The sequence below is a fragment of the Lactiplantibacillus sp. ME-2 genome (genome assembly GCF_022549155.1).
In the GTDB taxonomy this organism is placed as follows: Bacteria; Bacillota; Bacilli; order Lactobacillales; family Lactobacillaceae; genus Lactiplantibacillus; species Lactiplantibacillus plantarum.
Map to the genome: position 1 here is coordinate 1 of NZ_JAKZEQ010000017.1, position 57671 is coordinate 57671.

Below are 57671 nucleotides of genomic sequence, written 5' to 3' on the forward strand. Positions count from 1 at the left end.
GAATAATTTGGCTACTGAGCATTGTCACCCAGCCCCTCCAGTCGGGAAGCCGCTCGAATGGCAAATGAACGGCCGCTTAACTTGGTACAATTGGTTGCTGACTACTTTGATACGAAAACTTTGAGCGAAACATCAGAATGTATTCTCTACTTTGTCGAAACGTTCAATGTATTATGACTGGTAACTCAGAAATAGTAAGTCATCACAACATCATTTTCAGCCTGACAGTTGATTGAGAAAATTGCCGTTTATGAAAAACAACGACCAATTCATCAAAAGTTGGGTACATCTTCATCAGCTATTCGAATACCATCCCGACTGGAAGGTGTTTCTGACAATGCCCAGTACTGCAAGAGTGTGAGGTTCAGATGAGTTGAGACTGAGGATTAGCCTAGCTAGGCCGTTAAGCGGTGAATTCCCGCTTGGCGTCATAGCGTAGCTAACCGGAAGTCTCAGTCTGACCCGAACACGTTTCACCAATATGGCATAAAAGCGTGAAAGGCCAGTATTTAAGACGTGGGCTTCGGCTCAAATCTGTGCCCACCGCGTTCCGGCAATTGGCAGAAATGTCTGGAGGTCGGTGTAGGACGAATTAACTAAGCAAGTTTACGCTAACTCGAACTGTTTCCAGCGAATCTAAGCTGGCTGCTTTTAAATTTAAAAAAACGGCACCTTTTAATCATGACTCATGACAGTGTGGCGCGGATGAAGTAAATATTTTAGAAATCCCAATACCCAACATTAAATTGATATGTTGGCGGAGAAATGGAGACGTGTGTACGTGGCAAAAGCAAAAACTCAGTTTGTTTGTTCTAACTGTGGTTATTCAACACCGCGATATTTAGGACGGTGTCCGAACTGTGGTGAATGGAATACACTAACTGAAGAACATTTTGATACAAAACCGGACCGCAAGTCGCGGGTGAGCTTTGCGGGTAAGTCGGCTAAGCCACAACGACTCAAAGAAGTGTCGCTGACTAAGACACCGCGTGTCAAGACTAAGCTGAAAGAGTTCAACCGGGTCTTAGGTGGCGGTGTTGTGCCAGGTTCACTAGTTTTGATCGGTGGTGATCCAGGTATTGGTAAGTCAACGTTACTACTGCAAGTTTCGGGGCAATTGGCCGAGACGGGTGGTTCCGTACTATACGTGACTGGTGAAGAAAGTGCCTCCCAAGTGAAGATGCGGGCGGACCGGCTGGCTGTTAGCAGTGAAGACTTTTATCTTTATCCTGAGACTGATATGTCGAATATTCGTTCAACGATTGAATCGACGCATCCAGAATTTGTGGTCATTGATTCGGTACAAACGATGCAAGAACCTGATATGGACTCTGCGATTGGTTCAGTATCACAAATCCGTGAAATTACGGCTGAACTACTGCAAATTGCGAAGACTAACGGCATTACCATTTTTATTGTGGGCCATGTGACTAAGGGTGGTGCCATTGCGGGGCCTAAGATCTTAGAACATATGGTTGATACCGTTTTGTACTTTGAAGGTGATTTACATCATACGTACCGCATTTTACGGGCAGTCAAGAATCGATTCGGGTCAACGAATGAACTGGGAATATTTGAGATGCGGACGGGCGGTTTGTATGAAGTGGCCAATCCGTCAGAGATCTTCTTGGAAGAACGTCTGAAGGATGCTACGGGTTCCGCCATCGTTGTTTCAATGGAAGGAACACGACCAATCTTAGTAGAAGTTCAAGCGCTGGTAACGCCAACGGTCTTTGGTAATGCGAAGCGGACCGCAAGTGGCTTGGATCATAATCGAGTCTCCTTGATTATGGCAGTGTTGGAAAAACGGGCGAGTCTAATGCTTCAGAACCAGGACGCGTATTTGAAAGCGGCCGGTGGCGTTAAGTTAGATGAACCGGCGATTGACTTAGCTATTGCGGTCAGTGTGGCTTCTAGTTATCGTGACCAGCAGACTCGTCCGAGTGACTGTTTTGTTGGTGAAGTCGGTTTGACTGGTGAGGTTCGGCGGGTCAACCGGATTGAATCACGAGTTGGTGAGGCGGCTAAGCTAGGTTTTAAACGTATCTTTATTCCTAAGAATAATCTGCAAGGTTGGGATATCCCAACTGGAATCGAAGTAATTGGAGTTGCCACGCTAAAAGAAGCGCTCCAATTAGCATTACAACAACCAAATTATTAAAAAGGGGCTGATGCCATGAAGAAGTTAACGGTGCGACTAGTATTTATTGTCGTCGGGGGTACGTTAGGACTAACTTACCTGCCGTTCTTGTGGACGACAATTTTGTCGCAACCAAATGTGTTATTGAATAACGTTTTTACCAACTTTTTGTTGGGGGCGCTGATTCTATGGGTTTTGTCATTGTTCTTAGCCAATGCCGCTGTACGACTGGTGGATCGAGTCGAAAAGAACTTATCCAAGCAAAATCCAATGACACTTTTATTTGGCAGTATCGGATTTATTATTGGGTTATTGATCGCGGTTCTGATTTCGCAATTATTTAATCGTAGTCCATTATTCCTATTGAACACGGTCGTCCCAATTATTTTGATGTTGTTTTTTGGTTACATTGGTGCGCGAGTCGGGACTACCCGGATCGACGAGTGGCGGAAAGTTTTCAACTTCCGCCGTCGTGAAAAGGAAACAAGTCCGGAGATTACTGATGCTCAGCCAGATCAGAACTATCATCATTATAAGATTCTAGATACCAACATCTTGATTGACGGCCGGATTTACGACATTGTCAAGACTGGTTTCTTAGAAGGGACACTGTTAGTACCGAACTTCGTCTTGTATGAATTACAGTACATTGCGGATTCAGCTGATAGTATTAAACGTGTGCGGGGTCGTCGCGGGCTAGATATTTTAAATAAGCTACAAAATGAAAATATTATCCCGGTTGAAATGTACGAGGGCGATTTTGAGGATATTCCAGAAGTTGATAGTAAACTCATTCAATTGGCTAAAAAAGTCAACGGTGTGATCGTGACGAATGACTACAACTTGAATAAGGTGATTGAGTTCCAAAACGTACAAGTTCTCAATATTAATCAGTTGGCTAAGTCGTTGAAACCACGGGTTATTCCTGGTGAAGAGATGAATGTCATGGTCGTCAAAAATGGTAGCGAACGCCAACAAGGGGTCGGTTACTTGGACGATGGGACGATGGTTGTCGTCGAAGATGGGAAGTTTTACATCAATGAAAAGGTGGATGTCGTTGTAACGAGCGCCTTACAAACGGATGCTGGTCGAATGATTTTTGCCCGTTTAGCGCACGCTAATCGCGGAATCCCGGATCATGCGGATGGAAATAATAAGCACAACAATAATCATAGTAATAATCGAAATAATAATCGCGATAATCGGCACTAGGTTAAGCGATTCAACGGTAGCAACTCATTTGATGGGGGCTACCGTTTTTTTGTTCAATGATGACTAATCCAGGACGTCGTAAGGGAGGCGGCCGAATCGCAACAAAATAGGAGGGTTAATGCTCATTATCAATAAATTGGGATGTTGTTAGTGTACGATTAGGGCCTGTTTCGATATTTTTACAATGGGTTCAGTCTGAAACCTTAATTTTTAGCGGTAAACATGGTAAACTGGAAAAGCAAGTGAAAGTCGGAATATTCTGGTCGATAGAAAGGTTCCGGCGTAACATTTAAGATGAAAAAATACGAAAGAGGCGTTAATCACATTGGCAAAGAGCAAGATTCGTGTGCGTTACGCACCAAGTCCAACTGGCCATTTACACATTGGTAATGCTCGGACTGCATTGTTTAACTATTTATTTGCCCGGCATAATAAGGGAAAGTTCATTCTTCGGATTGAAGACACCGATTTAAAGCGGAATGTTAAAGACGGTGAAAAGAGTCAGATGGACAATTTGACGTGGTTAGGGATTGATTGGGACGAAGGTCCGGATAAGGGTGGCGACTTTGGCCCTTACCGTCAATCAGAACGGAAATCAATCTATGACCCGTTGATTCAACAATTAATTGATGAAGGTAAAGCTTACGAATCTTACATGACGGAAGACGAATTGTCGGCACAACGTGAAGCTCAAAAAGCGCGTAAGGAAATGCCACACTACGTCTACGAATTTGCTGGCATGACGGAAGACGAAAAACAGGCGAAGATCGCGGCTGCTAAGGCGGCTGGTATCCAACCCGTTATTCGCTTCCACGTCCCAGAAAATACGACCTATGCTTGGGATGACATGGTTAAAGGTAAAGTTTCGTTTGAATCCAAGACGGTTGGTGGCGACTTTGTCATCAAGAAGCGTGACGGGATGCCAACGTACAACTTTGCGGTGGTTGTTGATGACCATATGATGGAAATTAGCCACGTCTTCCGTGGTGATGACCACGTTGCCAACACGCCTAAGCAATTGATGATTTATGAAGCCTTTGGTTGGCAACCACCGAAGTTTGGCCACATGAGCTTAATTATCAATACCGAAACCGGTAAGAAGTTAAGCAAGCGTGACGAAACCGTATTGCAATTTATCGAACAATACCGTGAATTGGGTTACTTACCAGAAGCAATGCTTAACTTCATCATCCTACTAGGATGGTCACCAGTTGGCGAAAGTGAATTGTTCAGTAAGCGCGAATTCATCAAAATGTATGATGAAAAGCGGTTGAGCAAGTCACCAGCAGCTTTTGATGGCAAGAAGTTGGAATGGGTGAACAACCAGTACATTAAGAAGGCTGACGAAAATGAAGTCTTTGCAATGTCAATTCGCCAATTGATCAAGGCTGGCCGGTTACCACAACGCCCAGATATGAGCCAGATTGAATGGACACGGACGTTGGTTTCATTATTTAAGAACCAGATGAGCTATACTGGTCAAATCGTTGATTTAGCAGATCTCTTCTTCAATGGTCCGGCTGATATCAATGATGAAGCTAAGGCCGAACTTGATAATGACACGGCACTCCCTGTCTTGAAGGAATTCCGGCAACGAATCGAAGATATTGACGTCTTCGAAGCAACCGCAATTCAAAAGACGATCAAGAGCATTCAAAAGGATACGAAGATCAAGGGCCGGGCATTATACATGCCGATCCGGATCGCCGTTTCTCACGAAATGCACGGGCCAGAATTACCAGAAACGATTGAATTATTAGGGCGTGAAACGACCAAGAAGCATCTCGATGCTATGATTGCGGAACTCGCCAAGTAATGAATGGATTATTAAAATATTAGTTGGTTGTCGTAAGTGGCGGTCGTCGTCAGCAAGACAACGCAATTAATACATCGTGCGGTCAGCAAGCTAGTCCCCGGGTGAGCGTTATCTCAGTATCGCGAAAGTTACCCAGTGGCGCGTGACTGCATATGAAAGTATCTTTTGTATGGTGGAGTTTCGGTTCCGCCGTGCGAGGGATGCTTTTTATTTGTGTTTCAAACATGGTAAACTATCATCAAAAGTAATGATTCAATTGAAAGGAGTTGTCGCCAATATGTTAAGTGTTTTTAATACGTTAACGCGTCAAAAAGAACCGTTTAAGCCTATCACCCCCGGAGTCGTGAAAATGTATGTCTGTGGGCCGACCGTTTATAACTATATTCATATCGGTAATGCGCGTTCTGCAATTGCCTTTGATACTATCCGACGGTATTTTGAATATTGCGGTTACCACGTTGACTATGTCTCCAACTTCACGGATGTGGATGATAAGCTGATCAAACGTGCCGCTGAAGATCACACCACGGTACCAGCAGTTGCTGACCGGTTTATTAAAGCTTTTATGGAAGATACGACTGCGGTCAATATTGAACCAGCGACGGTTCACCCGCGGGCCTCTGAGAATATCCCAGAAATCATTGCATTTGTACAAGCATTGATTGAAAAGGGCTATGCTTACGAATCAGCTGGCGACGTATATTACCGCGCACGGAAGTTTAAAAAGTATGGTCAGTTATCTGACCAGCGAATCGATGATTTAGAAGTGGGTGCCAGTCAGCATACTGCCGATGAAGAAACCGATCGTAAAGAAGATCCAATTGACTTTGCACTCTGGAAAGCAGCCAAGCCCGGTGAAATTTCATGGGAATCGCCATGGGGTGCGGGTCGGCCCGGCTGGCATATTGAATGCTCGGTCATGTCTACTAAGTACTTGGGCGATACGTTTGATATTCATGGTGGTGGTCAGGACCTTGAATTCCCACATCATGAAAATGAAATTGCCCAGAGTGAAGCGAAGACCGGCAAGACGTTTGCCAATTATTGGTTACACAACGGTTTTGTGACGGTTGGCGATGACAACGAAAAGATGAGTAAGTCATTAGGTAATTTTGTGACGGTTCACGATATTATTAAAACGGTTGATCCGCAAGTGCTACGGTTCTTCATGGCGACGACCCAGTACCGGCGACCGATTCAATATACGCAGGCCAACTTAGACGAAGCAGCTAATAACTTGGATAAGTTACGTAATGCTTATCGTAATCTCACGTTCCGGTTGCAAGATGCGACGAACGGGACGGATACTGCGGTGGCAGAACAGTTACAGACACTCATCACTAACTTTGGAACCGCAATGGATGACGATTTCAATGTTCAAAACGGGGTGGCTGCTGTGTATGAATTAGCTAAGTTAGCCAATGTCTATGCAGCCAAGGCAACGGTTCAAAAAGAGACGTTGATTGCCTTACAGAAGGCATTAGTGCAGTTGACTGGCGTCTTCGGCGTCACTTTTGAAACGGCTAATGCGACGCTGGCTGATGACGCGATTCAAGCACTGATCGATGAACGAGAAGCTGCTCGTAAAGCTAAGGATTTTGCTAAGGCCGACCAGATTCGTGATGATTTGAAAGCTCAGGGGATTATTTTAGAAGATACGCCTCAGGGTGTGCGGTTTAGAAAGGAATAATATGCAAGTTGATTATCAACAATTAAACGGGATTGCACTCGCGTACCTCGGTGACGCGGTGTATGAACCGTTTATTCGCCAACATTTGATTGAAAGTGGTTTTACTAAAGCCACTAAGTTGCACCACCACGCAACCCACTATGTTTCAGCCAAAGCGCAAGCGGCACTGATCGAACGGATGCAGGCCGAGGAAGTTTTAACGCCAACTGAAGTGGACGTTTTTAAGCGTGGACGGAATGCCAAGAGTCATACGTCGGCCAAACATACCGATGTCGTCACTTACCGGATCTCAACCGGTTTTGAAGCCGTTTTTGGGTATTTACAATTGACTCAGCAGGCGGACCGAATTGCAGAACTGGCACAGTGGTGTATTAAACAAGTTGATGAAGGGAGGGTTTCCAGTGTCAAATAATGGACAAGACCAAACAGCAGCTGACTTTGTAATTGGGCGGCACCCCGCCATGGCAGCAATCAAGAGTGATCAACAGATCAACAAAGTCTTTATTCAAAGCGGTCTACAGGCCGATGTACTGAATGACATTGCCAAGATTGCGAAGAAACGTAATTTGATCGTACAGTACGTGCCGAAACAAAAGTTAGACCGTTTAACCGACAACGCCAACCATCAGGGGGTAGCTGTGGGGGTGGCTGCTTTTGAATATGCCACCATTGATGATTTATTTGCTGTTGCTAAGGCTAAGAATGAAGCGCCATTTTTCTTGATCTTGGATAATATCGAAGATCCCCATAACTTAGGTTCGATTATGCGGACGGCCGATGCAGCTGGCGCCCATGGCATCATTATTCCGAAACGGCGCGCCGTGGGGTTAACCAGTACGGTTGCCAAGACGTCAACGGGGGCTATCGAACACGTGAAAGTTGCGCGGGTGACGAACTTGGTTCAAACGGTTAAACAATTGCAAGAAGCCGGTCTGTGGATCTTTGGGACTGATATGAATGGGACGGACTACCGACAGTGGGATGCTTCCGGTGCCGTTGGTTTGATTATTGGTAATGAAGGTAAGGGAATTTCACCATTACTTAAGAAGAGTGTGGACGAAATGTTGACCATTCCAATGATTGGTCATGTTCAAAGTTTGAATGCCAGTGTGGCGGCCAGCCTTCTGATTTATCAAGGCTACACGTCCCGGCATCCACTGGGAAAATAAGATGAAACAACAATTATTGATTGTCGATGCTTACAATATGATTGGCAACTGGCCAGAACTCAATCATTTAAAACAAACGGACCGGTTGCCGCAAGCTCGTGACGAGTTAATTAGCATGTTGACTGAGTATAAAAAAATTACGGGCCTTAATATTAGCCTGGTTTTTGATGCGATGTACGTTCCGGGTAATTCTAAGAGTTATCGCCAAGCTGATCTTGAGATTATTTGGACGAGTAAAGACCAGACCGCTGACAGTTATATCGAAAAGTACGCGGGTGAAAAGCAATCGCGAGTACTTCAAGTGACGGTTGCGACTAGTGATCAGGCAGAACAATGGGTAATCTTTTCGGAAGGTGCATTACGAGTACCAGCCTTGGAATTACGACACCGCGTCAAGACTGCGCTGAAAGATGTGCGTCATACTGCCGTGCGCACCCAGGATTTAGGTGCCGTTCGTAAATCACCCTGGAATGATGATCAATTATCGGCCTTGGATCAGTACCGCCAACAACTAGAACGCAATCACGTTAAACATCATCACAGGTCGTAATTAGGTGGTTGCCGCGAGCGTGGGCTGTTTCTAAATCGTCATAATTAATATTTAAATTTTGCAAAAGATAACCAGTGGCAATTTAAGGCTCGAAAGCAGTTCTAGTATTAAAATATCTAGTAATCAAATGCCCCAGTTCAGCTGCTGTTCACTAGATGTTAGGATGGCTTGTCATAACAGTTTTAGTGTTATCGGAGTTTGCGCTGGCGATTGCATTAATCGGTTGGTTAGACAGTGTAGTGGCTTCGTGCAACTCCAGCGGACGCGCGTACTCGTCTCCAACGGGCTTAAGTAGGTCGCACTTGTCTTTGGCGTTAGCAATATTTTGATATTACTAATAATTAGTGCGATATAGCACTATTAGGTTGATGAATGGGACGATCATAGTAGTTTTGATAGCCGCGTATAAGAAGATTTCTGTGAGTGCTGAGGTGGCTGAATTGAAACGTTCGTTCGCTTGTGACGGCACAATTAACCCGGTATATTAGCATTACAGATGCTCAGGGGTGCAGTTTCTGAAACTAGTCAGAAGCGAGGAATGTCACGTGAATGAACAGCAATTGATCCACTTAGCAGCAGATGGTGATGATGCAAGCATTAATGCATTAGCCCAGCAGTATGTCCCAGTTGTTTGGCGGTTGCGACGGCAATACTATGTCCGGAACTTTGACGAGGATGATTGGCTTCAAGAAGGTCGAATTGCAGTTTATCGAGCGGCTAAAAAGTATCAACGGCTACGGCAATGTAGCTTTGGCACTTATTACCGGGTGCTATTGAGTAATCAGATTATTGATCATATTCGGCGGACACAGGCTCGCAAGCGTCGTCCGGAAGGGGATATCTTATCGCTGGATGTTAATGATGAGGATATCTTATGCAATATTCAGACGCTAAGGGCCTCGACCCTTGATGTGGTTCATGTTCGTGAGCAGGTGCGGATTTTTCCAGCAATCTGTTCGGCATTTGAAGGATTGGTTTTTATGGATCTATTGGCAGGGCAATCGCCAGAACGGATTGCATTGAGTCGGCAAGTGGAAGTTGATCAAGTGGTCAACGCCACGGATCGATGCCGCAAGAAGATGCGTGACTTTTTACAAGACGCTGCCTGAAATTGACATTCGAAAAGTTCCATGCTAATGTTATACCTGATTTATTATGGAGGTTTTGTCGATGGCACAGAAAAAAGTTGCACTGGCATGTACCGTTTGTGGTTCGCGGAACTACACGATTGATGCTAACCCGAATCGAACTGACCGCTTAGAAGTTAAGAAATTTTGTAAATATTGTGGTAAACACACACTTCATCGTGAAACGCGGTAGGGGGATTAGACATGCGCTTATTTAAATTTTTTGGTCAAGTTGGACATGAAATGAAAAAAGTGACCTGGCCAACTTGGCGGGAAAATCGTCGTGATTCGTGGACAGTTGTCTCAACATCACTGTTCTTCGTGGCGTTTTTCGCTTTATTTGATTGGATTATCCAATTATTATTACAAATGTTAACAAGCTGGCATTAATGGCTTTTTGAACAAATTTTTGTTATAATAATGGCATTGAAAGAAAACTTCGTGCAAACGAGGTTTTTTTATTTTGCCAAAAGACATTTTAAAGGAGAATAATAATGGTCGAGTCTGTTGAGAAAAGATGGTATGTCTTACATACCTACGCTGGTTATGAAAATAAGGTTAGTTCTAACTTGGAATCCCGTATTCAATCTATGGGAATGGAAGACAATATTTTCCGGGTCGTTGTTCCCGAAGAAGAAGCTCATGAAGTCAAGAATGGGAAAGACAAAGTTGAAATGAAGAAGATCTTCCCTGGTTACGTTTTGGTTGAAATGGTCATGACGGACCAAGCTTGGTATATTGTTCGGAATACGCCAGGTGTTACTGGGTTCTTAGGATCACATGGGCAAGGTAGTAAACCAACGCCATTGTTGCCTGAAGAAGCGGAACAAATCTTGCATCAACTAGGCATGAGTGCTCGGCATACCGAATTGGACGTTGAAGTTGGCGAACAAGTTACCATCATCGATGGCGCTTTCTCTGGCCTTTCTGGTGAAATTACTGAAATTGACAACGAAAAGATGAAGCTCAAGGTTAATATCAATATGTTCGGTCGGGAAACAAGTACTGAATTGGACTTCGATCAAGTTGACCAGATTCGGTAATTAATTTAAGTAAGCTGGTGGACCATCTTGGCAGAAGTAATTTTAGTCATCATCGGCGCCTTAGTGCTCGGTATTTTGGGGCGTATCACCTTTAAATTTTGGCAATACGGGCGACCGCAGCATTTGCGGCAGTCGGTGTCGGCTAATTCAGCAGATGATAGCGCCGTGACGCTATTTATTCCAGGGTATGCGGGCAACCGGTTCTCTTTTGGTGGCATGCTCCAACGTTTTACGGCCGGGGGCATCGCCAATAAGTCATTAGTCGTAATGATTGATCGACATAATCATCCCCATGTGACTGGTGAGCTAGACGCTTACCGCCCAATGGTACAGTTGATTTTTGCCACGCCACGCGTTGCTGTACGGCAACAGGCGGCGGGCGTCTTGGCAGTTGTGCAGTATTTGATTGCGCATGAGCACGTTCAGACGATCAATTTAGTCGCTCATTCGATGGGTGGTGTGGTGCTCTTTCAATACTTGACGACAGCTGCCAAACTGGTCAATTTACCGGAAGTCCGCAAGGTTGTCACAATTGGTGCGCCGTTTAATGATAGTGAGGTCGGGCAAAATACGTATCCGATTGAAAATCACCCGTTGACGGCGACCGGACCAACTAAGACTACGCCCGTTTATAATTATTTTTTGCGAACGCTCCAACGATTGCCAAACACGATTTCGTATTTGAATATTGCGGGTAACATTGGCGATGCGGCGCAAAGTGATGGTGCTGTCGCTCTGAATAGTGCGTTGTCATTGCGCTTTTTACTGCGACCAACGCGTGACCAGTATCAAGAATTTGTGGTACATGGTAAGAATGCCCGCCATTCACGATTACATGAAAACTATGAAGTTGATCGCCAAATCGTCCAGTTTTTATATCCAGAAGCTACAAAAAAGGTTGCTGGTGAAAAATAGATATGCTACAATGATATTTGTGCGTCACGTATGCACGTTTACGTGGGAGGAGCAAAAACTCAGCTCCATTTACCACATCACGGACTAAGGAGGAATGTCTCGTGGCTAAAAAAGTAGCTAACGTTGTTAAATTACAAATTCCTGCGGGCAAAGCAACACCTGCTCCGCCAGTTGGCCCAGCTTTAGGTCAAGCAGGTATCAATATCATGGGTTTCACAAAGGATTTCAATGCTCGTACTGCTGATCAAGCAGGTATGATCATCCCTGTTGTGATTACGGTGTACGAAGATCGTTCATTCGACTTCATCACTAAGACCCCACCTGCTGCCGTTCTATTGAAGAAAGCTGCCGGTGTTGAAAGTGGTTCCGGTGAACCTAACACGAAGAAGGTTGCAACTGTAACCAAAGATCAAGTTAAGCAAATCGCCGAAACTAAAATGCAAGATCTAAACGCAGCTGACGTTGAAGCAGCTATGCGCATGATCGAAGGTACTGCTCGGAGTATGGGATTCACCGTCGAAGGCTAATTCAGTACTGTTGAGTATGTCGGACACTTCATCAAAATGAATGTGTCAAGTGGGAGGAAATCTCCGTTTGAACCACATTTGCAAGGAGGAAAACACTTAGATGGCAAAGAAAAGTAAACAATACCAAGACGCCGCTAAGCTCGTTGATCGTGACAAAGCTTACGATGTAACTGAAGCGGTAGACTTGGTTAAAAAAATGGATTTCGCAAAGTTTGATGCAACTGTTGAAGTTGCCTTCAAATTAAACGTTGATACAAAGCAAGCCGACCAACAACTTCGTGGCGCGGTTGTCCTTCCTAATGGTACCGGTAAAGATCAAACCGTTATCGTTTTTGCTAAGGGTGACAAGGCTAAAGAAGCTGAAGAAGCCGGTGCTGACTTTGTTGGTGAAACTGATTTAGTTCAGAAGATCCAAGACGGTTGGTTAGACTTTGATGTCGCAATCGCTACCCCTGACATGATGGCCCAAGTTGGTCGTTTAGGTCGGGTTCTTGGACCTAAAGGCTTAATGCCTAACCCTAAGACTGGTACGGTTACGATGGACGTTGCTAAAGCCGTTAACGATTCAAAAGCTGGTAAGGTGACTTACCGGACTGACCGTGACGGTAACGTTCACGTTCCTGTTGGCAAGGTATCATTCGATACTGACAAGTTAGTTGGTAACTTCAAGACCATTGAAGACACCATCGTGAAAGCTCGTCCAGCCTCAGTACGTGGGACTTTCATCCAAAACTTAGTTGTTACTTCAACCTTTACCCCAGCGGTACGTGTTGATTTAGCATCATTTTAAGGATTAAATTCTGAAAACAATTGACCCCGTGGGTGATCTGTGATAGATTACTAGAGGTTAAGTAATATCTCTACCTAAGACTCAGGCGGCTTAACGGCCTTAATCTACCTGCCGAGGACATTGTTTTTTCTCTATGTCTTGGTGGACATAGGGATTTTTTTATAAATCCCTGAACCAAAATTCTGGGAGGTGAATCTGTTGAGTAAAGAAACAATTGCTGTTAAAGCACAAGAAGTCGAAGAAGTTGCAGAACAATTGAAGAGCTCAGTATCAGCCATTGTTGTTGATTACCGTGGTTTGACTGTTGAACAAGTAACTGATTTACGTAAGCAATTACGTGAAGCCGGTGTTAAGATGCGCGTTATCAAGAACAAGATCATGGTGCGTGCCGCTGATAAGGCCGGATTTGAAGACTTAAAACCTGTATTTGCTGGTCCTACTGCCGTTGCCTTCTCTGAAGAAGACCCAGTTGCTCCTGCAAAGATCTTGGCTAACTTCGCGAAGACCGCTGATGCCCTTCAATTAAAGGGTGGCGTGATCGAAGGTAAAGTTGCTGATCTTGAAACTGTTCAAGAATACGCTACGATGCCATCACGTGAAGAATTATTGGCTACGATCGCCAACTTGTTACAAGCACCTGTTCGTAACGTTGCATACGCTGTTAAGGCGGTTGCTGAAAAAGGCGACGAAGACGCAGCTTAATTTGCTGTCAGTGTGTTAAAAAAACTAAAATATAAGTTCATATAAAATGGAGGAACAAAAAATGGCTTTTGATAAAGATGCTATTATCGACTCATTAAAAGAAGCTTCAATCTCAGATTTAAACGACTTAGTTAAGGCTATCGAAGAAGAATTCGATGTCTCAGCTTCAGCCCCTGTTGCTGTTGCCGGTGCTGCTGGTGGCGACGCTGCCGCTGCTAAGGATTCATACGATGTTGAATTAACTGAATCCGGTGACCAAAAGGTTAAGGCTATTAAGGCCGTTCGTGATATCACTGGTCTTGGCTTGAAAGATGCTAAGGGTCTTGTTGATAACGTACCTTCAATCATCAAAGAAGGCGTTTCAGAAGACGAAGCCAACGATATGAAAGCTAAGCTTGAAGAAGTTGGTGGTGTCGTTACCCTTAAGTAATTATTTACTTAACGGAACGTCATCAGACCACACCCTACTATGGGGTGTGGTTTTTTTTTATCTCTAGATGTGGCGTTGGTGCGAATCACGTGCATGACCACGCATATAACGATTACTGAGAATTTATACTTAGGCTAAGTGTTAGTGCAATTTGATATCAACCACCGTATGATTACGGTGACTTGGTGTTAGAGGCGTAACCGTATTGGATTAAGCAAGTCAAAACAAGCCCAACAGAACGTCGCATAGTACGTCTGTTGGGCTTGTTTTAAAATTTCACTTGGGTTGAACTTCTGGTCGACAGGGCACTATCACTTTTGTGGCTGCTGCGTGATAGGCTGAATACGATGATCAATGATCGTTAGTGACTGACCTGACTAGTGCCATCAGTATAGTTCAAGGTCATACCGGGCTGGATATTGAAAATATAGACATTAAAACTAACAGTATTGCTACCAACTGACTGACCACGCATTTGAACACCGCGGGCTAACAATTCGTTACCTTTGAAAATGGGGGTCACTTGGTAGCGGACGTAGTTTTTCGGACTTTCTTTCAAATAGGCCGCAACTTGGTTTTCATAGGTCGTCATTTCAGGGTCATTCAAAGAACGGGTTCCGGTCATGAGGTTCTTGATATTGTTGTTCTGCCCCGTTAATTGATAGCCAATCAGATGACTGCGGTTGTAAAGCCAACCGCTACTGATGCGTTTGTTATGCCAACCAGTTGGTCGAACATTCAAGGCCTCACGTTCAGCTTTGGGCATCAGTGACTGATTTAAGAGGGCATTAGCAGCCGTCACCCGGTTAAGTGAGTCTAAATTGCCATATTGTTGCCAGGCACCCTGACTCGTACTGAGCTCCTTAGCGGTAAATGCGGGCTGATTCTGATTAATCGTGATCGTTTGTTGACCGTTGTAAGTTTTACTAGCCAACGCATTGTTACTTGGGTTATGGTCAGAATTGACCTTGGTTGGTGCTGTTGTCGAAGTTGCGCCAGCTTGCTTGTTCGTAGCCTTGAGCTTGTCAATATGTTGTTGACTACTCGAAAGTTTTTTCGCAGCCTTCTTTAAGCTGCTAGCAGAAGCACGATTGGCAGCTTGAAGTGCCGTCAGTTGCTTGTCATTATTAGCCGTTACTAAGTGGGTCTTAGTAACGGTCTTTGTCTTCACAGTTGGCTGAGTGGATTCATCAGATGTGCCGAGAATACTAAAGCTGACGAGCAATGCGATAATGGCCGGCCAACTATGCCGCCACCATTGACGCCCACGGTAGCGCCGATGTAAGCGCCAGAACCAGTACAGGGTTGCAAATAATAAGATGGTGCCGATCAATGCCATGAAGTGATCCTCCTATCGAAATGACTTACGGAAACCAGCGGCCCGCGCCGCGTCTTCCGTACTAAAGTAAACGGCATTTTTACCGGCCATCCGGTAGTTTTGCCCCGTTTCAACGTGATAAATTTTGGAATTGCGGTTACCTACGATACGTCCAGTTTGGGCGGTATCGGTATCGCCAGAAAAATTATTCTGCCGACTCGTGGTTGCGGTACTAGTTTGAGTTTGTTGACTTTGAGAAGCTGCTTGACTGCTGGCTTTGGCCGCTTGCTTAGATTGGCTAACCGCCGCGACGGCCGAAGCGGACTGGGCTTCTGACTGGGAGCGTGATTGTGCGGTCGCTTCACTAGCAGCTGATTTGGCGGCAGCCTGTGACGCTGATTTTGATGAGGCCATTGCGTCGTCATGTTTTGCTTTTAGTTGTTCGGATTGACGCTTAGCCTGACTAGTTGCAATTGCGAGTTGGGTCGTGTTTGAACTAAGAGCTTTGGCTGAGGCCGCGTTAGCCCGACTAGCGGCCCTTGCTTTTGCCCAGGCGGCTTTATTAGCAGCAGTCCGTTTCTCAACCCGAACCGTCTTGGTTTTGACACTGGTATGGTTGGCGGCTTGTTGATTACCAGTGGTACAGCCGGTTAAGATGAGTAGACTCGTTAGTGCAACGACGAGTTTTTTTGCATGGTGCATAAGAAATTCCTCCTTGTTTATGTATCACTTTAATTATACATAAACGGTAAAGGTTGGTAAAGCGAGTTTGGCAACTAAAAATCAATTAATATTGGTTTATGCTGGTATTAATTTCGATAATTAATCATAATTAGTGCTAACTACTAACACCCATTCGGAACAATTTAGTAACAGGTATTTAAAATGTTCATAGCTTAATACGGGGACAAATCAGACCTGTGGGGGTTATTAACGACCTATAACGGTTGTATAAACAGGCTAAGATTGCGATAATAGAACAAACACACCAATGGGGGAATTTTTTTGAAGGCAACGTTACAGAAAATCGGGACGGCACTCAATAAACGCATGGGGATTATCAAAGCATTATTTGTATTCTCTGTCCTGTTATTTGTGATTACGGAAGTCGGCAAAATTGCGAAGGAAGTCAGTGGCGCGCAGTTGGCGAATGCGCTTGCTTCGCAAAGCTGGTGGCATCTGTTAAGCATGGTCGTGATTGGTATTATCGCAGTGACACCAATGCTGACGTATGACGTCATGATTACAAAGTTTTTACCCAACCACTATTCACTTGGCTATATCTTAAAAGCTGGATGGATCACCAATACATTTACGAATATCGGTGGTTTTGGGGGCGTGCTGGGCGCCTCACTGCGTGCTAACTTTTATAATCGCGAAGCCACTAAGAAACAAATCGTGTTTGCCATTTCCAAGATCGCTTTGTTTTTAGTTTCGGGATTGTCATTATATTGTATGATTTCACTCGTGCTAGTCTATGGCTTTGGCATTGGGAACATGTATGGCAGTTACTGGATCTGGCTCGTCGGTGGTGCACTGTATTTTCCAGCCATCTTTATTTTTACACGAGTCAACGATTCGGAATTCTTCGATGGCCTTACGCTCGGCAACGTCGTTCGGTTATTGAGTGGGTCGTTTGGTGAATGGACTGGCTGTGTGCTGTTCTTCTTATTAATTGGAAACTTTATGGGATTACCCATTGATTTTGCAGCGGTCGTGCCGTTATTCGTGATTGCTTCGGTTGTCGGTGAAGTGTCAATGGTACCCGGTGGTATTGGGTCATTCGACGTTTTCATGATTTTTGGCCTCGGTGCGGTCGGAGTTTCTCGACCAGACGCAGTCGCATGGCTCTTATTTTACCGGTTATTCTACTATATTATCCCGTTTGCCATCGGGTTGGTCTTATTCATCCATGACACCGGCCATCGCTTAAACGTGCGCTTAGCGGGTATTCCTAAGCAGGCATTACAACGTGTTGCTCAGATGGTACTGACGGTTTTTCTCTACTTTTCTGGTTTTTTGATGTTGTTGATGTCAACGGTCCCTAACTTTGCATATAACAATAAACTCTTCTTACAGTTTTATCCGTACACCTTTTTCTTTATTAATCAGGCCAGCAGTATTATTATGGCCTTCTTACTGATTGGGGTGGCGTTGGGAACTGCTGGCCGGGTCAAAAAAGCTTTTTGGCCAACGGTGATTGTCCTGCTGATTGCAATTTTGAATACGATTCGCTGGCTCGTCGTCTATGATGCAATTTCGATGAAATTTGTGATTTTCTTGATTGTGATTCTAGCGCTAGTGGCTTTGTCGCGGCATGCTTATTATCGTGATCGGTTGGCTTTTTCGTGGGGGCAAACGTTGTGGGTTAGCTGCGTGTATGTGGTGACCTTTATCTTGTATACGATTGTGGGGGTCTATAACGCACCCCAAATTCATCATCGGCATGCGGTTCCTGAAGCTCTGTTCTTCCCATCACAAAAGCTCTGGTTATTTGGGGTGATTGGGTTAGTCTTAGCGGCAATGATTTTGATTATTATGTACCGCTACTTTGCGAGTGGCTATAACGCCCGATTGCGTCAAAAGATGGATGCGGCTCGGGTCAAACAAGTGATTGAAACTTATGGTGGCAATGAAATCTCACACTTGGCTTATTTGAATGATAAGTTAGCATATTACTATCAAGTCGATGGGGTCGATCAACTGATTTTCTTATACCAACAGAAGGCCGATAAACTGATTATTATGGGAGAGCCATTCGGTAATCAAGCGGTATTACAAGCTGCCTTGGAACAGTTATTGGATGACGCAGATAGTGACGGTTGCTCGCTAGTCTTTTACGAAATTAGTGAGATGCTGACGATGCGCCTACACGAAATGGGCTTTGACTTTATCAAAACCGGTGAAGAAGGGCACGTTAAATTGGCAGACTTTAGTTTGGCTGGTAAACGGCTACGGGGTGAACGGGCCCTAATGAATAAGTTTACCCGGGATCACTATGAGTTTGCCATCTTGCAGCCACCGTTCAGTGCCGACGTTATGGCTGAATTACGAGCTGTTTCGGATAGTTGGTTAGCAGGTGAGACGGAAAAAGGATTCTCGCTCGGATTTTTTGATGAGCAGTATCTCAATCAGGCACCCGTAGCGGTCGTTTATGATCCTGACCACCGAATTGTCGCGTTTGCGAATATTATGCCACAGGGAAATCATCAGACGACTTCAATTGACTTAATGCGGTCAAGCCAATCGGCGCCATCCGGCATTATGGACACGGTCTTTGTGCACCTATTTGAACAGGCGCGTGATGATGGCTATGCCTATTTCAATATGGGAATGGCCCCGTTATCCGGTGTAGGGGTTTCACGCTACAGTTTTATTCAAGAAAAAATTGCTCATTTAATTTACGAATATGGCTACCAGTTATATGGTTTTCAGGGATTACGGTCGTACAAAGAAAAGTATGTGACCGAGTGGGAACCGAAGTACATTGCGTACCGAAAACGTAATTCACTAATCTTCACCATTTTACAATTGCTACAAGTCGTTAATACCCGGGTGCACAAGTCTGAGCGGCACCGGCCAGTATGGTTGTTGAAACGATTGAAATAACTGAATAGTATGTCATAAAGTAAGTATCGTTAATGACATAGCAAAATGCCCCATCACTGCGAGAAGCAATGATGGGGCATTTTATGATGACTTTAGAATTCAGCCGACTAATATGATGAGGGCTGAACTAATTGTGGCAGAAGCACTAGAGCTGTTTTGCGTAGGCTAGATTATTTAGTTCGTATACTTAGGCGGTAACACATGTTTGAAATCATGGAAACCAGCGAAAATTTCATCAAGATCATGCCCATTAATGAATAGGTCGAGGTTAGCCTCGGGGGCAAACCCTAAATCGGCGGTCTTTTGTAGCATGGCGACTAGATCGTCGTAGAAGCCGTCGATGTTGTAGAGCGCAATCGGCTTTTGGTGAATATCCATTTGACTCCAAGATAACATTTGTAAGAATTCTTCAAAGGTGCCAAACCCGCCAGGTAAAACGATAAAGGCGTCAGCGAGGTGAAGCATCTTTTCCTTGCGTTCGGTCATCGTGCGCGTTTCGATAAAAGTCGTGACGTCCTTAAATGCAAGTTCTCTTGCGACCAGAAAATGCGGGATAATCCCGATAACGCGGCCACCAGCATCCATAGTTGCTTTGGCGACTTTCCCCATTAAACCATGGTCGCCACCGCCATAGACGAGTTGGTAATCATTAGCGGCCAAGTATTGACCGAGTGCCACCGTTTTGTCACTAAATGCGGGATCTAAACCAGAATTAGACCCACAAAAAACACAGATATTATGAATTGCCATTCTAAACTACCCCCAAGATAAAATTTTCTAGCAAAAATGCGGCCCGGATAGGCGCCGCATTTTTGTGAACTAACGTGTTGATTAATCGTCTGGATTACCAATATCGTAGTCGGTGTCTTGCATTGCTTCAACTTGACCCAAGCGGTAACCATTCCCAACTTGTGAGAAGAAGTCATGGTTAGAAGTCCCCGTTGAAATCCCGTTCATGACGACCGGGTTAACGTCTTCCGCAGTATCTGGGAAGAGGGCATCTTGGCCGAGATTCATCAAGGCTTTGTTGGCGTTATAACGACTAAAAGTCAAGACTTCATCAGACCAACCAATTTGATCGTAAACTAAATGAATGTAGTTTTCTTCATTCTCATAGAGTTTGTATAAGAAATCGAACATCCAGTCTTTAAATTCTGCCTGCTGCTTTTCAGAACGGTCTTTGAAGCCTAATTGGAACTTATAACCAATGTAAGTGCCATGGACACTTTCGTCCCGCAAAATCAATTTAATGATTTCGGCAACGTTTGGCAATTGATTGTGCCCCAAGTAGTACAGTGGCGTATAGAAACCAGAATAGAACAGGAAAGTTTCCAAAAAGACGTTCGCAACTTTTTGCTTCAATGGATCTTCGTCGATGTTATCGTAAAGCTTGTAGATCCATTGGGCTTTTGCTTGCAAGAATTCTTCACTGTCACTCCAGTCAAAAATTTCATTAATTTCGTCCGGCGTATTCAATGTTTCAAAAATTGTTGAATAACTCTTTGCATGAACAGATTCCATGAATTGGATGTTATTCAATACGGCCGTTTCATGTGAGGTTAAGACGTTGCGGCGAAGTGCTTGCAGACCGTCTTGTGATTGTAACGTATCCAGCAGCGTCAAACCGCCGAAAACGTGTCCCACGACCCACCGGTGATCATCATCTAATTCACGCCAGTCTGCCATGTCGTTGGAAACTGGAATCCGGGTGTCTAACCAAAATTGTTCGGTTAACTTTTCCCAAGTACTTTTATCAATTGCATCTGAAACTCGATCCCAGTTAATTGCCTTATAGTTGCCATTACTGAGCAGTTTTTGGTAGTAAGCCAAGTCTGTTGCCATTTGTTATCCTCCTAGAGATCTAAGATACTAAATTACGCAGCTTTCACATTCGTTAACACCGACTTCGCCATCGTCGTCCGTAAAGGTCCGAATATAATAAATCGATTTGATCCCTTTGCGGTAGGCGTAGTTCCGTAAAATGTTTAAGTCCCGCGTGGTCATCTTATCAGTGCGACCATCTTTCCATTCGTATAAGCCAGCTGGAATAGTTGACCGCATGAAGAGGGTCAAGCTCATTCCTTGGTCAACGTGTTGTTGAGCAGCCGCATAGACATCGATAACTTTACGCATATCAGTATCGTATGCTGACTTATAATAGTTAATTGTATCATTAGATAGGTAAGGAGCGGGATAATAAATCTTACCAATTTTCTTTTCTTGTCGTTCTTCGACCCGGTTGATGATTGGGTGTAGGCTGGCAGTCGTATCGTTGATGTACGAGATTGACCCATTTGGGGCGACAGCCATCCGGTTTTGATGATAGAGGCCATCACGCATAACGGCTTCTTTGAGGGCTTCCCAATCAGCTTTGGTTGGAATGAAGATACCGTCAAACAGTGCAGCGGTCTTGTCATATTTTGGTTGCCAATCTTGGGTGGTGTACTTGTCAAAGTAAGAACCATCGGCATACTTGGATTTTTCAAAGTTAACGAAGGTTTCGTGACGTTCACGCGCAATTTCGTTAGAAGCTTTTAAGGTCCAGTAGTTTAAGAGTAAGAAGTAGATATTGGTAAAGTCAACGGCTTCTTTACTGCCGTATTCCATCTGATTCTTCGCGAAAAAGGCATGGAGCCCCATGGCACCTAATCCAATGGTATGGGCTTGACGGTTCCCTTTTTGGATGGAAGGAACGACGTCGACGTTAGAGTGGTCAGTAACAAAAGTTAACGCGCGCACCATGGCTTCAACAGAATGTCCAAAGTCTGGAGAGGTCATTAAGTTAACAATGTTAGTCGAACCAAGGTTACAACTAATATCAGTTCCCAACTTCTCATACTGTTGTTGGTCATCAATTAATGATGGGGTTTGCACTTGCATCACTTCTGAGCACAAGTTACTCATCACGATTTTACCGTCGATAGGATTTTCGCGGTTCGCGGTATCAATGTTGACGACGTATGGGTAGCCAGATTCTTGTTGTAACTTGCTGATTTCATTTTCAAGGTCACGCGCCTTGATCTTAGTTTTACGGATGTTCGGGTTCTTAACCATATTGTCGTATTCTTTGGTGATATCGACATATGAGAACGGTACCCCGTATTCGCGTTCAACGCCGTAAGGACTGAAGAGATACATATCAGCGTCAGCCTTGATCAACTCGTAAAACTTGTCGGGTACGGTGACACCGAGTGAAAGCGTCTTGAGCCGAATCTTTTCGTCGGCGTTTTCCTTCTTAGCAGAAAGAAAGGCAATAATATCTGGATGAAAGACACTAAGGTAAACGACCCCGGCACCTTGACGTTGACCTAATTGGTTAGAGTAGGAGAAACTGTCTTCTAATAATTTCATGACGGGTACGACCCCACTAGCAGCGCCATCGATATGCTTGATTGGATCACCGGCACCCCGTAAGTTGCTGAGGTTAATACCGACCCCGCCACCGATCCGAGAAAGTTGTAACGCGGAGTTAATCGTCCGGCCGATTGAGTTCATATCATCGGTCGATTGAATCAAGAAGCAAGAAATCAATTCACCACGCCGGGCCCGACCAGCATTGAGAAAACTGGGAGTGGCTGGTTGATAACGTTGGTGAACGATTTCGTCGGCCAGGTCCATCGCCAAGTCTTCATTACCATCAGCAAAGTAGAGGGCGTTCATTGCCACACGGTCAATAAAGTTTTCCAAGTAATAGTCGCCATCATCCGTCTTTAAGGCGTATTGGGCATAAAATTTGTAAGCCGCCATAAACGTCTTGAAGTGGAAGTCTTGCGACCGCAAGTAATCGTAAAGTTTTTCGATAAAGCTAAAATCATACTTATCAATGGCAGGGGTTTCCAAATAGTCGTGTTCACGTAGGTAGTCAAAGCGCGCCTTAAGACTATCAAATTTCATCGTGTTCGGTTCAACATTTTGTTCAAGGAAAGCGGCAAGTGCCTCCTGATCCTTGTTGAGCGGAATCTGATTGTTAACGGGAATATTGATCTCATTATTTAAGTCGTAATACGTGACGTCTTTTAAATCTTTTAAGGTCATAAGGAATCCTCTTTCTATCAGTATAATTGTGGCTGGCAAAATCGACGACCCACAATCAGTAGGTTGATGATTGTGGGTCGTTTATCATATTTTAAAGGGTAAACCAGCTATGTAACCACGCAAAAAAGCGTGAACAAACTAAACAGCTAATTGTTTTAAAGCATCAGGACGGAAGCCGGCAATGCTGTCTTCGCCATTGATTTCAACGACCGGAACAGCATGGAAACCTTGATTCTTCAGGTAATCGACGTATTCAGGATTCGTATTGATGTTCTTCTCTTCAAAGGCAATATTGTGCGCCGTGAGGAACTTCTTAGTCATCTTGCATTGCATGCAGTTGTTTTTAGTAAATACAGTAACTTTTTTCATTTTTCATCATCCTAACTCGTTTTTCTGATAAATTTAGTATACAACATGTGGTGAAAAAAACAATCAAAAAACACAACATCTAGGGTGTGGTAAAAATCACAAGCCCTAGATGTTGTGTTAGTGTCAGCTTTTAACCGACTAAAAAGTTTTTTAAATTATTTGTGGTTCACTCGCTGAATCAGTTATCATAGATATAGACCAGAAATTTAGAGGAAAATAAATATGACCAACTATTATTATACACACAATCCGGATATTGTGCATGATGAAAAGCAATGGAATTTTGAAATTTTTAATCACTCGTTTAAATTTACGACGGACAACGGTGTCTTCTCCAAGCGTACCGTGGATTACGGCTCACGAACACTACTTGCAGCGTTTGATCCAACTGATTTGCCAGCGGGCCCAATGCTAGATTTGGGAACCGGATATGGTCCCATTGGGATGGCGCTCGCGTATCAATCACCCGAACGAACGGTTGATATGGTCGATGTGAACGAGTTAGCGCTAAGCTTAGCGCGTAAAAATGTTGCTTTGAACCAAATTACGAATACCAATATTTTTACGTCTGATGTCTATCAACAAGTGACCGCGACTAATTACGCGGCGATTGTCACCAACCCACCGGTGCGCGCAGGTAAGGCAGTGGTGGATGCGATGTTAACGGGGGCCGTTTCACGGCTAGTCGTTGGTGGAACACTCACCGTCGTTTTACAGAAAAAGCAGGGCGCACCATCTGCGAAGAAATTGATGCAAACGACCTTTGGTAATTGTCAGGTGATTAAGAAGGACAAAGGGTATTACATCCTACAAAGTGTAAAGGAGGGATAGTCGTGACGGAACCAACAGCGGAAGACTGGATGCAAGAAGCATTACATGAAGCGCGGATGGCCTACTTAATTGGCGAAGTGCCGATTGGGGCCGTGATCGTTCACCAGGGTGAAATTATTGGCCGTGGTCACAATTTACGGGAGCATGGTCAGGATGCAACGATGCACGCGGAAATTATTGCGATTCAGGAAGCTTGCGAATATTTGCATAGTTGGCGATTAGCCGATTGTCAGCTATATGTCACCTTGGAACCATGTTTGATGTGTAGTGGGGCTATTATTAATGCACGGCTACCTGAACTCTACTTTGGTGCCCGTGATCCCAAGGCTGGCGCCGTTCGTAGTTTGTATCAGGTGATGGATGATACCCGGTTAAATCATCAAGTAACGGTTCATGAACGCATCTTGGCACGTCCGGCCGGCGAGATGTTGGAAAACTTCTTCCGTGGGATTCGTAAACGGAAAAAGGCGGCTAAAAAAGCACGACGTGAAGCTGCTGAAAAAAATTAGGCCGATGGCTGGTAATTGTGGCGCAAATCATGTATTATAGTATTTGCCGCAAGGCCAAAAGGCAAGGGTGGATTTACGAATCGTGTCAGGTCCGGAAGGAAGCAGCACTAAGTTTGCTTCATCTTGTGCCTTTTGTTTTTATGAAATGTAACAGCTCTTAGCCATTCGGTTGAGAGCTTTTTATTTAAATTAAATATTGAGTGCTAGTTTTGAACGTGCTGATAGGTTGGTTTATTTTTATTTACCTATTATTATAGTAGTAATACGTTATTTGGGTGATGCTTTTCAGGCTGATAGTTAAAGCCACTGCTTGTTGAAGGAATAACCAAACGCCTAACAAAGGTGGTTAAAGGCCTGGGCATCGACTCGTTGGCAAGTGCGCTTAGATGCTTAATTTGCATAACCGACACTGATCGTTAGTGGAAGCAGCACAACCAGGAAGCTAACTGTTCAGGACGTTTAAACAATGGCTTATAATAAGTAATGATAACCAAAGTATGACTGATGTAAGAAAGGAAGAATCGCATGTATCGGGCACTATATCGGGTTTGGCGTCCCCAACGCTTTGATGAGATTGTCGGGCAACAGATGATTACCCAGACACTAAAAAATGCCATTATGACCCACCAGACGAGTCATGCGTATCTGTTTACCGGTCCCCGGGGAACTGGGAAAACGTCGGCAGCAAAGATTTTTGCCAAGGCAATTAACTGTCACCATCTTGTTGATGGGGAACCTTGCAATGAATGTGAGACTTGTACGGCGATTACCAAGGGGCAACTAAATGATGTCATCGAAATTGATGCGGCTTCTAATAATGGCGTGGAAGAGATTCGTGATATTCGGGACAAAGCGAAGTATGCTCCAACGCAAGCGGATTATAAAGTCTACATTATTGATGAAGTTCATATGTTATCGACTGGCGCGTTTAATGCGTTGCTCAAAACGCTAGAAGAACCCCCGGCTAACGTTATATTTATCTTAGCGACAACGGAGCCCCATAAGATTCCATTAACGATTATTTCACGGACGCAACGGTTTGATTTTCGGCGGATTACAGCTAAGGATAGCTACGATCGGATGGTGTACATCCTCAATGAGAAGGATGTGACCTATGATGAAAAAGCGCTACGCGTCATTGCAGCGGCTGCTGAAGGTGGAATGCGGGATGCTTTAAGTATTCTGGATCAAGTAATTTCGTTTGGAGATAACACGGTTACGTTGGATGATGCGTTAATGGTGACGGGAAGTGTGACCAAGCAGTTGCTGGCTAACTATGTCAGTGAGGTCACCGACCATGATACGAAGCCGGCACTAGAGACGATGCGACAAATCTTACAAGAAGGTAAAGATGCGAACCGTTTCATTGAAGATTTGATCAGTTATACGCGTGACGTGTTACTCTATCAACAGGCCCCTGAAATGGTCGATAGTGTGGCGATGGGCGAGGATGATCAACAATTTGAAGCATTTGCCAAGCAAATCGATGCTGAAGTCCTGTATCAAATGGTCAAGACGTTGAACGATATTCAACAACAAATGCGGTTCACGACGCACCCCGACGTTTATTTAGAAGTGTTGACGGTCAAGTTAGCTCAGTTGGATGGTCAAGCGGCCGTTCAACCGGTAGCTGCGGCAACGGTCAATCCTGAAGATCCCACTGTGCATAAACTGGCACAACAAGTTGAACAGTTGCAAAGCGAGGTCAAAACGTTACGTTCTCAAGGTGGTAGTGTCACTAAACCCGCACCGGCTAAGCCGCGGTCGAGTAATGGCCCGGTTGTTAAGAAGGTTAATGTCAGTCAGATTTATCCTATTCTGGGAGCGGCAACGAAGAATGATCTCATTAAGGTGCGCGATGTTTGGACTGATTTGATGAACATTTTGAGTGTGACGCAGCGGGCCCTAATGCACGTGGCCCAACCAGTTGCGGCCAGTTCAGAAGGTGTTGTGGTTGCGTTTGACTATGCGTTTGTTTATCAAAAAGCGATTGATGACCAGACCTTGATCGATGCACTCGGAAATGGTTTGGATCGGCTGATGGGACAGGCACCCAAGATTGTCTGTGTGCCTAAAGAACAGTGGCCACAAATTCGTAAGGATTATTTGGCCACTCATCAGCCAGGAGGTGCAACATCAGAGCAACAAGCACCGGCCAAAGAACCGGTCGTTGAAGAAGCTAAGAATATGTTCGGTGATTTAGTTGAAGTACAGCCGGACTAAAGACGAAAGGAACTGATAATTATGATGCGTGGAATGGGTAATATGCAAAGTATGATGAAACAAATGAAGAAGATGCAGGCGCAAATGACAGCCGAACAAGCGGCTTTAAATGAACAAACCTTCACGGGTGCGGCGCCAGACGACATGGTCAAAGTCACTTTTACTGGTGATAAGAAGATGAAGGATATTACGATTAACCCTGATGCTGTTGATCCTGATGATGTGGATATGTTACAGGACTTAGTCGTTGCTGCGGTGAACGACGCGTTGACTAAGGTCGATGAACAGACACAAAGTACGATGGGAAAATATACTAAGGGATTACAGTAAAAACGAGGTAAGTACATGCAGTATCCAGAACCAATTGCTAAGTTGATTGATAGTTATATGAAGTTGCCCGGCATTGGTGGCAAGACTGCGACACGGCTGGCGTTTTATACAATTGATATGAACGGTGATGACGTCACCGAGTTCGCTAAGTCGCTGATTGCGGCCAAACGGGACCTGCATTTTTGTAGTATTTGCGGTAATATCACCGAAGATGATCCGTGTGTGATTTGTAAGGATAAGTCGCGTGATCAAAGCACCGTTCTGGTTGTTGAAGAGGCCAAGGATGTCATGGCAATGGAAAAGATTAAGGAATACAACGGGCTGTATCACGTCTTACATGGGGTATTGTCACCCATTGATGGCAAAGGTCCGGAAGATATCAACATTGCCAGTTTATTGAAACGGCTACAGCAAAATGAAGCCATCAAGGAAGTCATTATTGCCACCAATGCCACGCCTGAAGGTGAAGCAACAGCGATGTACATCTCGCGGTTAGTTAAGCCGGCGGGGATCAAAGTGACCCGATTGGCGCACGGCTTGTCGGTTGGTAGTGATATTCAATATGCGGATGAAATGACCTTATTCAAAGCAGTTGAAGGTCGCCAAGAAATGTAATTGGAGGTGCCACCATGTTTAAACGTAAACAGAAGATCAAGCATCCCAAGGAAGTTTTTGATGAACAGTTATTGTCGACCCTGAATGCCGCTAAGTTGGACTGGGACCGTGCGAAGCAGAACCAAGAAGCGGTCTATGATAATAATACGAGTGAACTAGTTACGCAGACCGCCTTAGCGCGTGCTAAGTATTTATATCTGTATCGTGAAGCACGTTTACGTCAAGTTCATGGGCAGACGATTCAGCGCTCGGTCATTGATAAATAGACTGTTAGTGATTTAAGAGATAACTTGTTTCAAAATAAAGACGCACGTCGTTGATTTTTGTAAATCTACGGCGTGCGTTTTTGATTTAGAACCCTAGCATTATTTTACCAGTTAATCTGTCATGCATTGTGATTAAGACATGCTAGGTGCGGCAATTGGAATAGAAGATGTGTATCTACTAATGAATAACAAACTAAAATCGGTATTTATCAATCGTGGGTAGTACTACCTAATAACTTTTTAGCAATTCACCGAATAAATCATCAAAACCACAATTGGTAGTAGCCGACCCACGTAAAAATCGTGAAAAAGTACCCTCACTAGTGGTAACCGTATTAGACAGGTACTCAAAAATCAAGTACAATTGCTACATATAAGAAAATAGATGGGATTGGGAATGTTGACAGGAAAATTAGTTACTTTTGAAGGGCCAGACGGTGCCGGCAAAACGTCAGCTTTAAACGCGATTGTGGCCAAATTACAGCCACAATTAGGGGATCGCTTAGTTGTGACGCGTGAACCGGGCGGGAATCAAATCTCAGAAGCAATTCGAAAAATCATTTTAGACCGTCATAATACGGCGATGGACGACCGTACGGAAGCGTTACTCTATGCGGCAGCACGGCGACAACATATCGTCCAAACCATTCAACCAGCATTGCAGAACGACCAACTTGTCTTGTGTGATCGCTACATCGATAGCTCGGTCGCTTATCAGGGGGCCGGTCGTGGTATTGGGGAACAAGCGGTTTATGATATGAATCAGTTCGCGACCGCGGGGTTAACCGCAGATTTAACGTTGTATTTTGACGTAGATGCTGCCGTTGGATTAAACCGCATTCAACAACATCGCCAAAATGAAATTAATCGCTTGGACGTGGAAGCCTTAAGTTTTCATCACCGGGTGCAAGCAGCGTATTTGAGATTACTGGCTGATCATCCTGACCGTATCAAGCGCGTCGATGCAAGTCAGCCATTGGACCAAGTTGTGACGCAGGCCTTAGAGATTATGGCGTTACAGTTACCGACTTATGTGGCATCCAAGGGAGGGGAAGACCAATGAAATTAATTATTGCAATCGTTCAAGATAAGGACAGTAACCGGTTGAGCAGCCAGTTCATTGAAGCCAATGTTCGGGCCACGAAGCTCTCAACGACGGGGGGCTTCCTACGTTCAGGTAATACCACTTTTATGATCGGTATTGATGATGACCGTGTGGATGAAGTTTTAGCCATGATTAAAGAAACGAGTCATGCGCGGGAACAGTTTATGACACCACCAGTCAATCTAGACGTGACGATGGATGGCGCAGCTGCCTATCCAGTTGAAGTTCAAGTCGGTGGCGCCACGGTCTTTGTTCTACCAATTGAACAATTTCACCAATTTTAATGAAGGATGATTATTAATGGCAACAACCGAGTCATTTGCGCAAACGTTAGCGGCGAAACAGCCCCGCTTATTAGCGGCATTTAAACACATCATCGCCCAGAACCATCTGGCCCACGCGTACTTATTCGCGGGGATGGAAGGCGCTGGACAACCAGAACTGGCCCATTGGATTGCGCAACGGTTGTTCTGCCTGCATATTAATGATGGTGAACCAGATGGCACTTGTGAGGAGTGCGTCCGGATTGCTAATGGGTCGCACCCTGATATTGTGACAGTGGCTCCCGAGGGTCAGCGAATTCACGTTGATCAGGTTCGTTACTTAAAAGCTGAATTCTCTAAGAGTGCGGTCGAAGGTAACCGGAAACTGTTCATCATTAATGATGCGGAGAAGATGACAGCGAGTGCTGCCAATAGCTTATTGAAGTTTATTGAGGAGCCAAGTGGTAACGTCACGGCCTTGTTATTAACGACTAATAAGCAACTGATGCTACCAACGATTATTTCACGAACCCAGGTGATCGAATTCCCACCATTAAATGCGCAGGCGTTACAGCAGACGTTTGAACAGGCCGGGATTGCGCCAAACCAAGCGCAGATGTTACGGGGCCTGACAAATAGCGTGACCCAGGCGCAGGCGTTGCTAGCGGATGATTGGTTACCACAAGCTGCGCAAGCATTGTGGCGGTGGTTTGACCAGGCTGTTAAGGGTGATCCACGGAGTTTTGTGGCTGTGCAGGTCAATTTAGTTGGTTTGGCTAAGGACGCTGATCATCAGCTGGTTATGTTGGATTTAATTGCGGCCTTGTTCCAAGATCTATTGCAATTACATTTTGAGGTGGCAACGACAGCGTTAACCTTTGGTCAGTACCAAAAAGAATTGGCCGGGTTAACGGCTGAAGTCAGCGATGAGCAGTTGATTGCGGCGACAGAACTAGCTTTAACGGCCAAGCGCCAGCTAGCTAGCAATATTAGTTTTCAAAATGTCTTAGAAGGCTTAACGTTAAAGTTATGGCCGATTTTTCAAACAAACGCTTAAATAAAGGAAAACGAGGGTGAGCGCGTGGATAAGCGTGATTTATACGATAGTTTCGGTGAGATGGAACAACAGATGCAACAAATGCTAGACAAAATGGCTAAGTTACGCGCCGATATGACAACGGTGTTAGAGAAAAACGCGGAATTGGTCATTGAAAATGAACATTTACGTGAACACATGGTCGAAATTGAAAATGAATTGCCGAAAAAAGCGGCTAGCACGACCACGCTCTCAAAGTCACGGCAAAACTTGGAAAAACTCTATGATGAGGGCTTCCACGTCTGCAACCAGTTTTACGGCAAACGGCGTGACGATGACGAATCCTGCGTTTTTTGTTTGGAAGTCATTTATGGTGAACGTGAACGCGCATAGTCGAAAAAGTCTGGGAGTAGTCCCAGACTTTTTGTGCTTTTCACCACGAGTCACTCATAGGAACAAGTCACGGTCGAGAGGATTGTTAGGAGGACGTTTTGGAAACACAACAAAGTTTTGCAGATCATGCGGGTATCGGGACCTTGTACTTAGTACCGACGCCAATTGGCAACTTACAGGATATGACTTATCGGGCAGTGGCGACGCTTAAAACGGTTGACCTAATTGCCGCAGAAGATACCCGGAATACCCAAAAGTTATTGAATCATTTTGAAATTACAACGAAACAAATTAGCTTTCATGAACATAACACCCAAGAACGGATTCCCCAGTTAATTGAAAAATTACAGACGGGCGTTAACTTAGCACAAGTTAGCGATGCGGGGATGCCGTCAATCAGTGATCCCGGCAAAGAACTTGTGGCAGCCTGCATTGCCGCGAATATTCCAGTCGTGCCACTACCAGGTGCCAATGCCGGCCTGACTGCGCTGATTGCTTCTGGCCTAGTGCCACAGCCATTTTATTTCTACGGCTTTTTACCGCGTAAGAAGAATGAACAAAAAGCTGATTTGGCTAAATTGGCTCGGCGACATGAAACAGTGGTCTTGTACGAATCGCCATTCCGTGTTGCCAAGACCTTGACCCTCCTAGCGACCGTCTGTGAAGGGACGCGGCCAATTGTGGCGTGCCGGGAATTGACTAAGCGTTACGAGGAATTCGCGCGTGGAACCTTGGCTGAAATGGTGACGTGGGCGCAGGATCATCAGTTAAAGGGCGAATTTGTCCTTTTGATCGGTGGTAATCCGGATAAGGATGAACCAGAAACAACGGATGAATTGGCACAGTTGCCAGTCAAAGCCCAAGTCGAAGCGTTGATTGCAGCCGGAGATAAGCCCAACGTGGCCATTAAGACGATTGCGAAGCGACGAAATATTCCCCGGCAAAGCGTTTATAATCAATTTCATGAACTAAATACCAACGATGAGGAGTCTTGATGAATGGCAACTTTAGGCGCAAATGCGAGTCTTTACAGTGAACAGCACCGGATTACGTATTATGAATGTGACCGCACTGGTCGCGCAACCTTAACGACATTAATTGATATTGCCGTACTGGCATCAGAGGATCAAAGCGACGCCCTTGGTTTAACGACGGAAATGGTGCAAAGCCATGGTGTCGGTTGGGTCGTCACGCAATATGCCATCGATATTACACGGATGCCCCGCCAAGACGAAGTCGTTACGATTGCCGTTCGGGGTAGTGCTTATAATCCATATTTTGCTTACCGTGAATTTTGGATTCGAGATGCAGATGGTCAACAGCTGGCCTATATTACGAGTATCTGGGTCATGATGAGTCAAACGACCCGGCGAATCGTAAAAATTTTACCAGAACTGGTCGCGCCGTATCAGTCGGAAGTCGTCAAGCGCATTCCGCGCTTGCCACGACCGATTAGTTTTGAAGCGACCGATACAACGATTACGAAGCCGTACCATGTCCGCTTCTTTGACATTGATCCCAACCGGCATGTTAATAATGCACACTATTTTGATTGGCTCGTAGATACGCTACCCGCGACGTTCTTGCTTCAACATGATTTAGTTCACGTTGATGTTCGCTATGAAAATGAAGTCAAGTACGGGCAAACGGTGACTGCTCATGCGAACATCTTACCGAGCGAAGTGGCCGATCAGGTCACGACGAGTCATTTGATCGAAGTTGATGATGAGAAGTGTTGTGAGGTCACGATTCAATGGCGGACTTTACCAGAGCCGATTCAGTAATTTGCTGGGTTGGTATTTACACTAGTGTGTTAATGATGTGATCGTGAGCGACTTGGTCGATTAGAACGCACGTTTTTATTAGAGTCGCTGGCGATTCAGTATGCTATGATTAATACATCCATACAGGGGAGGTTCATTATGTCAATTTTAGTTTTAGGGGGAGCTGGCTACATTGGTTCTCACATGGTCGATCGGTTAGTAGAACACGGTACGGACGTCGTGGTCGTTGATAATTTGGTCACGGGACACCGTGCTGCTGTTAATTCGGCGGCCAAGTTTTATCAGGGTGATTTGCGGGATGCGGATTTTTTGAATCACGTTTTTGATACTGAGGACATTGAAGCTGTCGTGCATTTTGCCGCCTTTTCAATCGTACCAGAATCAATGAGTAAGCCACTGAAGTACTTTGATAACAATACTGGTGGGATGATCACGTTACTTGAAACGATGCAGGCCCATGATGTGAAGCAAATCGTCTTCTCATCAACGGCCGCTACTTATGGGACACCTAAGCAGATTCCAATTAAAGAAACTGATCCACAGTTACCAATCAACCCGTATGGCGCTAGCAAGTTAATGATGGAACAAATTATGCACTGGGCGGACGTTGCCTATGGTATTAAGTTTGTCGCGTTACGTTACTTTAACGTTGCGGGTGCCAAGCCAGATGGCAGTATTGGCGAAGATCATGGCCCTGAAACACATCTGGTTCCAATCATTTTACAAGTTGCGCAAGGAAAACGCGATGAACTTAAAATCTTCGGCGATGACTATAATACGCCGGATGGGACGAATGTGCGTGACTATGTGCATGTTGTCGACTTAGCTGATGCACATATCTTGGCTTTGAAGTACTTGGCTGCAGGAAATGACAGTAATGCCTTTAACCTGGGTTCTTCAACTGGTTTCTCTAACAAACAAATGTTAGCGGCTGCTCGTGAAGTTACCGGGCAACCAATTCCAGCTAAGCTAGCACCACGGCGGCCTGGTGATCCAGACTCATTGGTTGCGGCGAGTGATAAGGCGCGTGACGTGCTAGGTTGGCAACCAAATTATGACAATGTTAACGATATTATTGAAACAGCGTGGGCTTGGACGCAGAAGCATCCCAATGGCTACGATGATCGTGACTAGTATCGGTTAGCTGATAATTGAAAGCGGCTTTGAAATCTCGTCAATAGATTTCAAAGCCGCTTTTGTGGTCGTCAAAAAAGGTGCATGTCAGGATTGAGTCCTTGGCACGCACCTTTTAGATTGATCAATGCAGTTAGCGGTGAAGTTGTTGATAATCACCGATAATTGTTAAGAGTCGTTGAATATCAGTTGTATCAACATCACCGATGGTACCAATTCTGAAGCTAGGGATATTTGAAACCTTCCCAGGATAAATGACGAAGCCGCGTTGCTTGATGAACTGATAGAAGTCAGCAAAATCAAAGTCGACGTTCGGGTATTTGAATGACGTAATGATGGGCCCTTGAATGGCTGGATCAATCACTAATTCAAAACCTAGCGCTTGTAAGCCGTCGCTAAGGAGTTGTTGACTAGCACGGTAACGTTGGTAGCGTGGTGTCACGCCGCCTTCTGCTTGCAATTCAATGAGTGCTTGCGCAAAGGCATGTACCACGTGGGTTGGCGAAGTGAAGCGCCATTTTCCTGGTTGCTTGGTCATGGCTTGCCATTGGTCGTAGAGATCTAGACAAAGTGAACGAGCGTTGTCAGCAGTGTGGGCCAAGGTCGCTTGTTTTGCAATGATGAACGCAAAACCGGGCACGCCTTGCACACACTTGTTGGCACTACTAATCAAGTAGTCACAATCCAATTCATCAATGCTAATCGGGACGCCACCTAAACTGGACATGGCATCGATGATCGTTACGATCCCGTGTTCATGCATGATAGGCATTAAGGCTTCGATTGGGTTGAGAATCCCAGTTGTCGTTTCGCTATGAACGGTTGCGAAGTGGGTAATCTCCGGATGGTCAGCTAAGGTTGCTTCAATCCGAACCGGATCGACGGCTTCATCTTCGTTGAACACAACGTCGATATGTGGAATATCGTAATATTCTGCGATTTGACTGATTCGATGCCCATATGCGCCGTTAATGGCAATCATTAAAGTTGCATCGGTCCGTGGTACTGCTGTGCCAATGGTGGCCTCAACACCAAAACTGCCGCTTCCTTGTAGTAGGACGGTCGTATAGTTTTCTGGATTGGCTTGGGCCATAGCTAAGATTTGTTGCCGAATGGTTTCGGTGACGTGCCGATAGTCACTATCCCAAGTACAATAATCAATTTGCATTGCGTCCTTAACACTGGCAGTCGTACTGAGTGGACCGGGTGTTAGGAGTAAATAAGGTTGTTTCATAAAAATCGGGCTCCTTGTCTGCTAATGATCAGTGGCAACCGGTTGATTGATTTGATCAAGCAATGCCGGTAATTCAGCCATCGATTGTAAAATGTAATCGGCACCAGCGCGTTGATAAGCGGCAGTGACGTGGGCTCGTCGTTCAGCTTGTTCGGCGGGGCTAAGGGCGTTGAAGGCTAACTCAGAAAGTCCCATGATGTTGCTACCATCAATAATCCCTACAGAGACTGCGTCGGCGTTGTTGCCTTCTAAGATATCATTAACGGAATCCCCAATTTTCATGACGGTTGTTGGATCGGTGATTGTGAGCTGTTCAGCTGCTAACGCAAGCATTGCCGGCGCTGGTCGACCAACACCACCAGTTTGTTCTGAAGTGATGTTGACGGCGGGACGATAGCCTTGCTTAGCTGCAATCGGTAAGACCAGAGCTAACATTTCAGCGTCATAGCCGGTGGTCGTGCCATAGCTGATATTGTGAGCGGTCAAATAGTCAATTACAGCTGACATGCCGGGCTTTAATTGTCCGAATTCAGTCAGGGAGCTAAGCAAGATTGCCTTGAAGTTGCTAAAGATTTGATTGCAGTCGTCTTCAGTCGGTAAGACTTGGAAACGCGCCTGCCAGTCGTTTTGAACGGCCGGTAAATCCATGATTTTATGGATATGGGTGTACTTATCTAGTCCCATATCTTGGCGAATCTCAGCTTCAGAGATTTGAATACCAACGTTGGCAAAGGCTTTTTGGAAAGCCACGATGGGCGCCCGGCTGCCATAGTCAATGGTCGTGCCGGCCCAGTCAAAAATTACTGCTTTAATTGTCATTGATGAAAACTCCTTTGAATTTACTTAGTTGTTCTTTAAGTAGTGGCCACGTAACCGCATAGAAACCAGTTCGAGCACGATTGCGACACCCAAGAGTAGGTAGACAATCAAACCAACTTCATGGAAATCGAAGTAGAAACTGCCAGCCATGAAGAGGTAGTAACCGATATCGTCAGCACCGGCTGCAGCACCAACGGCGACCGCATTGGCAAAGTTAATTTCAAACCGGATGAACGTCCAGCTAAGAAGTGCTGGAATGATTGACGGGAGAATGGCCTGAAAAACAATCGGCCAAAAACCCACGCCACTCGCCTTTAACGCTTCAATCGTATCTTGTGAGGTTTCTTCAATACTTTCAGAATAAGCCTTAACCAAGTACGCTACACTGTGGAAGGTCAAGCCGACCACGGCGGCACTAGCACCTAATCCCATGACTACGGAGTAAATTAACACCCATAAAATCGTTGGAATGGCACGAATAAAGGCCATGACTGCTTTAATACTAGTAGCTAACCAACTGGGTGCTAAGTTACGGGCAGCACCGACGGCAATGAAGAAGGCGATTAGCGCTCCTAACAAAGTCGTCAACATTGCTAATGAAACACTAGTCATTAGGGCCCGTAAGAGTTGCCCCAGTGTGTCTTGACCAACGCTAGGGTGTAAGAACATAGCATTCAGGTTGAGACCTAAGCTATGCAAAGCGTCAATGATGTTCAGGTTGGCATTATTGAGTGTGACTAATGAATAGACACTGATAAGCGTTAGGCCAATCATAACGGCTCGCAGGATTTTGCGGGGCCGAGTCACCAACGAAATCGACCGGGTTGGTGGTGCTGACGGTTGAAGTACTTGTGTTTTGGGTTGACTGTTTTCAATCATGCAATTGCCCTCCGAATTCGATTAGATGTCAATTCTAAAACAATGACTAAAATCGCAATTAACAAAACAATTAGACCAGCAGCGTCATAGCGGAACGCCTTAAAATAGTAGTCAAAGAGAAAACCAACACCCGTACCCGTCAAGAGTCCGACCAAGGTTGCGTCCCGTAAGTTGTTTTCAATCATGTAGAGAATCCAACTAGTCAAGGTACTAGCGGCTTCGGGTAACACCCCACAGAAGACACATTGGAAATAGTTGGCGCCAACGGCTTGCAGTGCTTGAAGCTTTTCGGCATCGAGGTCCTCAATAGTTTCAGTAAAGGCCCGTGTTAGATAGCCTAGCGTCATAAAGAACAGTGCCAAGAAGCCCGTAAAGTCACTCTGTTTAAAAGAAAACAGAAGAATCATCGCCCAAGCGACCACCGGAATATTACGTAAGAGTGAAGCACCAAAACGAATAATCCAGCGGAGGACAGGCGTTGGGGTGGTCGTCTTAGCACCGAGAATCGCAAAGATCAGGGCGAAGAGACTAGCGACCATGGTTGATGAAATTGCCACGAGCAAGGTCCGCCACAGCTGATAAAGAATCGGTCCCAGATAAGAAATCGAACGACTTGTCGGAATAAAGTTGGTAAACAACCACATTAAGCCCGCTGGAATCTTACTGATTGAAGCCCACGCCTGAAAATTAACGAGGGCCATGGATAAGACGTAGATGCCAATTAAAATGAGCAAAACAACTGATAATCGCAACCGACGTTGCCGAAAAAAGCGTTGCGGTGTCATTGGATTAGTTTTCATTGGCAGCCACCGCCGTTGATTGGTCAGGTTGGCGATAAATGTGTTGTAAGACCGCGTCGTCAACTTCATTAGTGGCGCCTTCGAAAGCGATGGCGCCGCTGTTAATGCCGACGATATGGTCGGTGTACGCCATTGCGATATCGACCTGATGTAGATTAATGAGGATAATCAGTTGTTTTTCCTTTGCCAATCGCCGTAGAATGTCCATGACAATGGTCGTTGATTTGGGATCTAGGGAAGCAATCGGTTCATCACATAAAATCATCTTAGGATGTTGCATTAATGCCCGTGCGATCCCGACCCGTTGTTGTTGGCCACCACTTAATTGATCGCAACGTTGGTAGGCGTATTCTTTTAACCCTACTTCGTCGAGTAGTTGTAGCGCCTCTTGTTTTTCGGCGCTACTGTAAAGGCCGAGCATGCCAGCAACTGTTGATTTAGCGCCTAATCGGCCATGCAGAACATTTTCAAGGGCCGTTAACGGACTGATCAGATTGTAGTTTTGGAAAATCATGCCGATATGATGACGAACTTTGCGTAATTCAGCTTTGTTCGCTTGACGAATGTCAGTGTCATCGAGCAAAATTTGACCACTATCATCGCGGATCAACTGATTGATACTCCGTAAAATAGTTGTTTTACCAGCACCAGACGGGCCGATGATGGCAGTTACTTCGCCCGGTTTAGCTGTGAAGTTGACTGCTTTGAGCGAATGCTTATTGGAACCATATGTTTTATCTAGCTGAATAACCTTGAGCATTGGCAAATCCTTTCATTGTGAACTAATGGTACGTGGTTTAGTAACCTACTAACTTATGCGTTGGCGCGTACCACTTGTCGGTAACATTAACTAATTTGGACTTTTCTGATTTCTTAGGGAACATCATTGGTGTCTTCGCATTTGGTTCAGAGAAGATCTTTTTGTTTTGGGCAAAGGACTTCGACGTGAACTCAGTGGCGATCTTCTTTTGATCATCCTTGCTGAGGGCCTTGGTATTGTATACCCATGGGCCTTGTTGAACAGGCATCATGGCAATGTTAACGACCGACTTGCCGGCTAAACTTGTAAATGGCGCTTCGGCGTTATCCTTAACAGTGAAAGTTGAGCCGACCTTGTCCCATGATCCCTTGGTAACGTTTAAGTATGGCATTAAATCAGCATCATCAAAGGCAGCGACATCCGCATCCCCCTTGATTAAGTTGACCGCGGAACCCTGATGAGAGCCACCATAGAGCACTTTACTAAAGAATGATCCGCTTTGAGTTAATTTATCTTGGTCAGCGGTTTTGATGTTGAATTCACGTGAGATTTCAGCCGTTGGTACTAAGAAGCCTGAAGTTGAACTGTTGGAAACATAAGACATCTTCTTGCCTTTGACGTTCTTAATACTGTACTTACCGTTTTCTTCATACTTTTTGGCATCTTTTTGTTGTACCATTAAGTAGGAGTTATAAGTAGCGTCTTTCAAGGTACCTTTAGCATCAGATTGTGCGGCAAAAGGTACAACATCTTTGCTCTTGTGGTGTGCTTGGATATAACCGTTAGCCCCCATGTATGCGACTTGAGCTTTGCCGGATGCAATTGCTTGAATCGCAACGTTATAGTCGGTCGTGGTTTGTAATTTAACCGTCTTACCCGTTGCCTTTTCAACTGCTTGCTTAATGGCCGTACGGGAACCAGCAAAACTCTTGGCTGATTCGTTAGGATAGAAGACCACCGTGATGGTTTTGCTGCTATCCGTACTGCTACCACCAGATTTAGCACTGGTTCCGCTAGCGCAACCTGCGAGTCCTAAACCTAAAACCGAAATGAATGAAAGACCTAATAATGACTTACTAACTTTTGACATAGTTTCCAATTACCTCCAAGTAATTTTAGTTACTTGTGTAGCATAACAAGGTATTGTAAATGTGCGGACAAGGATTAGTGAAGTATATGTATAAGTTATGTAAATAATATTTACATTCGGTTTTCAATTCAGTGATTGGTAAGTATGAGTGGAAACTGGTCAGGATAGTTGTTGATTGTTTCTGGATTGAATTGGTTGGTTACTACCGTAAAGCTTTCAAAGTAAGTAAATTATGATAAGATATGTGAAGTAATTCAAAATGAGGAGTTTTTTAAAATTATGAAGTTGTTGGCGATTGATACTTCGAATCGGCCATTGAGTGTCGCGGTATTAGAAGATACCCAGATCTTGGCCACAACGACCACTAATGTTGGCCGTAACCACAGTAGTACATTATTACCGATTATTGAACAAGCCATGGCTCAAGCTAAATTGGCACCAGCTGATTTAGACCGGATCGTCGTTGCTGCCGGACCAGGGTCGTATACGGGGTTGCGAATTGGCGTGACGACTGCTAAAACACTTGCCTTTACATTAGATAAAGCCTTAGTTGGTGTATCGAGTTTGGCCGTGTTAGCTGGCAACATTGTGACGGAAGGCCAATTAGTGGCGCCGTTATTTGATGCGCGTCGTGACAACATCTTTGCCGGGTTATATCGGATTAAGAACCAGCGTCCAGTTGCCGTTATCGCTGATCAACATATCAGTGTGACCGAGTGGGGCCAACGATTAGCTAGTTATGATGAACCAATTACCTTTGTCGGCGCGGATGTCGATCAATATGCGGATGCTTTGCAGCAATCGTTAGCCAAGCAGTTCGTTCGTGCAGCCCCACAACTTGACTTGCCCCAAGCCGTAGTACTAGGTTTGATGGGTCGAACGCTGACACCCGTGAGTGAAATTCATAACTTTGTGCCGAACTATTTGCGTTTAACGCAAGCTGAACGTGATTGGCAAGCCAAGCACCCAGAAAAGGAACATGCGCCCTATGTTGAGAAAATTTAAGGAGTACTTTCAAAAAATGACCACCGGTGGCAATCAACGTCGCCAACGTGTATTGGCCATTCAAAATCACATCGTTAAAGTGGGCGAAGTCAATTACTATGTCTCACGCGCACTGATTACCGATGTGCCCGAGATGCTAGCTATTGAACGGGCCGTATATGCGGGACAGACACCGTGGGATGAAAATGCGTTTAAGACGGAACTTCGCCGACAGAGCGGTCGTTTCTATATTGTGATGCGTCATGAAGATCGCCTCGTCGCTTTTTGTGGTTGTGTCTTTGATGATCGCCGCCAAGATGCACATATCACCAATATTGCTGTACATCCTGATGTTCAAGGCCAAGGACTAGGCCATTTTATGATGCAAGTCATGATGAAGCGGGCGCGTAAGTTGCATTACCAAACGGTGACCCTTGAGGTTCGTTACAGTAATACGATTGCGCAACAACTTTACCGCGATTTAGGGTTTGAAAAGACTGGTATCAAGAAACGGTACTATTTTGGCGACCATGAAGATGCTATTGATATGACTTATCGTATTCCGGTAGCTACGGATGACTGAACGACAGCTTGTCGCCAGTACGCAGCTTGACGCGGGTCGGGCCGTCCAAGTTTGTTACCAGTTAGCGACATTAGCATATCCCGGTGGCGCACCTTGGCGGCAAGCGACGTTTGCGGCGGACATGGCGTTACCAACGGTACACTATGATTTATTACGGTGGCAGGATGAACTGATCGGGTTTGTCAGCCGCTCGACAGTGCTTGATGAGACCGAAATTACGAATATTGCAATTGATCCGGCCTATCAGCGTCAAGGGCATGCGCGGTGGTTATTAACAGCCTGCTTAGCACAATTATCGGCAGGGTCCGTATTCCTAGAAGTCCGGGCTAGTAATCTCGCCGCCCAGCGCTTGTATCAGCAATGCGGCTTTGACCAGATTGCCACGCGTAAGGAATATTATCATGATCCCGAAGAAGATGCGTGGATCATGCGTAAAATGATTAATTAAAAGGATGGGAACCGTGGAAAAACAAAACTTGATTTTAGCGTTTGAGTCCAGTTGTGACGAGACTAGTGTGGCAGTGATCAAAGATGGCCATGAGATTTTATCCAACGTGATTGCAACGCAGATTAATAGTCACAAACGGTTTGGTGGCGTGGTTCCTGAAGTTGCCAGCCGTCATCATATTGAACAAATTACAATTTGTATTGAAGCCGCACTTCAAGAGGCACACGTGACGTATGCTGACCTTGATGCTGTTGCCGTGACGTATGGCCCCGGTCTAGTGGGGGCACTGTTAGTCGGTGTTAATGCAGCTAAGACAGTGGCATACGCGCACCAATTACCGCTGATTCCAGTTAACCATATGGCCGGGCACATTTATGCCGCTCGGTTTGTTAAGCCATTCGAATTTCCGCTAATGGCACTATTAGTTTCTGGCGGTCATACTGAATTGGTCTACATGCAAGCAGATGGGCAGTTTGAGATTATTGGTGAGACACGTGACGATGCGGCTGGAGAAGCTTATGATAAAATCGGTCGGGTATTGGGTGTTCCATATCCGGCAGGTAAAGTCATTGACGAGATGGCACATGCAGGTCACGACACTTTCAAATTTCCGCGAGCAATGATTGATGAAGATAATTACGATTTTAGTTTTAGTGGGCTGAAGAGTGCGTTCATCAATACGGTCCATCACGCAGATCAAATTGGCGCGACTCTGGATAAGAACGATTTAGCGGCTAGCTTTCAGGCCAGCGTGGTTGATGTTCTGATGAGTAAAACGTTACGAGTCCTCAAACAATATCCAGTTAAGCAATTAGTCTTAGCCGGTGGCGTTGCAGCTAATCAGGGGCTACGTGAACGGTTACAACAAGATTTACCAACCGCTTTTCCTGACACCGAACTAATCTTAGCGCCTCTAAAGTTATGCGGTGATAATGGTGCCATGATTGGTGCTGCGGGCTATGTTCAATATCAGCATCACCAATTCGGCGACGCGGCGCTGAATGCCGATCCAAGCTTAGAATTTGATTGGATGCCAGGTATGTTGAAGTAATGAAGCAGTTATAAACGGGTGTGAAAAGTCAGTCCTTTTCACACCCGTTTTAGTATCTTTTCATTAATTATGATTGAAAGGTGCCGGTTAGGTGGATTCCTGTTCGTCAGCAATGCGCGTCCGATTCCGACCTCCGGGGCTGGGTGACAATTGCTGGAACGTAAGCCGACGTCGATTTGAGCTAACGCATAACCCGCGTCATCTCAAATACGAGTCTTATTCTAAGCCGGAAGCAACCCACTTCCAGCTAAGAATAATTTGGCTACTGAGCATTGTCACCCAGCCTCTCCAGTCGGGAAGCCGCTCGAATGGCTGATGAACGGCCACTGAACTCAGTACAATTTGTCGTTGGCTATTTTGATACTGAACCCTTTAAGTTAAATATCAGAGTGCCTTCTCCACTTTTTCGAAATATTCAATTATTACTACGGTAATTCAGAAATAGTGAGTTATCACAAGACCTTTTCAATCTGACAGTTGATTGATAAAATTAACGTTTATGAAAAACAACGACAAATTCAGCAAAAGTTGGGTATATCCTTGTCAGCCATTCGAACGCTATCCCGACTGGAGGTCGGTGTAGGACGAACTAACTAAGCAAGTTTACACTAACTTGAACTGTTTCCAGCGGGCTTAAGCTGGTCATTTTTGATTCTAGGAATCATCCTCTTTCAATCATGATTTATGCCGCGGATAGGGGCAAAATAATAGTCGCCTCAAGAATTATATTAATTCTTGAGGCGACTATTATTTTTATCTGATGAGTCGTTGGAAAATTAGCTCAATTCTTCTAAAGCTTCAGCTTGTTCGGTCCATTCGGTTTCAACTTGTTCTTGTTGAGTATTGATGGCTTCAAGTTCTTTTTGTAGGTCTTGTAGTTTACCAACATCGGCCGATACTTCAGGTTGCGCCATTTCAGTTTGAATCTGTGTGGCTTGTTCATCTAAGGCAGTCATCTGTTCTTCCAGGGCGGCAACTGAGCGCTCAAGCTTGCGTTTTTCACGTTGTTGCTGCTTGCTGGCTTGGTAATTTTGCTGGCCTTTGGAGCGGGGAGCAGCAGTTGTGGCACTGGTTGAATCCGCTGCACCGGCTTCAGCAGCTTTTTCGGCCGCTTGGCTAGCAGCCGCAGCCGCGATTTCAGCTTGCTCTTGTTTCTTGTCGATGTAGTAGTCGTAATCACCTAAGAAGAGTTCCGTGCCTTCCGGAGAAACCTCTACGACACTCGTGGCGACTTGGTTAATGAAGTAGCGGTCATGTGACACGAACAAAAGGGTGCCGTCAAAGTCGTTGAGGGCGACTTCCAAAACTTCACGGCTATCGATATCCAAGTGGTTAGTTGGTTCATCTAAGATTAAGAAGTTGTCATTTTGCATGGCAAGTTTGGTCAACAGTAACCGGGCTCGTTCTCCACCAGATAGGGCATGAACGGGTTTATCAACATCTTCACCAGTGAAGAGAAAACTGCCCAAAATGGTACGAATGTCTTTTTCAGGAGTGGTGGGATGTTCATCCCAAAGTTCACTGAGGACGGTTTTTTTGTCGTTTAAATTACGTTGCTCTTGATCGTAGTAGCCCGTAACGACGTTGGTGCCAAAAACGGCCTGGCCTTTAATGAATGGAATCTGTCCCAAAATACTCTTTAGGAAAGTCGATTTTCCAATACCGTTCGGTCCAACGATGGCAATAGCTTCATGTTTCTTAATATTCAAGTTGTCGGGTTCCGAAAGAATCTGACCATCATAGCCCACGGCTGCATCTTTGACGGTCAACACAATGTTGCCGCTTTGTTTAGCCGCATGAAAGCCAAAGTGGGCAGTCTTCTCGTCACTATCAGGGCGGTCAAGGCAGTCCATCTTTGCTAACTGCTTACGCCGAGCCTGGGCCCGTTTTGTCGTAGAAGCACGCACGATGTTACGATTAACAAAGTCTTCAAGCTTGCTGATCTCCGCTTGTTGCTTTTCATAATGTTTCCATTGTGCTTGGATTCGAGCCGCTTTTTCTTGCACAAACTGGTCGTAGTTACCAGTGTAGTGCACCATTTCATGGTGTGATAAGTCATAGACTTCGTTAACGACCCGGTCTAAGAAATAACGGTCATGGCTAACGATTAGCAGCGCACCAGAGTAAGACTGGAGATAGCTTTCCAACCAAGTAAGGGTTTCGACGTCCAAGTGGTTCGTCGGTTCGTCAAGGATAAGCAAGTCCCGTTTTTCAAGTAACAACTTGGCCAAGGCCAACTGGGTCTTTTGTCCACCGGATAGTGCCGTCACCGACTTATCGTACACATCGGCGTCGAATTGGAAGCCGTGCAACACGCCCCGAATCTCAGCTTGGTAGCCGTACCCGTTTTTTTGTTGAAATTCAGTTTGAATCTGATCATAGGTTTTCAGGGTCTGTTGATAAGCCTGCTCATCATTCATGATTGCGGGGTCGCTCAATTGATTTTCGAGCTGGTGCATCCGTTTTTCGATGGCATGTAACTCAGCAAAGACACTACTCATTTCTTCCCAAATCGTATTGTTACTATCCAGTCCTTGGTCTTGCGCCAAGTAACCGATTGTTAAGCCCTTGCGCATTGAAATATGGCCTTCGTCCGGTACCGTTTCGCCGGCAATCATTTTAAGTAAGGTTGATTTTCCGGCCCCGTTTCGACCGACAAGGGCCACCCGAGCGTGTTCTTGAATATCCATTTGTACGTTATCGAACAAGACATCGGCGCCAAAACGCCGCATAACTTGCTGTACTTGTAGTAAAATCACGCTTTATTAAGCTCCTTTCACATTTAATTCGTGACATAATTGTAGCATATTGTAACGGCCTGACCCAATTATTCGGAATAATAAGTAATTATTATTTCACAAAGTCACGCGTTATGCTAGAATAGTGTCAGCAAATTCACAAACTTTTAATTAGGAGGACACGTCCGAATGGCAGAAACAAAAATTCCACGGGCAACGGCAAAACGGTTACCGATTTATTACCGCTATTTAAATATCTTGCTAGATGCAGATAAGAAGCGGGTCTCATCGACCGAGTTGTCCGAGGCGGTTAAAGTAGATTCAGCAACGATTCGGCGAGATTTCTCGTATTTTGGGGCGCTCGGCAAACGAGGGTATGGATACGATGTTGAAACGTTACTTGCATTTTTCAAAAAGATTTTAAATCAAGACACCTTAACGAATGTTGCTTTAATTGGGGTCGGTAATTTGGGCCACGCCCTACTGAACTTTAATTTTCACAAAAACAGTAATGTCCGCATTTCAGCAGCATTTGATGTCAACGAGGCGATTGCCAATACAGTCCAAAGTGGGGTTCCAGTGTACCCAATGACGGAGCTCAAAAAGCAATTGATCGAACAACAGATTGAGATTGCTATCTTAACGGTGCCAACCACGGTTGTTCAGAAAATTACCGATGACTTGGTTGATGCAAACGTCAAAGGAATCATGAACTTTACGCCGTTACGAATCTCCGTTCCTGAGACAGTACGGGTTCAGAACGTTGATTTGACCAACGAATTACAAACATTGATCTACTTCATTGAACATTACGGTCAGCAATTAGGTGACAATGGTAATGACGATGAAAATGAGACTGAAGATTAATAACTCGCTTTATCTTTGAAATTAAATGGCTATAAAAAGGCCTCTCTGAATTATTCAGGGAAGCCTTTTTAACATACTTAGATCACGAATCATTGATTGTAACGTATAAATATTCGGTGAAAATTAACGTTGAAACGCTAGGTTAGCGCTACCTAGTAATGATACTAGTGCAGTAAGCCTAATAATGTGGGTAACACAACCGATGCGTTCATTAGGATGTGAGCCGTCATCGATGTTTGAATCCGACCGGTGTGCTGGTATAACCAGCAGAATAATAACCCGATAAAGGCATAGAGGATAAAGTGACCATCCGCATGTGCAAAGCTAAATAGCACACTAGAAATCAAGGCCGCTCCAATCTGACCAGTAACCGCACTTAGATTGCCAAAGATAACTTTGCGGAAGACGATTTCTTCCATAATCGGGGCACCGACAATGATGGCTAAGAAGAAAGCGGGATATTGTTGCCCAACAGTTAAGAGGGTGGTCGTGTTGGTTGACGCTGTTGACTGTCCCAGTAAAGCCGTCATTTTTAAAATGATGACTTGACCAACGATGACTAGGACAAGACCGATCAATCCCCAGATGAACGTCATGAACCAGTTACTTGGTTGTTTTTCAACAACGTTTTTTGTCCGCATGCGACTCGCCAACCAGATGAGTAGGATTGCACCGACTAAGTAGTCGACCGTTTGAATCACGAATACTTGGGCCCCTAGCTGATGGAAAGCAGTCACAAGGACGCTCGGTAGTGCGTAAATAATAAAGTAGATGATAAGAATAAAGATTGATTGGCGGCGATTAACCATCAAGTCACGTCCTTTTAAAAGTTTGATTTAAGATTTATTGATACTTCAATAGTATTCATTATAGTCGATTTGACATTCTTTGACTAATAATTGACAAATCACTTGCAATCTTGAATTAAAATGATATAGTTGACAATGTAATTAGCACTTGAGGTTGAGGAGTGCTAAAAAAGAATAAATGGAGGGATTCACGTGTTAAAACCATTAGGAGATCGCGTTATCTTGCAACAACAAGAAGAAGAAGAACAAACAATTGGCGGTATTGTCATTGCCAATAACGCTAAGGAAAAGCCCCAAAGCGGTAAGGTTGTTGCCGTCAATGACGGTCGTGTTTTAGATAACGGGACAAAAGTTGACCCCAGCGTGAAGGTCGGCGATCAAGTATTATTCGATAAGTATGCCGGTACCGAAGTCAAGTATCAAGGTGCTAAGTATTTGGTATTGCACGAAAAAGATATTGTTGCAATCGAAGACTAATCCATTTAAATTGCGCAACTTAAAATAAATTAAATTCATGAGGTGAATAGAGATAATGGCTAAAGAATTAAAGTTCTCTGAAGATGCACGTTCAGCGATGCTAAAAGGTGTCGATCAATTAGCTGACACAGTTAAGTCAACGTTAGGTCCTAAGGGTCGCAACGTTGTTTTGGAACAATCATATGGTTCACCAACAATTACTAATGATGGTGTAACGATTGCTAAGGCGATCGAATTAGACGATCATTTCGAAAACATGGGTGCTAAGTTAGTTTCTGAAGTTGCTTCAAAGACTAATGACATCGCTGGTGATGGGACGACTACTGCAACGGTCTTAACACAATCAATCGTTAATGAAGGTATGAAGAACGTTACGGCCGGTGCTAACCCTGTTGGCATTCGTCGTGGGATTGAAGAAGCTACTAAGACGGCGGTTGACTCATTACACGCTATGGCACACGAAGTTAAGACGCAAGAAGATATTGCGCAAATCGCTTCTGTATCTTCAGCAAGTGAAGAAACTGGTAAATTGATTGCCGAAGCCATGGAAAAAGTTGGTCATGACGGTGTTATCACGATTGAAGAATCACGTGGTGTTGATACTAGCTTAGACGTTGTTGAAGGGATGCAATTCGACCGCGGCTACTTATCACAATACATGGTTACTGATAATGATAAGATGGAGGCGGATCTTGACAATCCATATATCTTAATTACTGATAAGAAGATTTCAAACATTCAAGATATCTTACCACTATTACAATCCATCGTTGAACAAGGCAAGCCATTGTTGATCATTGCTGATGACATTTCTGGTGAAGCTTTACCAACCTTAGTCTTGAACAAGATGCGTGGGACGTTTAACGTTGTCGCCGTTAAGGCACCCGGTTTTGGTGATCGGCGTAAGGAACAATTACAAGATATCGCTATCTTAACTGGCGGGACGGTTATCACTGACGACCTTGGCCTTGAATTGAAGGACACGACCATCGATCAATTAGGTCAAGCCAACAAAGTTACGGTTACTAAGGATAACACCACCATTGTTGAAGGCGCTGGTTCCAAGGATGCTATCTCAGAACGGGTTGAATTTATCCGTAACCAAATCGGTGAAACAACTTCTGACTTTGACAAAGAAAAGTTACAAGAACGTTTAGCTAAATTAGCTGGTGGGGTTGCCGTTGTTCGTGTCGGTGCCGCTACTGAAACTGAATTGAAGGAACGTAAATACCGGATTGAAGATGCTTTGAACGCAACTCGGGCCGCCGTTGAAGAAGGCTTTGTTGCTGGTGGTGGTACTGCTTTGATTAACGTTATCAAAGATGTTGCTGCATTGAAGGAAACTGGTGACGTTCAAACTGGGATCAACATTGTTAAACGTGCTTTGGAAGAACCAGTTCGCCAAATCGCTGAAAATGCTGGTTTGGAAGGCTCTGTTATCGTTGAAAAGATGAAGGAACAAAAGCCAGGTGTTGGTTTCAACGCCGCAACTGATGAATGGGTTGACATGATCAAAGCTGGTATCGTGGACCCAACTAAGGTAACGCGTTCTGCTTTACAAAATGCCGCTTCTGTTTCAGCCCTTCTCTTAACGACTGAAGCCGTTGTCGCTGAAAAACCTGAAGAAAATGCACCAGCTGCACCAGCCGCACCAAACCCAGGTATGGGCGGTATGATGTAAACAAATCGTAACATTAAGCACTTACTCGGCTGAGTAAGTGCTTTTTTAGTGCTGTTAGGGTGTGAATCGACTAGAATAAAGGTATTGATTTATCCATATTAGAGCGGTAGGATTAGTCGTTAACGCAAAATGTGGGTGCGGTGAAGCACCCGACATTTAACTGGTAGTATTTGGCAGGGTAAAGTAGTAGAATCTACTTTGACTCAGTTTACTTTGGGATAATTATTTTGGAATAAAGGAGTTATTATCATGTGGCGTTATTTAAAGCGGTTAGTTATTGGGAAACCGTTAAAAACCATGGACGAGGGTGGGCAAGCACTCACCAAGTTCAAGGCACTGGCGCTGCTATCGTCAGATGCGCTATCATCGGTGGCTTACGGTACTGAACAGATTACGACCGTTTTGATTACACTTTCAGCGGCCGCGTTGATGTATCAATTGTACGTGGCGGCGCTTGTGTTAGTGCTGTTGTTTGCTATTACGATGTCGTACCGACAAATTATTCGGGCTTATCCATCTGGCGGTGGCGCCTACGTGGTGGCAAGTACGAACTGGGGGCGGCCAGCCGGATTAGTTGCCGGGGGATCACTGCTGGTTGATTATATGCTGACCGTAGCGGTTTCCGTCACTTCTGGTACTGAAGCAATCACGTCGGCGATTCCGGCGCTAGCTAATTATCAAGTATTGATTGCCGTACTGATTGTCATCGCCATCATGGCGTTAAATTTGCGTGGAATGCGCGAATCCGCATCATTCTTAACGTTTCCCGTTTATTTTTTCATTATTATGATTATCGGCATGATTCTATGGGGCGTTATGAATATTGCGAGTGGTAACTTAACTTACCACGCCTCCGCAGCAGTTGGAGCACCGGTTCAAGGGATGACCTTGGTGCTGTTCTTACGGGCCTTTTCTTCCGGTTCGTCTTCGCTGACTGGGGTGGAAGCAATCAGTAATGCGGTGCCAAACTTCAAACGACCGAAACGCAAGAATGCGGCGAACACGTTAGCAATTATGTCATTAGTCTTGGCCGTCTTCTTTGGTGGTATTACTTATTTAAGTTATTACTTAGGCGTTAAACCACAAGTAGACAATACCGTCTTGTCACAAATTGCTACGGCGGTCTTTGGTCACGGCTTATTCTACTACTTGTTACAATTATCGACGGCGTTAATTCTGGCCGTTGCGGCAAATACTGGTTTTTCAGCCTTTCCAATTTTAGCTTATAACTTGGCTAAAGATAAATTTCTACCACATGCTTACATGGATCGTGGGGACCGCTTGGGCTACTCCAATGGGATTATCTCATTGGCGGTCGGGGCAATTGCGTTGATCTTTATCTTTCATGGGAAGACGACGCTTTTGATTCCACTTTATGCGGTGGGGGTCTTTGTCCCATTTACTTTGTCGCAATCTGGTATGATTATTCATTGGTTCCGCGAACGGGGGCAATGGTGGTGGATGAAGGCGGCGGTAAACTTACTTGGGGCGTTGATTTCGATTCTCCTAGTGATTTTCCTATTCTTGCTACATTTCGGCAATGTTTGGCCATACTTAATCGTTATGCCACTCTTACTGTACATGTTCTACCGAATCCACGTGCACTATAACCGGGTTGCGGCCCAGTTACGCGTGGTTGCCAAGGAAAAAGCGACGATTCATGATTATGACGGTGCAACGGTGATCGTCCTCGTCTCGAATGTGACGCGGGTAACTGCTCAAGCAGTCAACTACGCGCGATCCATCGGAGATTACGTCATTGCGATGCACGTGTCCTTTGATGAGAACCCTGAAAAGGAACACAAGACGGCGGCAGAGTTCAAAGAGACCTTCCCAGACGTCCGTTTCGTGGACATCCATTCGTCGTATCGGTCGATTGCAACACCGACGTTACGATTCTGCGATGTGATTGCTAAACGAGCAGCGGAACGCAACTTCTCGACAACGGTTCTTGTCCCACAATTCGTGCCGAAGAAACCATGGCAGAATATTTTGCATAATCAAACGAGTCTCCGATTACGAGCGGTATTAAATTCTCGTGAAAATATTATTGTTTCAACTTATAATTACCATTTAAAAGAATAGTGACTTAGTATTGAAACCCGGTATAGCTACCGGGTTTTTATTTTTGTGTCATAATATGAGTAACTAAGGTTATAATTTAGATACTTAATCAGCCCAGTGACCGGCAAATGTGAACGAATTGTGTTGCCTTTACTAAGTTTTAGTGAAGCGAGTTGTCAAGCGTCACTGGGATTTGTATAATTATCGTAATAGAGTGAGAAGGGAGTTACGCACAAATGATCAGATTTGAAATCCTAGTAAGCCTAGTGGCGACCATGATACTTTCTGCGATCTTGACGCCGTTTGTGCGGAAACTTGCATTTAAAATTGGTGCCGTGGATAAACCAAATGTACGACGGGTCAATAAAATTCCAATGCCGACAATGGGAGGCTTGGCTATTTTTATCTCTTACACCGTTGGGACGACTGTGTTGTATCTCATGCACCAGTTTCCCAGTCGCATTTTTTTCGCACTACTCGGTGGTGAGCTGATCATTATTGCGACTGGTGTTATCGATGATATTTATGAGCTAAAACCACGGCAAAAAATGTTAGGGATTACGTTAGCCGCTTTGGAGGTCTACTTTATTGGTGGTATCCGAATGACGACCTTCACGTTCCCGTTGCTGGGGCTGATTCACTTTCAGTGGCTGAGTTTACCGGTGACTTTACTGTGGATACTGGCTATCACGAACGCGGTGAACTTAATTGATGGACTGGATGGGCTAGCTACCGGTGTTTCGATTATTTCGTTGAGTACCATGGGGATCATCGGGTTGTTCTTCTTGAATGCTAATATGTTCGTTTCGTTGTTGATTTTTACTTTAGTTGCGGCGATGATTGGCTTTCTTCCGTATAATTTCTTTCCAGCTAGAATTTATCTCGGTGATACCGGTTCGTTGTTTATCGGTTTTATGACGGCTGTGTTCTCATTATTTGGATTGAAAAATGTCACCTTAATCTCAGTTGGTATTCCGGTTATGATCCTGGGAGTGCCAATTACGGATACGGTGTATGCGATGATTCGACGGATCCTGAATAAGAAGCCCATTTCGCAAGCGGATAAGCATCATTTGCACCACCGCTTGATGCAATTAGGATTGACCCATCGACAGACTGTGATGGTAATTTATGGGATTGCACTTATTTTCTCATTTATTTCATTGCTCTATCCGATCTCATCTATTTGGGGTTCTGTGTTATTGACGATTGGTTTATTATTTGGGCTAGAGTTATTCGTTGAAGCAATCGGATTAGCTGGTGACAATCGGCAACCGCTACTGGATTGGATCAAACGGACCGTCGCGCGTTTGACCTCCAAGAGTAATCATTAAAAACCAAATAAATCATTGAAAATTATTAAAGTGTTACAGGCATCTACCGTGTGATTAGCGGTGATGCCTGTTTTTAGTTGGTCATCAGTTGGTTCATCAATTTTAACTTTACCAAAACTATACAAGCAATTTACACAATCGTCATTCACAATTTACAAACGATTAGTAATATTAAGCATGTTCCGAAGCAATCAATTACGTGTAACCGTCGGATGGTGATGTTGCTCCATCACTAGTCGTAGCACTCCTACCCAGTTTTGCTATGATGGTTGCCGGGTTGGTTGCTTAATTTTGATAGTCAATTGAAGAAGGGGAGTTTCAATTATGAAAAAAGCACTGACACTCGGCGCATTGGCAGTAACGATGACCATTTTACTAGCTGGTTGCGGCAGTAGCTCAGCCACAAGTACGAAGAGTACTAGTAGCAGTAGTGGTAGTTCCAAGACTACTAAGATCGTTGCAACTGGTTCAACCGCTTTACAACCATTAGTGGAACAGGCTGGACAGGCTTACCAGAACGAACATGCTAACGTGACCATTAACGTTCAGGGTGGTGGTTCAGGAGCAGGCTTAAGTCAGGTGGCGAAGGGTTCAGTCAATATTGGGAACTCTGATTTATTTGCACAGGAACAAAAGGGGTTAAACGCCAAAGGGTTAGTTGACCATAAAGTGGCTGTTGTGGGGATGGCACCCGTTATTAATAAGGATGCCGGTGTCACTAATATTTCAAAAGAACAACTTATCAAGATTTTCCAAGGCAAGATCACTAACTGGAAAGATGTTGGCGGTAAGGACGAAAAGATTACCGTCGTTAACCGTGCTCAAGGTAGTGGGACCCGGGCGACGTTTGAAAAATGGGGATTAGACAACGCGAAGGTCGCAACTAGCCAAGAACAAGATTCGAATGGGACCGTTCAAAAAATTGTTAGCACCACGCCTGGTGCCATCAGTTACTTAGCATTCTCATACGTTAAGAGTGACGTTCAGGCGCTTTCTATTGATAACGTCAAACCAACCGAAGCTAACGTAGCGACGAACAAGTGGAAGATTTGGGCTTATGAACACATGTATACTAAGGGGCAACCAACTGGGGAGTTGAAGAACTTCTTAACTTACATGACTTCTAAAGCCGTTCAAGGTAGTTTAGTTGAGAAATTAGGATATATTCCATTGACTTCGATGAAGGTTGATCGTGGCCAATCTGGTGCAATCACTAATTTAAAATAAATAACAGACAAAAAGTCGAGCGATAGCTCGACTTTTTTTATGGGCCGCAATTAGTGCAACGCGGACTTTAACAATGAAAAAACAAATCATCGGCTCAAGTGCTGGGTGTTATTGTTAAGACGAGTTGGCTGTTTCGATTTTGACTGCCAATCAAAGTTTGTGAGGCTCCCAATTATATATAACCAGCAATCTAGTTGCCAGGCGTAGTGACCGGAATTTCTGTAAATTGTTCACCTTGCTCCGAAAAGGTAACTTGACCGCTCAAGAGGTTAGTGATGTCCTGCTGAATCGTTGCAATTTCGGATTGAGTGACTGCGATGATTTGTGTGACTTGAACACCGTAGTCGGTATTCAGAGTCGTTAGCTTATTTTGTTGTAAATAGTAGGTTAAAGCATCGACGTTACGATAGTCGAGCGTGATGGCGATGCGGGTTTGTAAGATTCGCTGAACCTTACCACTGACTTCAATTGCTTGCGCGGGGGTGCCATTATAAGCTCGGATCAGTCCACCGGCGCCAAGCTTGATACCACCAAAATAACGGGTCACGACCGCAAGCACGTCGTGTAGCTCGTTGGTCTTGAGCACTTCTAAGATTGGTGAGCCCGCAGTTCCGACCGGTTCACCGTCATCACTCATCCGCTGAATATGATCATCATCACCAAGCATGTAGGCGAAACAGTTGTGGTTGGCCTTAGGATTATCTGCTCGAACAGCGGCAATCTTAGCTTGAGCATCCACTTCGTCACTGATGCGGTATAGATGAGCGATGAAGCGAGACTTTTTGATGGTTTGTTCAAATACCGTGTCTTGGGTGATGGTGTAGTAGGGTTTAGTCAAATTAATCGGTTCCTTTCGTGAATAAATCGTTAAATGGCGTACTTGATAACTAAGGAGGTGCGCACGATGGAAGCACAAGTCTTATACGGTCGTCAGCTCGCATTATCTGCAAATGAGGCTGCCGCAGTACCTGCTGGCACGCAGATACTGCCAGCCATGCAGGTTGATGAACATCAAATTATCTGTCAGCGTTGCGGCAGTCACTTGGACCGACTGCGAGCCCAATTACCCAATCAGCAATATTACTGTTATCAATGTTTAAATTTAGGTCGAGTGAGTACACTAGTTAAACTCTATCATATGCCAGAACCGAATGCTTTTGCAACGGTCCCGGTTTGCACGTGGCAAGGAACCCTAACGCCCCAGCAAGCGGACTGCGCGCAATCAATCAAAGCTAACTTCATGGCGCATAAACGGCAATTATTATGGGCGGTGACGGGAGCTGGAAAAACTGAAATGCTGTTTCCAGGTATTGCGTGGGCGTTAGCGCATCAGTGGCGGGTCGCCATTGCTTCACCACGAGTCGATGTTTGCTTAGAGTTAGCACCCCGGCTCCAGGCGGCCTTTGCTGATGTTCAAATTGCTGTGCTACATGGCCGCAATCCCGATCCCTATCAGTATACGCAGCTGACGATTTGTACGACGCATCAATTGCTACGTTTTCGTCAGGCGTTTGACGTATTGATCATTGATGAAGTTGACGCGTTTCCGTTTGCTGCCAATCCCCGTTTGGCGTTTGCAGTGAATCAGGCAGCTAAGGTGGAGGGGGCCATTCTTTATTTGACCGCGACGCCCAGCCAAAGTTTGTTGTCCCAAGTTCATCGTGGTGAGCTTGCAATCAGTTATTTACCATTGCGGTTTCACCAACATTTATTACCGGCAATTAAGGTTAAGCTACAGCCAAATTGGGCTCGGCTGTTGCAACAAGGAAAATTACCACGAGACCTTATCCGGCAACTCCAACAGTATCAACAACAGCACCAGCGCTTTTTACTATTTGTCCCGCGCATCCAACAATTAGCGCCAGTGTTTGCGGTACTCCAACACTATTTTCCCCATATGACCGGAGAGACGGTGTACTCAGCCGATCCTGAGCGACTGACTAAGGTTCAACAAATGCGGAACCAGCAGTTTCAATACTTAGTTACGACGACGATATTGGAACGAGGGGTGACGTTTCCGGGAATCGATGTGATTGTGCTTGGTGCGGACGACGAAGTGTTTTCTACGGCGGCCCTCGTCCAGATTGCAGGACGGGTCGGACGCAGCAGTGAGCGTCCGACTGGCCTCGTCTGGTTTATTTGTCACAGTCATAGCCGCAATATCAAACGCGCTCAGCGCCAGATTCGGGTGATCAATCGAAAGGGGCGACAATTACGTGCTAGCATGCCTACTGTGTCACAACATTATCACGACTAAGTTTACGTTGCCCTGGATTCTTAGTTGGCAGCCGGTTATGCGGCCGGTCGTCTGCTCGGTTTGTTGGCGGCAATTTGTACGCATCGATCGGGCAACGGCATGTTCCAAATGTGGACGTGCTCAAAAACGACCACAACCGTGTACAGATTGTCAGCGGTGGCCTGAAATCGGTCCCTTTCATAACGAGGCGTTGTTCGAATATAATGATGCGATGCATGATTATTTTCAACGCTATAAATTTCAGGGTGATTATCAATTACGCCAAGTTTTTGCGAAGATCATGCAACAAGCAGTGGTACAACGGTGTGCTGAGATATGCTTAGTGGTACCTGTCACGCCCACAACATTGCAAACACGGGGCTTTAATCAAGTTGCCGGCTGGTTAGCCGCACCCCTCGCGCCCGGGTTAATGACCCAGGCAACAGCGAAGTCAGTGCCACAATCTAAGAAAGACCGGCAAGCGCGGTTGAGAACACCACAACCATTCAAGATGGCTCCTAATACGATTTTGGCCGGCCGGCGGGTATTATTAGTAGATGACATCTATACTACCGGCCGAACGATGCGCCACGCGGCAACGCTACTTTTGGAAAACGGTGCCAAGAGCGTGACGGGGCTAACGCTAGCACGTTAATTTCGAGGGAAAGTGGTATTTGGATTGTTTATTATAGCGCTTTCTATTATAATGAATTTAAGCAAAGTAATTAAAGAGTGGTCCTTTAATTACTTTGGGTACACAGCAATGTGTGTGAAGGGAGAGAAGATCTATGCTAAATTTTAATATTCGCGGTGAAAATATCGAAGTGACCCAAGCAATTCGGGACTACGTTCAAAAACGGGTGGGTAAGTTACAGAAGTACTTTGACAATAATGTTGACTCAATTGCCCATGTCAACTTAAAAGTTCACCCAGACAAGACGGCTAAAGTCGAAGTCACCATTCCACTTCCCTATTTAGTTCTCCGGGCAGAAGAAACTTCTCCTGATATGTATGCTAGTGTTGATTTGGTTACTGACAAGTTGGAACGCCAAATCCGCAAGTATAAAACTAAAGTTAACCGCAAATCCCGTGAAAAGGGTTATAAAGCGATTGATTTTGCAGCGACTGATGAAACAGTTGCCGCTGCCGACAATGATCAGGACGATAAGTTAGACGTTGTACGTACGAAGCGAGTGGCTTTAAAGCCAATGGATAATGAAGAAGCGATTCTGCAAATGGATATGCTCGGCCATGACTTCTTTATCTACGAAGACGCGGAAACGGACGCAATTAACATCGTCTATCGGCGTAACGATGGTCGTTACGGTTTGATTGAAACCGACGACAATCACTAATTTTAAAAGCGCAACTTATAAGGACTGGTCAGTTGACCAGTTCTTTATTTTTATCCCGGAACGCCCGTATAACATATTGTGATCATGAGAGTGACTTAGCCCGCGTTAGTAAGCTGAAGTTCGACTCACGGCACGTTTTTGCCAGCGACTCAAGACAGTTAAGCAAATATTGATAGAATTAAAGAACACGGGTCAGTGATTGTTGGGCTGTGGTTAAAGACTAATATTTAGTTAAGGATGTAAATAAAACGGTCGACGGTATCGGTTACATAGGGGCCTGTGGTTTTCATTGCTAGTAAATAAT

The 57671-nt window shown here is 44.9% G+C and carries 58 protein-coding genes, 1 other RNA gene and 1 other annotated feature; of the genes, 44 read left to right on the forward strand and 15 right to left on the reverse strand.

Annotated features, from left to right (window positions below; genetic code table 11):
* Positions 1 to 781 precede the first annotated feature (781 nt).
* From radA to rplL, 16 genes are all read left to right on the forward strand, one after another.
* Positions 782 to 2161, forward strand: a complete 1380-nt coding sequence (gene radA / locus MMY95_RS07720) for a DNA repair protein RadA (RefSeq protein ID WP_053267373.1) — start codon at positions 782 to 784, stop codon at positions 2159 to 2161.
* Between the two features lie 15 nt (positions 2162 to 2176).
* Complete coding sequence (locus MMY95_RS07725; RefSeq protein ID WP_003640931.1) at positions 2177 to 3352, forward strand: PIN/TRAM domain-containing protein; 1176 nt, start codon at positions 2177 to 2179, stop codon at positions 3350 to 3352.
* A gap of 325 nt (positions 3353 to 3677) precedes the next feature.
* Entirely contained in the window at positions 3678 to 5168 is a 1491-nt protein-coding gene (gene gltX / locus MMY95_RS07730; protein WP_003640932.1) for a glutamate--tRNA ligase, read from the forward strand.
* Positions 5169 to 5445: 277 nt separating this feature from the next.
* Entirely contained in the window at positions 5446 to 6858 is a 1413-nt protein-coding gene (gene cysS, locus MMY95_RS07735; protein ID WP_003644975.1) for a cysteine--tRNA ligase, read from the forward strand.
* A gap of 1 nt (position 6859) precedes the next feature.
* On the forward strand, positions 6860 to 7270 hold the full coding sequence (locus tag MMY95_RS07740) for a Mini-ribonuclease 3 (protein WP_003640934.1): 411 nt from the start codon (positions 6860 to 6862) through the stop codon (positions 7268 to 7270).
* A complete protein-coding gene (gene rlmB, locus MMY95_RS07745; RefSeq protein ID WP_241277579.1) occupies positions 7242 to 8027 on the forward strand; it encodes a 23S rRNA (guanosine(2251)-2'-O)-methyltransferase RlmB in 786 nt (261 codons plus the stop codon). The genes MMY95_RS07740 and rlmB overlap by 29 nt, the downstream gene beginning before the upstream one ends.
* A gap of 1 nt (position 8028) precedes the next feature.
* Positions 8029 to 8577, forward strand: coding sequence for an NYN domain-containing protein (locus tag MMY95_RS07750; protein WP_003644974.1), 549 nt, complete (start codon positions 8029 to 8031; stop codon positions 8575 to 8577).
* A 545-nt stretch (positions 8578 to 9122) separates the two neighbouring features.
* Positions 9123 to 9686 (forward strand): sigma-70 family RNA polymerase sigma factor, encoded by a 564-nt coding sequence (locus tag MMY95_RS07755; RefSeq protein ID WP_003644973.1) that lies wholly within the window; start codon positions 9123 to 9125, stop codon positions 9684 to 9686.
* Positions 9687 to 9747: 61 nt separating this feature from the next.
* Positions 9748 to 9897 (forward strand): 50S ribosomal protein L33, encoded by a 150-nt coding sequence (gene rpmG, locus MMY95_RS07760; protein WP_003637768.1) that lies wholly within the window; start codon positions 9748 to 9750, stop codon positions 9895 to 9897.
* An 11-nt stretch (positions 9898 to 9908) separates the two neighbouring features.
* On the forward strand, positions 9909 to 10094 hold the full coding sequence (gene secE / locus MMY95_RS07765; RefSeq protein ID WP_003640939.1) for a preprotein translocase subunit SecE: 186 nt from the start codon (positions 9909 to 9911) through the stop codon (positions 10092 to 10094).
* Between the two features lie 104 nt (positions 10095 to 10198).
* Positions 10199 to 10747 carry a transcription termination/antitermination protein NusG gene (gene nusG, locus MMY95_RS07770; protein WP_003643932.1) on the forward strand — a complete coding sequence of 183 codons (549 nt, stop codon included), beginning with the start codon at positions 10199 to 10201 and terminating at the stop codon, positions 10745 to 10747.
* A gap of 27 nt (positions 10748 to 10774) precedes the next feature.
* A complete protein-coding gene (locus MMY95_RS07775; protein ID WP_003640941.1) occupies positions 10775 to 11662 on the forward strand; it encodes an alpha/beta hydrolase in 888 nt (295 codons plus the stop codon).
* A 101-nt stretch (positions 11663 to 11763) separates the two neighbouring features.
* Positions 11764 to 12189 (forward strand): 50S ribosomal protein L11, encoded by a 426-nt coding sequence (rplK, locus tag MMY95_RS07780; protein ID WP_003640942.1) that lies wholly within the window; start codon positions 11764 to 11766, stop codon positions 12187 to 12189.
* A 100-nt stretch (positions 12190 to 12289) separates the two neighbouring features.
* On the forward strand, positions 12290 to 12979 hold the full coding sequence (gene rplA / locus MMY95_RS07785) for a 50S ribosomal protein L1 (RefSeq protein ID WP_003640943.1): 690 nt from the start codon (positions 12290 to 12292) through the stop codon (positions 12977 to 12979).
* A gap of 55 nt (positions 12980 to 13034) precedes the next feature.
* Positions 13035 to 13148: a sequence feature (ribosomal protein L10 leader region), on the forward strand.
* A gap of 29 nt (positions 13149 to 13177) precedes the next feature.
* Positions 13178 to 13681, forward strand: coding sequence for a 50S ribosomal protein L10 (gene rplJ, locus MMY95_RS07790; protein WP_003643933.1), 504 nt, complete (start codon positions 13178 to 13180; stop codon positions 13679 to 13681).
* A gap of 61 nt (positions 13682 to 13742) precedes the next feature.
* Positions 13743 to 14111 carry a 50S ribosomal protein L7/L12 gene (gene rplL / locus MMY95_RS07795; RefSeq protein ID WP_003637775.1) on the forward strand — a complete coding sequence of 123 codons (369 nt, stop codon included), beginning with the start codon at positions 13743 to 13745 and terminating at the stop codon, positions 14109 to 14111.
* Positions 14112 to 14472: 361 nt separating this feature from the next.
* On the opposite strand, the gene MMY95_RS07800 is transcribed toward rplL, so the two are convergent.
* Positions 14473 to 15450, reverse strand: a complete 978-nt coding sequence (locus tag MMY95_RS07800) for a DNA/RNA non-specific endonuclease (protein ID WP_104795553.1) — start codon at positions 15448 to 15450, stop codon at positions 14473 to 14475.
* Between the two features lie 12 nt (positions 15451 to 15462).
* Positions 15463 to 16131, reverse strand: coding sequence for a hypothetical protein (locus MMY95_RS07805; protein WP_003644912.1), 669 nt, complete (start codon positions 16129 to 16131; stop codon positions 15463 to 15465).
* 303 nt (positions 16132 to 16434) lie between these two features.
* Here MMY95_RS07805 and mprF point away from each other — a divergent pair, with 303 nt between their 5' ends.
* Entirely contained in the window at positions 16435 to 19038 is a 2604-nt protein-coding gene (mprF, locus tag MMY95_RS07810) for a bifunctional lysylphosphatidylglycerol flippase/synthetase MprF (RefSeq protein WP_003643935.1), read from the forward strand.
* A 174-nt stretch (positions 19039 to 19212) separates the two neighbouring features.
* Here mprF and MMY95_RS07815 read toward each other — a convergent pair whose 3' ends face one another.
* The 4 genes from MMY95_RS07815 to MMY95_RS07830 form a co-directional block, all read right to left on the reverse strand.
* The gene (locus MMY95_RS07815; protein ID WP_003640949.1) at positions 19213 to 19788 is read right to left on the reverse strand and encodes a TIGR00730 family Rossman fold protein; all 576 of its coding nucleotides are present in this window, start codon (positions 19786 to 19788) and stop codon (positions 19213 to 19215) included.
* An 81-nt stretch (positions 19789 to 19869) separates the two neighbouring features.
* Positions 19870 to 20880 carry a class 1b ribonucleoside-diphosphate reductase subunit beta gene (gene nrdF, locus MMY95_RS07820; protein ID WP_003640950.1) on the reverse strand — a complete coding sequence of 337 codons (1011 nt, stop codon included), beginning with the start codon at positions 20878 to 20880 and terminating at the stop codon, positions 19870 to 19872.
* Positions 20881 to 20907: 27 nt separating this feature from the next.
* Positions 20908 to 23073 carry a class 1b ribonucleoside-diphosphate reductase subunit alpha gene (nrdE, locus tag MMY95_RS07825; protein ID WP_003643938.1) on the reverse strand — a complete coding sequence of 722 codons (2166 nt, stop codon included), beginning with the start codon at positions 23071 to 23073 and terminating at the stop codon, positions 20908 to 20910.
* Between the two features lie 138 nt (positions 23074 to 23211).
* Positions 23212 to 23442: a redoxin NrdH gene (locus MMY95_RS07830; protein WP_003640952.1), complete on the reverse strand. Its 231-nt coding sequence runs from the start codon at positions 23440 to 23442 to the stop codon at positions 23212 to 23214.
* A 222-nt stretch (positions 23443 to 23664) separates the two neighbouring features.
* Between MMY95_RS07830 and MMY95_RS07835 the strand changes: the two genes are divergently transcribed.
* The 14 genes from MMY95_RS07835 (at position 23665) to galE (ending at position 33931) form a co-directional block, all read left to right on the forward strand.
* Positions 23665 to 24273: a class I SAM-dependent methyltransferase gene (locus MMY95_RS07835; RefSeq protein WP_003640953.1), complete on the forward strand. Its 609-nt coding sequence runs from the start codon at positions 23665 to 23667 to the stop codon at positions 24271 to 24273.
* Between the two features lie 2 nt (positions 24274 to 24275).
* Positions 24276 to 24782 carry a tRNA adenosine(34) deaminase TadA gene (tadA, locus tag MMY95_RS07840; protein WP_003640954.1) on the forward strand — a complete coding sequence of 169 codons (507 nt, stop codon included), beginning with the start codon at positions 24276 to 24278 and terminating at the stop codon, positions 24780 to 24782.
* 47 nt (positions 24783 to 24829) lie between these two features.
* Positions 24830 to 24927, forward strand: an RNA gene (ffs, locus tag MMY95_RS07845) — signal recognition particle sRNA small type.
* Between the two features lie 380 nt (positions 24928 to 25307).
* Positions 25308 to 27005 (forward strand): DNA polymerase III subunit gamma/tau, encoded by a 1698-nt coding sequence (dnaX, locus tag MMY95_RS07850; RefSeq protein WP_003644909.1) that lies wholly within the window; start codon positions 25308 to 25310, stop codon positions 27003 to 27005.
* Between the two features lie 21 nt (positions 27006 to 27026).
* Entirely contained in the window at positions 27027 to 27335 is a 309-nt protein-coding gene (locus MMY95_RS07855; protein ID WP_003640956.1) for a YbaB/EbfC family nucleoid-associated protein, read from the forward strand.
* 15 nt (positions 27336 to 27350) lie between these two features.
* Entirely contained in the window at positions 27351 to 27950 is a 600-nt protein-coding gene (gene recR, locus MMY95_RS07860) for a recombination mediator RecR (RefSeq protein ID WP_003637790.1), read from the forward strand.
* 14 nt (positions 27951 to 27964) lie between these two features.
* Positions 27965 to 28216 (forward strand): YaaL family protein, encoded by a 252-nt coding sequence (locus MMY95_RS07865; RefSeq protein WP_003640957.1) that lies wholly within the window; start codon positions 27965 to 27967, stop codon positions 28214 to 28216.
* Between the two features lie 397 nt (positions 28217 to 28613).
* Positions 28614 to 29279, forward strand: a complete 666-nt coding sequence (gene tmk / locus MMY95_RS07870; RefSeq protein ID WP_003644908.1) for a dTMP kinase — start codon at positions 28614 to 28616, stop codon at positions 29277 to 29279.
* Positions 29276 to 29605 carry a cyclic-di-AMP receptor gene (locus MMY95_RS07875; RefSeq protein WP_003640965.1) on the forward strand — a complete coding sequence of 110 codons (330 nt, stop codon included), beginning with the start codon at positions 29276 to 29278 and terminating at the stop codon, positions 29603 to 29605. Before tmk ends, MMY95_RS07875 begins: the two co-directional genes overlap by 4 nt.
* 16 nt (positions 29606 to 29621) lie before the next feature.
* Entirely contained in the window at positions 29622 to 30641 is a 1020-nt protein-coding gene (holB, locus tag MMY95_RS07880) for a DNA polymerase III subunit delta' (protein ID WP_003640966.1), read from the forward strand.
* Positions 30642 to 30665: 24 nt separating this feature from the next.
* Positions 30666 to 31013: a DNA replication initiation control protein YabA gene (locus MMY95_RS07885; protein WP_003640967.1), complete on the forward strand. Its 348-nt coding sequence runs from the start codon at positions 30666 to 30668 to the stop codon at positions 31011 to 31013.
* Positions 31014 to 31111: 98 nt separating this feature from the next.
* Complete coding sequence (gene rsmI / locus MMY95_RS07890; protein ID WP_003643942.1) at positions 31112 to 32008, forward strand: 16S rRNA (cytidine(1402)-2'-O)-methyltransferase; 897 nt, start codon at positions 31112 to 31114, stop codon at positions 32006 to 32008.
* 3 nt (positions 32009 to 32011) lie between these two features.
* A complete protein-coding gene (locus tag MMY95_RS07895; protein WP_003640969.1) occupies positions 32012 to 32797 on the forward strand; it encodes an acyl-ACP thioesterase domain-containing protein in 786 nt (261 codons plus the stop codon).
* Between the two features lie 138 nt (positions 32798 to 32935).
* Positions 32936 to 33931, forward strand: a complete 996-nt coding sequence (galE, locus tag MMY95_RS07900; protein WP_003643943.1) for a UDP-glucose 4-epimerase GalE — start codon at positions 32936 to 32938, stop codon at positions 33929 to 33931.
* A 133-nt stretch (positions 33932 to 34064) separates the two neighbouring features.
* Here galE and phnW read toward each other — a convergent pair whose 3' ends face one another.
* From phnW to MMY95_RS07930, 6 genes are read right to left on the reverse strand one after another with little or no spacing between them, the layout of a single operon-like run.
* Positions 34065 to 35165, reverse strand: a complete 1101-nt coding sequence (phnW, locus tag MMY95_RS07905; RefSeq protein ID WP_003644906.1) for a 2-aminoethylphosphonate--pyruvate transaminase — start codon at positions 35163 to 35165, stop codon at positions 34065 to 34067.
* 21 nt (positions 35166 to 35186) lie between these two features.
* Positions 35187 to 35984, reverse strand: coding sequence for a phosphonoacetaldehyde hydrolase (phnX, locus tag MMY95_RS07910; protein ID WP_003644905.1), 798 nt, complete (start codon positions 35982 to 35984; stop codon positions 35187 to 35189).
* A 24-nt stretch (positions 35985 to 36008) separates the two neighbouring features.
* Positions 36009 to 36863: an ABC transporter permease subunit gene (locus MMY95_RS07915; protein ID WP_003640973.1), complete on the reverse strand. Its 855-nt coding sequence runs from the start codon at positions 36861 to 36863 to the stop codon at positions 36009 to 36011.
* Entirely contained in the window at positions 36860 to 37663 is an 804-nt protein-coding gene (gene phnE / locus MMY95_RS07920; RefSeq protein WP_003640974.1) for a phosphonate ABC transporter, permease protein PhnE, read from the reverse strand. Before phnE ends, MMY95_RS07915 begins: the two co-directional genes overlap by 4 nt.
* Positions 37653 to 38423, reverse strand: coding sequence for a phosphonate ABC transporter ATP-binding protein (phnC, locus tag MMY95_RS07925; protein WP_003644904.1), 771 nt, complete (start codon positions 38421 to 38423; stop codon positions 37653 to 37655). The genes phnE and phnC overlap by 11 nt, the downstream gene beginning before the upstream one ends.
* 37 nt (positions 38424 to 38460) lie before the next feature.
* Complete coding sequence (locus MMY95_RS07930) at positions 38461 to 39513, reverse strand: phosphate/phosphite/phosphonate ABC transporter substrate-binding protein (RefSeq protein WP_003643945.1); 1053 nt, start codon at positions 39511 to 39513, stop codon at positions 38461 to 38463.
* Positions 39514 to 39792: 279 nt separating this feature from the next.
* Between MMY95_RS07930 and tsaB the strand changes: the two genes are divergently transcribed.
* From tsaB to tsaD, 4 genes are read left to right on the forward strand one after another with little or no spacing between them, the layout of a single operon-like run.
* Positions 39793 to 40518: a tRNA (adenosine(37)-N6)-threonylcarbamoyltransferase complex dimerization subunit type 1 TsaB gene (tsaB, locus tag MMY95_RS07935; protein WP_003640977.1), complete on the forward strand. Its 726-nt coding sequence runs from the start codon at positions 39793 to 39795 to the stop codon at positions 40516 to 40518.
* Complete coding sequence (gene rimI / locus MMY95_RS07940) at positions 40502 to 41080, forward strand: ribosomal protein S18-alanine N-acetyltransferase (protein ID WP_011101142.1); 579 nt, start codon at positions 40502 to 40504, stop codon at positions 41078 to 41080. The genes tsaB and rimI (MMY95_RS07940) overlap by 17 nt, the downstream gene beginning before the upstream one ends.
* Entirely contained in the window at positions 41073 to 41528 is a 456-nt protein-coding gene (rimI, locus tag MMY95_RS07945; protein WP_003640979.1) for a ribosomal protein S18-alanine N-acetyltransferase, read from the forward strand. The genes rimI (MMY95_RS07940) and rimI (MMY95_RS07945) overlap by 8 nt, the downstream gene beginning before the upstream one ends.
* Positions 41529 to 41532: 4 nt before the next feature.
* Positions 41533 to 42579, forward strand: coding sequence for a tRNA (adenosine(37)-N6)-threonylcarbamoyltransferase complex transferase subunit TsaD (gene tsaD / locus MMY95_RS07950; RefSeq protein ID WP_003640980.1), 1047 nt, complete (start codon positions 41533 to 41535; stop codon positions 42577 to 42579).
* 776 nt (positions 42580 to 43355) lie between these two features.
* Here the strand turns inward: tsaD and MMY95_RS07955 are convergent.
* Complete coding sequence (locus tag MMY95_RS07955) at positions 43356 to 45338, reverse strand: ABC-F family ATP-binding cassette domain-containing protein (protein ID WP_054519018.1); 1983 nt, start codon at positions 45336 to 45338, stop codon at positions 43356 to 43358.
* Between the two features lie 168 nt (positions 45339 to 45506).
* Here MMY95_RS07955 and MMY95_RS07960 point away from each other — a divergent pair, with 168 nt between their 5' ends.
* A complete protein-coding gene (locus tag MMY95_RS07960) occupies positions 45507 to 46184 on the forward strand; it encodes a redox-sensing transcriptional repressor Rex (protein WP_003640983.1) in 678 nt (225 codons plus the stop codon).
* Positions 46185 to 46348: 164 nt separating this feature from the next.
* Here the strand turns inward: MMY95_RS07960 and MMY95_RS07965 are convergent, their stop codons facing one another.
* The gene (locus MMY95_RS07965; protein WP_003640984.1) at positions 46349 to 46993 is read right to left on the reverse strand and encodes a type II CAAX endopeptidase family protein; all 645 of its coding nucleotides are present in this window, start codon (positions 46991 to 46993) and stop codon (positions 46349 to 46351) included.
* 192 nt (positions 46994 to 47185) lie between these two features.
* Here MMY95_RS07965 and groES point away from each other — a divergent pair, with 192 nt between their 5' ends.
* The 5 genes from groES (at position 47186) to MMY95_RS07990 (ending at position 53776) form a co-directional block, all read left to right on the forward strand.
* Positions 47186 to 47470, forward strand: coding sequence for a co-chaperone GroES (gene groES, locus MMY95_RS07970; RefSeq protein ID WP_003640985.1), 285 nt, complete (start codon positions 47186 to 47188; stop codon positions 47468 to 47470).
* Between the two features lie 55 nt (positions 47471 to 47525).
* On the forward strand, positions 47526 to 49151 hold the full coding sequence (gene groL / locus MMY95_RS07975; protein WP_003640986.1) for a chaperonin GroEL: 1626 nt from the start codon (positions 47526 to 47528) through the stop codon (positions 49149 to 49151).
* Between the two features lie 249 nt (positions 49152 to 49400).
* Positions 49401 to 51236 carry an APC family permease gene (locus MMY95_RS07980; RefSeq protein ID WP_003646071.1) on the forward strand — a complete coding sequence of 612 codons (1836 nt, stop codon included), beginning with the start codon at positions 49401 to 49403 and terminating at the stop codon, positions 51234 to 51236.
* Positions 51237 to 51451: 215 nt separating this feature from the next.
* Positions 51452 to 52549, forward strand: coding sequence for an MraY family glycosyltransferase (locus MMY95_RS07985; RefSeq protein WP_003640988.1), 1098 nt, complete (start codon positions 51452 to 51454; stop codon positions 52547 to 52549).
* Positions 52550 to 52873: 324 nt separating this feature from the next.
* Positions 52874 to 53776, forward strand: coding sequence for a phosphate ABC transporter substrate-binding protein (locus tag MMY95_RS07990; protein ID WP_054519020.1), 903 nt, complete (start codon positions 52874 to 52876; stop codon positions 53774 to 53776).
* A 190-nt stretch (positions 53777 to 53966) separates the two neighbouring features.
* On the opposite strand, the gene MMY95_RS07995 is transcribed toward MMY95_RS07990, so the two are convergent.
* The gene (locus tag MMY95_RS07995) at positions 53967 to 54614 is read right to left on the reverse strand and encodes a YigZ family protein (RefSeq protein ID WP_003640991.1); all 648 of its coding nucleotides are present in this window, start codon (positions 54612 to 54614) and stop codon (positions 53967 to 53969) included.
* Positions 54615 to 54680: 66 nt separating this feature from the next.
* Here MMY95_RS07995 and MMY95_RS08000 point away from each other — a divergent pair, with 66 nt between their 5' ends.
* The 3 genes from MMY95_RS08000 to raiA all read left to right on the forward strand — a co-directional run bounded on the left by MMY95_RS08000 (position 54681) and on the right by raiA (position 57367).
* Complete coding sequence (locus MMY95_RS08000; RefSeq protein WP_016526950.1) at positions 54681 to 56033, forward strand: helicase-related protein; 1353 nt, start codon at positions 54681 to 54683, stop codon at positions 56031 to 56033.
* On the forward strand, positions 55993 to 56667 hold the full coding sequence (locus MMY95_RS08005) for a ComF family protein (protein WP_003643951.1): 675 nt from the start codon (positions 55993 to 55995) through the stop codon (positions 56665 to 56667). Before MMY95_RS08000 ends, MMY95_RS08005 begins: the two co-directional genes overlap by 41 nt.
* 133 nt (positions 56668 to 56800) lie before the next feature.
* Positions 56801 to 57367: a ribosome-associated translation inhibitor RaiA gene (raiA, locus tag MMY95_RS08010; RefSeq protein ID WP_003637821.1), complete on the forward strand. Its 567-nt coding sequence runs from the start codon at positions 56801 to 56803 to the stop codon at positions 57365 to 57367.
* Positions 57368 to 57671 lie beyond the last annotated feature (304 nt).

Coding starts and splice junctions, on each gene's coding strand:
- MMY95_RS07725 (WP_003640931.1), top strand. CDS start 2,177: ATGAAGAAGTTAACGGTGCGACTAGTATTTATTGTCGTCGGGGGTACG.
- cysS (WP_003644975.1), top strand. CDS start 5,446: ATGTTAAGTGTTTTTAATACGTTAACGCGTCAAAAAGAACCGTTTAAG.
- MMY95_RS07740 (WP_003640934.1), top strand. CDS start 6,860: ATGCAAGTTGATTATCAACAATTAAACGGGATTGCACTCGCGTACCTC.
- rlmB (WP_241277579.1), top strand. CDS start 7,242: ATGAAGGGAGGGTTTCCAGTGTCAAATAATGGACAAGACCAAACAGCA.
- MMY95_RS07750 (WP_003644974.1), top strand. CDS start 8,029: ATGAAACAACAATTATTGATTGTCGATGCTTACAATATGATTGGCAAC.
- rpmG (WP_003637768.1), top strand. CDS start 9,748: ATGGCACAGAAAAAAGTTGCACTGGCATGTACCGTTTGTGGTTCGCGG.
- secE (WP_003640939.1), top strand. CDS start 9,909: ATGCGCTTATTTAAATTTTTTGGTCAAGTTGGACATGAAATGAAAAAA.
- nusG (WP_003643932.1), top strand. CDS start 10,199: ATGGTCGAGTCTGTTGAGAAAAGATGGTATGTCTTACATACCTACGCT.
- rplA (WP_003640943.1), top strand. CDS start 12,290: ATGGCAAAGAAAAGTAAACAATACCAAGACGCCGCTAAGCTCGTTGAT.
- rplL (WP_003637775.1), top strand. CDS start 13,743: ATGGCTTTTGATAAAGATGCTATTATCGACTCATTAAAAGAAGCTTCA.
- MMY95_RS07800 (WP_104795553.1), bottom strand. CDS start 15,450: ATGGCATTGATCGGCACCATCTTATTATTTGCAACCCTGTACTGGTTC.
- MMY95_RS07805 (WP_003644912.1), bottom strand. CDS start 16,131: ATGCACCATGCAAAAAAACTCGTCGTTGCACTAACGAGTCTACTCATC.
- MMY95_RS07815 (WP_003640949.1), bottom strand. CDS start 19,788: ATGGCAATTCATAATATCTGTGTTTTTTGTGGGTCTAATTCTGGTTTA.
- nrdF (WP_003640950.1), bottom strand. CDS start 20,880: ATGGCAACAGACTTGGCTTACTACCAAAAACTGCTCAGTAATGGCAAC.
- nrdE (WP_003643938.1), bottom strand. CDS start 23,073: ATGACCTTAAAAGATTTAAAAGACGTCACGTATTACGACTTAAATAAT.
- MMY95_RS07830 (WP_003640952.1), bottom strand. CDS start 23,442: ATGAAAAAAGTTACTGTATTTACTAAAAACAACTGCATGCAATGCAAG.
- MMY95_RS07835 (WP_003640953.1), top strand. CDS start 23,665: ATGACCAACTATTATTATACACACAATCCGGATATTGTGCATGATGAA.
- dnaX (WP_003644909.1), top strand. CDS start 25,308: ATGTATCGGGCACTATATCGGGTTTGGCGTCCCCAACGCTTTGATGAG.
- MMY95_RS07855 (WP_003640956.1), top strand. CDS start 27,027: ATGATGCGTGGAATGGGTAATATGCAAAGTATGATGAAACAAATGAAG.
- recR (WP_003637790.1), top strand. CDS start 27,351: ATGCAGTATCCAGAACCAATTGCTAAGTTGATTGATAGTTATATGAAG.
- MMY95_RS07865 (WP_003640957.1), top strand. CDS start 27,965: ATGTTTAAACGTAAACAGAAGATCAAGCATCCCAAGGAAGTTTTTGAT.
- tmk (WP_003644908.1), top strand. CDS start 28,614: ATGTTGACAGGAAAATTAGTTACTTTTGAAGGGCCAGACGGTGCCGGC.
- MMY95_RS07875 (WP_003640965.1), top strand. CDS start 29,276: ATGAAATTAATTATTGCAATCGTTCAAGATAAGGACAGTAACCGGTTG.
- holB (WP_003640966.1), top strand. CDS start 29,622: ATGGCAACAACCGAGTCATTTGCGCAAACGTTAGCGGCGAAACAGCCC.
- MMY95_RS07895 (WP_003640969.1), top strand. CDS start 32,012: ATGGCAACTTTAGGCGCAAATGCGAGTCTTTACAGTGAACAGCACCGG.
- galE (WP_003643943.1), top strand. CDS start 32,936: ATGTCAATTTTAGTTTTAGGGGGAGCTGGCTACATTGGTTCTCACATG.
- phnW (WP_003644906.1), bottom strand. CDS start 35,165: ATGAAACAACCTTATTTACTCCTAACACCCGGTCCACTCAGTACGACT.
- phnX (WP_003644905.1), bottom strand. CDS start 35,984: ATGACAATTAAAGCAGTAATTTTTGACTGGGCCGGCACGACCATTGAC.
- MMY95_RS07915 (WP_003640973.1), bottom strand. CDS start 36,863: ATGATTGAAAACAGTCAACCCAAAACACAAGTACTTCAACCGTCAGCA.
- phnE (WP_003640974.1), bottom strand. CDS start 37,663: ATGAAAACTAATCCAATGACACCGCAACGCTTTTTTCGGCAACGTCGG.
- phnC (WP_003644904.1), bottom strand. CDS start 38,423: ATGCTCAAGGTTATTCAGCTAGATAAAACATATGGTTCCAATAAGCAT.
- MMY95_RS07930 (WP_003643945.1), bottom strand. CDS start 39,513: ATGTCAAAAGTTAGTAAGTCATTATTAGGTCTTTCATTCATTTCGGTT.
- tsaB (WP_003640977.1), top strand. CDS start 39,793: ATGAAGTTGTTGGCGATTGATACTTCGAATCGGCCATTGAGTGTCGCG.
- rimI (WP_011101142.1), top strand. CDS start 40,502: ATGTTGAGAAAATTTAAGGAGTACTTTCAAAAAATGACCACCGGTGGC.
- rimI (WP_003640979.1), top strand. CDS start 41,073: ATGACTGAACGACAGCTTGTCGCCAGTACGCAGCTTGACGCGGGTCGG.
- tsaD (WP_003640980.1), top strand. CDS start 41,533: ATGGGAACCGTGGAAAAACAAAACTTGATTTTAGCGTTTGAGTCCAGT.
- MMY95_RS07960 (WP_003640983.1), top strand. CDS start 45,507: ATGGCAGAAACAAAAATTCCACGGGCAACGGCAAAACGGTTACCGATT.
- MMY95_RS07965 (WP_003640984.1), bottom strand. CDS start 46,993: ATGGTTAATCGCCGCCAATCAATCTTTATTCTTATCATCTACTTTATT.
- groL (WP_003640986.1), top strand. CDS start 47,526: ATGGCTAAAGAATTAAAGTTCTCTGAAGATGCACGTTCAGCGATGCTA.
- MMY95_RS07980 (WP_003646071.1), top strand. CDS start 49,401: ATGTGGCGTTATTTAAAGCGGTTAGTTATTGGGAAACCGTTAAAAACC.
- MMY95_RS07985 (WP_003640988.1), top strand. CDS start 51,452: ATGATCAGATTTGAAATCCTAGTAAGCCTAGTGGCGACCATGATACTT.
- MMY95_RS07990 (WP_054519020.1), top strand. CDS start 52,874: ATGAAAAAAGCACTGACACTCGGCGCATTGGCAGTAACGATGACCATT.
- MMY95_RS08000 (WP_016526950.1), top strand. CDS start 54,681: ATGGAAGCACAAGTCTTATACGGTCGTCAGCTCGCATTATCTGCAAAT.
- raiA (WP_003637821.1), top strand. CDS start 56,801: ATGCTAAATTTTAATATTCGCGGTGAAAATATCGAAGTGACCCAAGCA.